Source organism: Fictibacillus sp. B-59209 (genome assembly GCF_036216745.1).
Lineage (GTDB): Bacteria > Bacillota > Bacilli > Bacillales > Fictibacillaceae > Fictibacillus_C > Fictibacillus_C marinisediminis.
The window spans coordinates 1-57671 of sequence record NZ_JARMMC010000003.1 but is presented as its reverse complement, the minus strand read 5'-3'; the positions used below and the strand labels follow the sequence as shown (position 1 = coordinate 57671).

Sequence of the window (57671 nt, the reverse complement as noted above, 5' to 3'; positions counted from 1 at the left end):
TCGTACGGGTAAAAAATCATCGGTCTGTTTAATAATGAAAATTCATAAGGAATGGAAGAATAATCACTAATTAAAATATCGGTAATCAATAAAATTTCATTAATATCAGAACCGGTGGAATAATCAAATGCAAAGCCGGGATACTGCTCTTCAACATTGATTTTATTCTTAAGTACTGGATGGCTGCGGATCAGAAGCACATATTCTGCTCCAAGTTCACGCTGCAGCATATCAAGATCAAGCTGCAGTTCAAACTCATCCAACTGGTCATCCCGATAGGTCGGTGCGTACAAAATCACTTTTTTGTCTTTCAGAACAGTATTTTCCCGATATAGTTTTTCTTTAACAGCTTTCGTCCGATTTCCACTAAAAAAAAGATCGGTTCTTGGTACACCGGTCCGTAAAAAATTGGCGGATGAAAGTTGAAAAGCTTCTTTAAATATATCAGCCATCGCGTCCGATCCAACAACGACTTTGTGAAAGTTTTTGTAAACATGTAAAAACCGCTTATGCGCTCGCCGGCTTCTAAAGGAAATGGATTCATCCTTCAGTCCAAACGTTTTAATAGCGCCCGCGGCATGCCAAAGCTGTATGCATTCTGTTTCTTTCTTAAAATTGGTGACTGACAGGAAACCAAAATAATTATCTACCAGGACCACTCTGGAAGTTGCCAGGTGATACGCCGACCTGGCCATGCTCATTATCGAATTTTCAAAGGTGATAAGTTTTGCACTGTTTTGGTAGGGCTGCAATTTAGGAATCGCTTTTTTCGCCGCCAAAAAAACAATATGGCTATCCGGCTGCAGCTTCTTCAATTCTTCATAAAGAAACACGGAGTTATCCCCAAAAGAGACAACAAAGGTTACCTTATTCTTCCGCACAGGAAACAGTTTACAAAATGTAAACTGAAGCTTGAAGTAAAACAGATACAGCCAGATAGCTATTTCTTTAACCATTTTTAACAGTAAATAGATCTTTTTTGATCTGAGAAGTCGAGATTCCGATCGTACGCGGCAAATAAACAACTTCACAATACTCTTTCAAGAAGTCAAATTTCCCTTCCCAATCGTCACCCATTACAAAAATATCGATGTTGTTATCTACGACATCAGAGATTTTTTGGTCCCAAGTCTTTTCCGCAATGACTTCATCCACATAACGGATGGACTCCAAAATCATTTTACGATTCTCAAAGCTATGGTATGATTTTTTATTTTTGATCGCATTGAACTCATCTGCTGATAAACCAACAGTCAGATGGTCACCAAGATCTTTTGCTCTTCTCAATAAGTTGATATGCCCCCAATGAAGCAGGTCAAATGTACCGTATGTTAACACCTTTTTCATCTTACAATCCTCTCCTTAAATCGATCTAGTTGTATTTACCCTTTTTCCAATAAATTAATAACAGGTAAATATTTTGTAAATTATATCAATGCTTGTCTCTCTCGCTATTAATCTCTTCGCATGGAATTGACATTTTATTAACTTATTGTAAATGTTTTATGAATAATATAAAGGGAATACAAATTAATAGCTTCTTTATATAATAGCGTTAAAGCACTGCGCGGCCGACAATAAGCTCATTTCAGCCTTACGTTAACGAAATCTTAATATACTTTTTACAAACTTAGAAGTTTCATGGTATACTAGGCTTTAAAAGATGTTCCCCTTTGGAACGTCAATACTTATAATATAATCTTTAAGGTCTTTTTACAAGGTCTTAATAAACAATGACATTTATTTCTTGCTCACTCGATTCATTCGGAATAAATGCAACTCACATATTAAACAGCTGTTGAATGCTCTAGGCATTTAGCTGCAGACAGGACGTCGGACAAACCTAGTCCTACTGCAGAGGCTGTGTTTGACTTAATCACTAAAAGTGGGGAATTAATATGAACAATACAGTGAACATATTAGGAATAGACTTTCTAAATACAACGATTAACAACTTTATAAATACACTTCAATCTCACCTTGAGGACCGTAAGAAGGCATTCGTCGTAACGGCGAACCCTGAAGTCGTGATGAAGGCGCGTAAAGAAGAAGATTTTATGAGTGTCATCAAAAACGCGGACTACGTGACAGCAGATGGAATCGGCATCATTAAATCAGCAGGTCTTCTCGGACTTCCGCTCCCTGAACGCGTGACTGGTTTTGATCTGACCCTTCGCCTGCTAAGCCTTGCGAATGAGAAAAACTACAGTGTTTATCTGCTTGGCGGTCAGGACAAGGTGATTGAAAAAGCTGCAGAAGCGATTGAAGCGGAATATCCAAACGTGACCGTCGCCGGTTATCATCATGGATTCTTTGATCTGAACGATGATAAAATCCCGAGCACGATCGAGCACATTAAACCGGACATCGTTCTCGTTGCTCTCGGTGCCGGCCGCCAGGAAGCCTGGATCAGCCAGCATCTTTCCCGCTTCGAACACGGTATCTTCATGGGAGTCGGCGGCACATTTGATGTTCTTGCCGGAGAAGTGCAGCGTGCACCAGAAGTTTGGCAGAAGATGAACCTGGAGTGGTTCTACCGCCTAGTGAAGCAGCCATCCCGCTGGAAACGGCAGATCGTTCTTCCGCAATTTGCTTTTAAAGTTCTTCAACTCAAAATGCAGCAGATGACGAAAGTTCCAGTCCGATAAAATTTCATCAAACCATCCCTGGAAAGGAAAGCATTCTTGCTTCTCCTGCCGGGGATTTTTTATTGGACTGTGCAGTATTTCCAAATATTTATATTTTTATACATTAGATTGGAATTTCTATGATATAATTCGATAGACAAAAATAAAAATTTTGACAATAACCATGTTGTTTCTGTTGCAACCTACAAGAATAGACAATTCTTTTCGACCCTTATGAGAGTATACAGAAACATATCTTGAAATTGATGAGGTGTCATATGCTTTACGTTACACTGTTCGTATGTTTTCTAGCATCGATCATACTAACACCTTTAGTAAAAAAAGCCGCCTTCTTCATCGGAGCGATCGATAATCCCAACAACCGAAAAGTACATGCGAAAGTGATGGCTCGTGCAGGCGGACTCGCTATTTTTATCAGCTTTTTAATCGGCTTCTGGATTTTACACCCGGAAAGCCCATATACCATGCCCATCCTAATGGGGTCAGCTATCATTATTATGACCGGTTTACTCGATGATATTTACGAATTATCACCAAAAGTAAAACTGGCTGGCCAGATCGCAGCTGCTCTCTGTGTTGTCGTTTCCGGAGGCATTCAGGTACATTTCATCAACCTTCCCTTCGATGGGCGCCTGGAGCTGGGCTGGTTCAGCATTCCGCTAACGGTTCTGTGGATCCTGGCAATCACTAACGCGATCAACCTGATTGACGGTTTGGACGGGCTTGCTGCAGGTGTTTCTTCTATAGTACTGTTTACGATTGCCGCAATGGCCTTTATCATGGGCAACGTCCTTGTTATGGCTATTGCAGGTATCGTTTTAGCTGGAACTCTTGGATTTTTGTTCTACAACTTTCATCCCGCTAAAATTTTCATGGGGGATACGGGAGCATTGTTCCTAGGATTTATCATCTCGGTCGTATCACTCCTCGGGTTTAAAAACGTTACGTTGTTTTCCCTTGTGGTCCCGGTGATCATCCTTGGTGTTCCCATATCTGATACAATCTTTGCGATCATCAGACGGATTCTGCATAAGCAGCCGCTGTCAGCACCAGATAAATCGCATCTGCATCACTGCCTGCTGCGCCTGGGGTACTCCCATCGCACAACCGTATTGCTCATCTATGCGATGAGCGCAGTATTCGGAATTGCAGCGATCCTCTTCTCTACATCAACGCTTTGGGGCTCATTGTTCATTATCGCCATACTTACCCTTGGCATTGAGCTTGTTGTTGAGGGAGTCGGACTGGTTGGCCAAAATTACAGACCCGTATTGAACGCCATCAGGCGGCCTAATAAATAGGAAGAAAGTGAAAAGGGGCTGTCCAGAAANNCTTGGACAGCCCCTTTTTTTGGCGAGTCTGTCCGGATGTCGTTTTTTTGTGAATCCCCCTGGCCGTATGTTAGTTTCCATAATGTCCGTTTGGCTCGTATTTTTTTTATTTTGGCTCGTATTTTCTTATTTTGGACAGTATTTTCTCTGTTTTGGCGGGTAAATCATGTGTTTTGGACAGTAAATGAGTATTTCAGCTCCAAAAAGCCGCTTTGAGCGCCCCTGAGTAAGCTTTAAAACCCCCCCAAATTAGTCCTTTTTTAAAAAAACTGCTGCCCCAGCCGTCCTTTTCGATTTTAAAATGAAAAAAAACATCCACTCCCAGGAGGCTGTCCTCCCGGTATGGATGGTTTTCTCAATTTGTCTATTAGCGGTGCCTGACACCGCGACAACTGGCACCGCGCCATTAACACGGTTATTGGTTCTCTCCGCCGCCTGGGTGTTTGAAGTCTACAAAGGCTGGCGTGATGTTGATGGAGTTGATATTGTGCACGAATAAGACGGCATCAATATCATGCTGGTCAATGTATTCATAGACGCTCTTCTGTTTGTAGTGGCGCATATCTATGATCCGTGTCTCGCTAAAGTTGCGGGACACGAACTGAATCATCGGGTTCACATACGAATCCTTCAGAATCAGCACTTTAGGTCCATTTGGCTTGTTGGGGTTCTTGATGACAGCCTCCGATACATCTCCAGAGAAATAAGTCTCATAACGGTTGGCATATGTCCCTTCTGACTTTAACTTGGACATGTCATAAAATTTATGGCCACACGTTTTTCGATAACAGATGGAAATCGGCTTTTCTTTGAACTTCGGCTTAGCAATCGTGATCGTATCCGATTTGGAAGCATACGACTTCGTTGTTTTCCGTGCGTCGGATCCATAAAATGTCTCAGGAGCCTCTTTCCATGTAAACTGGCTTTTCGGAATCGGCTTGCCCACACCAGGATGCTGTTTGCTCATTTCATCAATAACCTTTTCATACGCATAATGAGCTGCACGCGGTTTCCAGTGATGGTCGGTATGGAAATACATATTGTCCTCTTGAAGATGAGGCTGAATAGTCGGCCTTAAATCCATTGCATGAACATCCTTTGAGAAACCTGCCATCAGCTTGTCCGACAGTTCATTGCCGTGAGCCTCGATGTAATCCGGGAGTTTTTTCTCCATAATGGTGGATTTATTCGGTGGCAATGCAAAATATACATCAATGTTTTTCTTTTTCAGCGTATGAGCGAAGGAATTGACCTTATCGTTTACTTCCTTCGTCTTATCTTTCGGATGCACCGGATTGATCAGGTAGCCATTCTTGAGAGAATACACATCCCGTATCTCATCCTTCTGCATGATGTATTTATCAACCGATGCATTGGCTTCAATAAAGGCCTGTCTGCCCGGGAATTGATCATTAAAATAGGCTTCAAATTGTTTAAAATAATCCCCGGAAAGCAGCCTCTGAACCGTCGCATCCGGGCGCATTTTCAAATCCCTGTTCTCCAAGGCTGACACGTGCTGATCATCCTTCAGCCATGTCCATAATCCAAAGCCAAAGATGAACAGCAGCAAAAATCCAACCAAAACAATATCAGCAGCTTTTTTCTTCATGACTTGATCCTCTCCTTTCTCTATGAAATCTTTTAGAAACGGAAATAAATGAATGGGTTAAACGAATTAGACACCATGTAAACGACGGTAATGACGAGGATGACAGCATAATAGCTTGTCACCGCGATATCCCGGCCGAAAATACGGATTCCTTGGGATATTTCCGCTTTGTCCTCGACCTTGTCGATCAAGAGCTTTAATAATGGCGTTGATCCAATGATGGCGAGCAGGATGACTACTCCATACTGGGTAAGATAATAAGAAACATGTGTGTCCCAAAGACCTGTACCATTGAATCCAAACATGGTCTGAATGTAAGCATAAGCGTAACTGAACGTTTCAGAACGGAAGAACACCCAGCCGATAATCACGATAAAAACAGCATAAGAGTGCTGGATAAAACGCGGCAGCTGTTTGAGCAGCTTTCCGAGGAACGCCTTTTCAAGCATGATGAATGCTCCATAATACAGACCCCATGCGATAAACGTCCAGCTCGCACCGTGCCAGATGCCAGTTGCCATCCATACGATGAACAGGTTCCAGTAGGTTCTCATCTCCCCTGTTCGGTTTCCGCCAAGTGGGATGTACACATAATCACGGAACCAGGAGCCAAGCGAGATATGCCAGCGGCGCCAGAACTCACTGATGGAACGTGAGATGTAGGGATAGTTGAAGTTTTCAAGAAAGTCAAAGCCAAACATCTTGGCCAGCCCGATGGCCATATCGGAATACCCCGAAAAATCAAAGTAAATCTGAAGGGAGTAGGCGATGATTCCGATCCAGGCAAGACTTGTCGACATGCTTCCCGGGTTCTGGGCGAAAATATGGTCAGCCACATAAGCGCAGCCGTTGGCGAGGATCATTTTTTTTCCCAGCCCCATAATGAACCGCTTTGTTCCGTATGCAAACCGCTGGAACGTCTCAAAACGCATTTTAAGCTGGTCAGAAATCGTATGATATCGGACGATTGGCCCTGCGATCAGCTGTGGAAAAAACGCGATATAAAGCGCCAGGTTGATCGGGTTTTTCTGCGCTTTTTCTTTATGGTAGACATCGATCACATAGCTTATGGCGTGAAACGTAAAGAAGGAGATTCCCAACGGCAGCGGAATCTTAGGAATATCGATGCCCGTCCCCAACATTGCGTTAATATTATCCACGATAAAGTTCGAATACTTAAACACACCAAGTAGAAGCAGGTTAGAAACAACCATGGCTCCCATGATCCACTTCACCTTCGTTGTGTCCTCACGCTTCGCATCGACGATCAATGCAAACACATAGTTCATCGCGGTGGAAAAGAGCATGATAATGGCAAACCGCGGTTCACCCCATGCATAAAAAAACAAACTAGCACCGAGCAAGACCGTATTCTTAAACGGACGCGGAGAAAGGAAATAAAGCACCAATACGATTGGCAAGAATAAAAACAAGAATACAGTTGAACTAAAAAGCATAAAAAAAGTCCTTTCGTTTGTACTTTATTTTGTAAACATTTTTTAAAGAAGCCGTAAATGCCCCCAAAAATTCGACAAATTTCTTTCCACTCATAGTATTCTTAGAGATAATTGGTTTTTTGACAACCGGTTTCCATCTTTTTAGTTCAAACTTCTGGAAATTACGAAAAGCTGAAGCGCCCTGCAAAGGTCCGACAAGCGCTGGAGCTCTTACACAGCAACACGTTTTTTTGTGTTGAGAGGTAAGAGTGAAGCGTCTCGAGGAACTATGCTGAAGCTAGAAAAAAAAAAAGCCAAGGACCGCTAAAGTCCTTGGCTTGCTAGGTTATTCCGTTATTTTCAGTCCGATATTATTTGCTTTTGTAGAGTAAAAATCAAATTTGCGGTCCTTATAGTTGATTTCGTTTTTTAAGATACGTTTGATATTGATCAGTTCATAATCGTTGTACCGGATGAAAACCGTAAAGAATGCGTTCTTCAATTCGTTCAGCTTCTCATATGGGATACGGAATCCTCCTTTATTGCCGTTGATCTTGAAATCCGCTTGAATTTCATTAACATAGTTTTTTCTGTCCCTGATCAACACCGTGTTTACATTGGCAAGGTAATTGCCGTAAATTTCGAAGGTCTGCACATACTCTTCATTTTCGGTATAGGAATCGATAGCCCGTGCAAGCATCGGGATCCGGATGTGCTGATACTTGTCTTTTAAAAAAGGAAGCTCATAATACGGAAGCCCTTCTTTGATCACGTATTTTTTGTTCTTTTCTCTTTTCAGCCACGTGAACAGCCTGATGAAATCATCGATCCGGTTCTCCAGAAAAAGATCAGCCGCCGCTCGGTATAACGGAACCTGGAAAGTCTCCCTGATGTCATAGCGAAGGTCTTTGGCCATTGCCATTGCCTCGCGGAGCACGTCAACAAACGCCTCTTTTTCATCCGATTTTACAAACACCTGGCTGTCAAAGGTCTTGAACATATCGATTTCGTACAGACGTGTTAACGCTGCTCTCTCTTTTTCAACAGGCAAATTCTGCGCTTTAATATGCTGTATGACCTTCAGATCGCAGCGCCGTTTATCCAGCACAGAAGTGACCTTTGTGAGTGAACCAGGATTTTCGTCAGTCCGGTTGACGTAAAACACCGGCTTTGTTGTCGTAGAAATCGTATCTACATGGAAAAAGACATCACAGAAAAACTGCTTGTCCTCTCCAAACTTCATATCCGGGAAGCCGATATCATGCTCTTTGAGAAGATCCAGCTTTACCGCCCTCGCCCGTGGTCCCATATGGTAAAACATGCGGGGAATTTCGTACGGTGTGATGCTGCGCCTCTCTTTTACCGACTCATGCTCGCCGATCACAGTCTCAGAATCCGAGGTGACTTTGATCGTTTTCCCGACCGCATAATCATCACCGGTTTCCTCGAGGATGTTCACGAGCGTCTCCAGCCCGTCTGGCTCAAGCCAATCGTCGCCGTCTAAAAACGTGATGTACCTTCCCGTTGCGAGCTCGATCCCAATGTTACGCGGAGTACCAGGTGTTCCTGTGTTTTCTTTTAAGGAAACCACACATATGTTTTTATGCATAGACGCATACTGATGAAGAATTTCCTTCGTCTTATCCGTGGAGCAGTCGTCCACGATAATATATTCTATGTCATCGAAGTCCATGGTTTGATGGATGACTGAATCAACGGTCTTTTGAATAAACGTCTCTACATTGTAAGCCGCCGTAACGACGGTTATTTTCTTTTTGCGGCCAAACCATTTGGCCAGCCTCCTCGAAGGGTGATTCACGATTTCGATTTTATCACTCTGAAGTATTTCTCTGGCTGTCTGCCGAAAAGGTGAAGACATACGATCCCTCCAATAAAATATTGAATACATACGGCCTTATGTTCCCCAGATGTCTCCTTAATAAAACATAAAAACCTTCATGAAAAAATTCATGAAGGCATGCGGACTATATTGTAAAAGTATTAAGCATGAAAGGAATCCGGCCGCTCGGTACGTAAACCGAAATGGTAGAGTATAGCCTCGACGATTCGCCGTGATGCCTGTCCATCTCCGTATGGATTGGACGCTTTCGCCATTTCCTCATAGGCCTGGCTGTTGGTTAACAATTCTTTTGTGATCGTATAGATGTTTTCTTCTTCTGTTCCGGCAAGCCTTAACGTTCCTGCTCCGATTCCTTCTGGACGTTCCGTGTTGTTGCGGAGCACGAGCACCGGAACACCGAGTGACGGTGCTTCTTCCTGCACACCGCCGCTGTCTGTCAAAATCAAATGGGCACGTGAAGCGAAGTTATGAAAATCGATGACGCCGAGCGGTTCGATCAAGTGAATTCTTGGATCGTCACCTAAAATTTCGTTAGCCAGCTCTTGAACGGCTGGGTTCAAGTGAACAGGATAGACGACCTGCACATCCGAGAAGTCTTCCACCATTCTTTTAATGGCGCGGAAAATATTTCGCATTGGTTCACCGAGGTTTTCCCTGCGGTGAGCCGTAACAAGAATTAGGCGGTCATCTCCCACCTTTTCAAGCACTTCATGCGTGTAAACGTCCTGAATGGTCGTGGCTAACGCATCAATCGCGGTATTTCCTGTTACGAAGATGCTGTCTCCATGTTTATTTTCATCCAGCAGGTTGCGGGCAGCAGCCGGTGTCGGTGAAAAATGGAGGTCAGCGATCACACCGGTAAGCTGGCGGTTCAACTCCTCAGGAAACGGCGAGAACTTGTTATGCGTCCGCAATCCAGCCTCAACATGGCCGACCGCGATCTGCTGATAATAAGCGGCCAAGCTCGCCACAAACGTCGTCGTTGTATCCCCATGGACCAGCACAAGGTCCGGTTTGACATCGATCAGGATCCCTTCCAGTCCGGTAAGTGCCTTCGTCGTAATCTGGCTTAGCGTCTGCCGGTTCTGCATGATATTAAGATCGTAGTCGGGTGTGATGTTAAACGTATCGAGCACCGAATCAAGCATCTGTCTATGCTGAGCCGTTACTGTCACAACAGGCTCGATCTCTTCCTTGTACTTTTTCAGCTCCATGACGAGCGGAGCCATTTTAACGGCTTCAGGCCGAGTGCCGAAAATCGTCATTACTTTAATTTTCTTCTTCATATTTATACCTCGCTCAGTACAACTGTGTAGGCTGTATGTATTCATTAATGATTCATGCTACCTTTATTTTACGCTGTAGTCAATCAAGCCACAATCAGTAATTCAATTTTTTGTAAATCTGGTGTGATTGAACCGCCAGCTATCACCCCTTCTTATTGGAGAAAAAAGACTTGAGGGTCTCTTTTAAGCGTCAGTATGCGATTTATAAATAAGTTTTCGCAGCATCTTAAAAAAATGTGTTCAATTAGGTTTAGATGAGAGACAGGCGGGGTACATAGCTAATATAACCACCACCTAACCCCTAACCCCTGAAAAGAGAGTTATCCTTTTGGATAACTCTCTTTTTTTACTGGTTCATTTTTAACGAGATCTGCTGAATAAATGGCCGATTTCATGGCGTCCCCGTTCATTAGTTTTCGGAACGCAGAACCTGATACTTCAATTGTTCCATTAAACCCTGTGATCCTTACCTTCGTAGGCCGGGTATACTTTTTTTCCACGATCTTGATATCGACTACCTCACCAATATTGAACGAAGCAGCCCTTTTGCTGATCTCTTCAAAACTTAGTTCGTACGTCCACCAGTTTTTCGCGTATTTCGACTGATCATAAGGATCTGGCTTACCGACTAAATAAGGAAGATCCGTACTCCAGACGAATCCAGAACCCACCGTGTACCCGCCGGCTGAGGCAGAAAAGTAAGCATTGATCAAGGCACCTTTGTAGGTGATGACCTCGCCTTTTGTCTCACCATTGATGATGGCATTGACGTTGGCTGCTTCCTGGCCCACACCTTTATAAACCTGTGAATCGACGGTGTCGTAAACGTCCCATTTGCCTGCAGGACTAAGGTGCTTTAATGCATAGGTTCTAGCAGCGAGTGTTTGGGCCTTGATGGCTTCAGGATGCCATTTGGAACTGACCTCTGATGGCACCACTCCCTGCAGATATGTTTCCACGTTTAAGCGGTTGATGACATTGATTCGTTTCTTTTTATTGTCGGAAAACGACACTTCCAGCACACCATTGTAATTCATTTTCTTATGAGACAAATATTTTCCTTTTACAGAAACCACTTTAAACGGCTGATCAATATAGGCCGTTTCGTCCCCGTTAGTAAGTAGAAACTCCCCGTCTTCCACGGTAACGTTCGTTGGAGTTTGAGCAGCCGGTTCAAACAATACATTGCCCTGCATGTCCTGGATGGAATAGCTCCCTGTTCCGTTCAAGTCAACCGATGCTTTTTCTTTTGAGAGGCAGACACGAATATTCTGTTTCGACGTGTCGATTTTTTTAAAATCAACCCCGGTGTAATAATACTTCAGGATATCATGATAACCGAAGCCTTTTTGCGCCATGCCGAGTGCTCCCCATTGCGTCATTCCAACAGCGTGGCCCCACCCTTTTCCGGAGAAAGAATAGCCTTTGTAGGCAGGCGAAACAGTGGCTTTCAGCACGAGCCTCGTCAGCGTTTTCGGTCCGGCAATCCCGTTGTCTTTATACTTGATCGACTGCTGGAATTTGCGAAGGGCTTCAAAGGTATTTTTCCCAAACACTTCGTCAACACCTACCCTGTATCCCGCTTTCGTCAGGTAAGCCTGAAGCAGCCGGACATCAGGTCCCTGGTGGCCAGATTTTAGTGTCCGCTTAAAGCCTTCCGGGTAAGGCACCGGTACAGCTGGAGCCAGGGGCTTTGCCGCTGATGCCGTTGTATTTGCCTTTACGATGGCGTTTAATGTTTTGAAATCTGCCGTTCCAGTAGCGTTCAGCTTATTCTTTTTCTGAAAGCTGACCACCGCATTATAGGTTTGAGTTCCGAATTTCTTGTCCGCCTTAAGGGTTTGTCCAAGCTTAATCAGATAGGACTGGAGCTTGCCGACATCATTTCCGCTCATCCCCTTTTTTAGATCCCTGCTGAAGCCTGATGGATAGGCAGCTCTTTGTGCTTTTTTGGGGGCGGTTTCTTTCTTCAGGTCCAGCTGGAGCTGTTTCACACTTGTGCCCTTGCTCCCCATTTTTAAAGCAGGCGAATCCGCTGCAGCTGCCTCGGCAGACGGAAAGGCGATGGAAACGGCCATGGATAAAACCAGTAAACTTTGAAACTTCTTTTTCTTCATCTTCTCCCCCTGCATAAGTCCTTATAAATTGTATAAATATGTATTTAATTACGACTAATTACATAGTAAGGAAAAATAACCCATTTTTCTACAATTATTTTAAATTTTGTAAAATTTTCATTCGACATAGATAGAGCGAGGGCCATCTATCCCCCGCCAAATCTATTACTCTTTCCTTTTTGAAGGACACGTATAAAAGGAGCCGGAATGCTGACCTGTCTTGCAGGCTCAGCATACACGGCATTCTGCGATAAAGCTGGCTGGGCTGCTGTTTGCTTTTTGTGCAGCTCAAGTAACTTGCTTGCCAGCAAAAATCGGGTGCTGGCATCCAGTATTCCTGTTTTATTGAGTCTGTGTTTCTTTTGAAATAACTTCACAGCGGTTTTTGTAAGGATCTCCAGATTTACAGACTTTTTCACAGGAATTGGACGAATAAGTATATTCAGCTTTGAACGCAATGGATCTCTCACTGCCTTTCTATCCTCATCCGAATGCAATACGGCTAATATGGCCGCAAGCACTGCCTTTCTATCAACTTGGTGTGCTGATCGTTTTCCAGGAGGTTTTTATCTTGAAATAAAAAGGCTGATTGGATGATGAATGTTGATGGATGAAAAGACAGACTTAAACGCCAAGGCATTTGCAGAGATTTATAGTAGTTATATCGGCAGGTTTTCTCTATTTTTGAATACCTTTAAGACAAAAAAGTGGTGCCTGGCACCTCTTTTTGACAATTGTCAAAACAGGGTGCCAGGCACCGATAAATTCTGTTAATATATTATTGATTTGGAATAGACATCCAATAAATAGTTTTATATGATAGAAATGCCATATATATGCAAGTGACAAAGGGAGCAAATATATTATGCTGGGAATAGTAAAAAAGGTTATGGAAGGATACTCTTCCGCAGATATTAAACGATTTAACAAGCAAGTACAGCAAATCAATGAGCTTGAAGCCCAAATTTCACTCTTATCGGATGAGGAGCTGCAGCAGAAGACACCTTATTTTAAAGAATTGCTGAACAGCGGAAAGACGCTGGAGGATATCAAGCTGGAAGCTTTCGCGGTTGTCCGGGAAGCCGGCAAACGGATCCTCGGCCAGCGCCACTATGACGTACAGCTTCTCGGAGGACTCGTCCTTCATGAGGGCTCGATCGCCGAAATGCAGACAGGGGAAGGGAAAACACTCGTTGCCTCACTGCCAAGCTATCTGAACGCGCTTGAAGGAAAAGGCGTTCACGTTATCACAGTCAATGAATATCTCGCAAGCCGTGACTTTGAAACCATTGGGAAGATCCATCGTTTCCTTGGCCTTGAGGTCGGTTTGAACACATCACAGATCTCTAAAGAAGAGAAGCAAAGAGCCTATTCCGCCGACATTACATACGGAACGGGCAATGAGTTCGGTTTTGACTATTTGCGCGATCATATGGTGCTTCACTCTACTGAAAAAGTGCAGCGCCCGCTTCAATATGCGATCGTCGATGAGATTGATTCTATTTTAATCGATGAAGCAAGAACTCCGCTGATCATCGCCAATAAATCACAGCTGTCGGCTGATCTTTTCTATATTACAAACCAGATCGTCTCCATGTTTAAAAGAGATGATCATTATGAACTTGTTGCGGATACGAAGCAGCTCTTCCTTACCGAGAAAGGTGTCCAGACGATCGAGCGTTCTTTCGGCATCTCCAACCTCTTTGATGAAGAGCATCAGCTGCTGTTCCATTTTGTTCTTCAATCTCTTCGTGCCCACGCGGTCATGAAACGCGATGTGGATTACATCGTAAGAGACGGGGAAGTAATGCTTGTTGATTCGTTCACCGGACGCGTTATGGAAGGACGAAGCTACAGTGACGGGCTGCAGCAGGCGATCGAAGCAAAAGAAGGGCTTGAGATTAAGGACGAGAACGAGACCCAGGCGACCATTACCATCCAGAACTATTTTAGAATCTACAGCAAACTGTCCGGCATGACAGGTACAGCGTCTACGGAAAAACAGGAATTTTACAACACGTATCATTTGAATGTCGTTGAGATTCCTACGAACCGCCCGAGACAGCGTGTTGACCTGCCAGATGTTGTCTACCGCACACTTGCTGATAAGTTCAAACGAATCGTAACCGATATCAAATCATTTCACGCGACCGAACGTCCGATCCTTGTTGGAACGACCTCCATCGAGCAATCCGAACACCTGGCTTCCCTTCTCGACAAGGAGAGCCTGCCATACCTGATCCTGAACGCAAAAAGCGAAGAACAGGAAGCGCGCATCATTTCCATGGCCGGGCAAAAAGGAACGATCATGATCGCGACGAACATGGCCGGACGCGGTACCGATATCCTGCTTGGTGAAGACGTATCTGATCTCGGCGGACTCCATATTATTGGAACGGAACGCCATGAAAGCCGCCGTATTGATAACCAGCTGCGCGGACGTGCCGGACGCCAGGGAGACCCAGGTTCCTCCCAGTTCATTCTGTCTCTTGAAGACGAGCTCTTCAGCAAGATGGATAAAGAAGAAATTGAAAAATGGATTAAAAAAGCCGAAACAAACAGTACAGGGGAAGTTATCAAGCCTGACCCTCTTAAGTTTGTGAACAAAGTACAGCTTTCCATTGAGGGAATCTTCTATTCCGCACGTGAACACCTGCTGAAGGTGGATAACGTTTCCGATCAGCAGCGCAAGGTCGTTTATGCGCTGCGCAACCGAATCCTGGACGAACCATCGGTTTACCCTCTCATCCAGGACAGTACTAAGGAATATGCCACACATGTGGTCGACACCTATTGTGTGGAAGAACTGCCTTTTGAGGATTGGAATCTTAATGGCTTACGTGCTGACCTTCAAAAGATTTTCCCAGAACAGACGTTGACCGATTCTATGTTTAACGATATGGAAAAAGATGAGATCCAGGATGTTGTTGATAGGTTTTTGGCTGAGAGGAACAGCCTGATGGAACGCTTGGCTGCAGAGGAGAACATGGAGCGCGGCCATGAGGTGAAAGGCTTTATCCTCCGCTCTCTCGATACACTTTGGCTGATCCACCTCGAAACGATGAATTTTATAAAAGAAGGCATGCACCTGAAGAGCTATTCTCAGGAAGATCCTTACCGCATGTTTGAAAAAGACGCGTACGAAGCCTTTTTGGACATGCATAGAGAATGGAACCAAGAAATTACCATCCAGTTTGCGCCTGTTGTTCAATACAGCCAAACGGAATTAACCGGAGGACAGTAATGCTATCCTTTTTCAAAAAAAGCACAAATAGTAAAGATACAAACGAGGCATCCGTGGCGGTCGTAGAGCCGGTCCAAGATACGGATGCCAGCCAGGAACCCGTTGCTGAAGAGGCTGAAACTGTACTGCACATCCATCCGGAATGGGATATCACCGTTCAGGAGCGCTACGTGTATCAGTTTCATCATGCCCAGCTGCCTAAATTAAAACCGAACCAGATTTCGATCTCCAAAATTGATGTTGTGTCTGATGACGACAGTTTCATGGTGAACGCGTTTATCCGTAACACCCTGTCAAAGAGCATCCGTTTTGAGGAAGTCACATTGCTCCTTCTTGATACTGAAGGGACCGTTTTCGCACGGAAGACCTTTGACCTCGAGCTCATGGGCGATCTGCCGGCTAACACTTGCCAGCCGTGGATCTTCCTGTTTTCTGAAGAAGACCTGCTCGGAAACGGCTTTCCAGCCGAAGAAGAGTGGAGAATTGCGTTTGAACTTAAGAAGAAAGCACCGTCTGAGCACCAGCTCATGCTCCATGAAAGCTGGGAGAACAGCTTAAATGACATGCAGAAAACGAGGCTCTATGAGATGGTGAATAACCTTCCTCCTCTTACAGCCGGTGAGATCAACTTTATGGGAATCGAAGCCCGTATCGGTGAAAACAGCGATCTGTCTGTTACCCTGCTCATCCGCAACGGAAGCGACAAGGACATCAAGGTGGAGCAGCTGCCGTTATGCTTTGAAGACGCAAGCGGCGAGCTGACCGCCAAAGGAGCATTCCAGCTTACCGATTTTGAAGTGAAGGCCAATACGAGCAAGCCATGGACCTTCATTTTTCCGGAGGCGCTGCTCCTTAACAAAACACCTGATCTATCGGCGTGGAAGGTCTATCCTCCACAATCATAAAACAAAAGGAGAAACCCCGGCTGGGTTTCTCCTTTTTCATTTATTGCGTCTGCAGTTCCATCTTGTGCTTCATCTGAGGCTGACCTAAAAGACGAAGCGCACTGTTCACACTTTTACCCAGCTTTTGCCCCGGTATTAATTCCTTTACCGTAAGCTGGCCGCTGTTCATAAATGTATACAAGAACCATTTTCGTTCATAGCCTTCAAGGGAATGGCGGTACCCGCTTATTAATTTTTGAGTATTGCGGTCAAACAGAAATTCCTCCAGTTTATACGAAAAACGCGAGCCAGAGAACATCATTGAATTCATTGGCAGGATCGGCAGCATCTGATGGCGCAAAACATGTTCCGGCAGATAAAGGTCAAGCAGCTGATGAGGATAGTCATTCAATTTATGCAGGTTTGTGATGCTTTGCAGTGCAGGCAGAATAGAGATCCTTCCATAGAAAGTCGTAACGATCATGCTGTCGTTCTCGACTTCAAAGGTAAAGACGATCTCATTGTCAATAATGGCGGTATTCCGTCCGACGATCACCATCCGTTCCGGTTCACACCATAACGTATTCATAAATGATTGCAGGGAAACAAGACTCATGTTCGGACCAATGCGTATGTTCCATCGGTAAGCCGCATGCTTCGTTATATATAATGTTCGAATGTTTTTTTTATATAGAGAAAAGTAATTACGATGGCGGTTTTGATATCCTTTTATCCTCAATCCAAGCAAGGTTTTAAAAGAATGATAGTACCATTCGTTTGTTTGATGAGGAACAATATTACTTTTCCAGTCATGGACTTCAATTGCCCCTGCCTTCATGGTGTGGACCCTTCCCTCAATTACATATTCCAGTAGTATATTAATATAATATTACCATTTATTATCCAAAAATAGAGTACTATATTCCTATTATGGGAACGAATGGGCAAAAAGTCAATGACTCTCCAGCCGATTTTTCAAAGATTTCATGAATTTATTTGGACAATGAAACCTTTCGGAAAATCCGCCGTCTAATCTTATAAATGCAGCTCATTTCTTATGAAGGGACGAATGATGGTAAACACGGACAGAATGCTCCTCTAAGCCCGGCTGTCCATTGCAACTCATTTGTGAAAAGGGAGATCAAAACATGAAAAAGGGGATATTTTTCTTAGGGTTATTTGCTTTATTGCTCGCAAGCTCCTTCATCCTTCCAAACCAATCCGTTACAGCCTCAAAATCATCTGAAGTATACACTTCCGGTCCAAAAACGAAAAAGGTAGCGGCCCTTACCTTCGATGACGGCCCTGATGGAAAAACAACCGATCAGATTCTTTACATTTTAAAAAAATATCATGTTAAAGCCACCTTTTTTGTTGTCGGAAAACAGGTGAAAGCCTATCCGTCAGTCATTAAACGGATCCACAAAGACGGCCATTATATCGGCAACCACACCTACAGCCATCCTTCCCTTAGCAAGTCAAACCAAACCAAAATCCGCTCTGAACTAACCAAGACCAATCAGCTCCTGCGCCCCCTCATCGGATATCAGCCAGCCGTTATGAGACCTCCATACGGAAGCTATAACAATATCGTCATCTCTGAAGCGAAGCGTGCCCACATGAAAGTCGTCATCTGGTCAGTGGATACCCGCGACTGGTCTGGTGTTTCTACAGGCACCATCCTGAATACAGTAAAAAAGGAGACCCGCCCTGGAGCGATCATCCTCCAGCACACCATCCCCCATAAAAATATGAGCAACACAACAGCAGCCTTACCCAAAATCATCGAGCGTCTCAAAAAGCAAGGATACACCTTTGTCACCGTTCCCGAAATGCTCGGGATGAAGAAATAAAAAGCAAGTTCAAATTCAAAAAAGGGTGCCAGGCACCACGTTTTGACATATGTCAAAAGGCGGTGCCTGGCACCCAATTTTATAGATTAATAAAGTTGTTTAGCCCCTAGATAGCGGTCGGTCCAGTAGGACAGCCTAATGTCGCTGACTGCTACGCCGCGAGAGCCGCTGTGGACAAAATTATTATTGCCGATATAGATGCCCGCATGGGATGGCCCTTTTTTATAGGTTTCAAAAAATACGATGTCTCCCACTTTCGGCTGGCTTACCGTTTTTCCAGCATCCCAAATAGAAGCTACCGTTCTTGGCAGCTGTACATTTTGCTTTTTAAACAGATATACAAGGAATCCGCTGCAGTCAAAGCCTTCTTCCACCGTTTCGCCGCCCCACGTATAAGGCGTTCCGACAAGCTCTGCTGCATCACCTACTAGATTAATAACGCTGAATGGCTTGGCCGTTGTTTGCGGTTTAGCCGGTTCAATCCCCTTCTTTTTTACTTCAGCTTTGATTTTTTCAATGGTCTTGCGGTCGGCTACTCCCGTAACGGAAAGATTATAGGCTTTTTGAAATGATTTGACACTCGTCTCTGTCATCTTTCCAAAAATGTTATCTACCTTATATGTATAAAAACCAAGCACTTTTAAGTCGGATTGAAGCTGATAAACCTTGGGACCTACCGAATGCAGCCGCAGATCTGCAGATGAAGGAGGTGCCGTTTCATCTTCTTTTTTCTTTGCTTCGGCACTGATTATCGTGAGGGTCTTGCTGTCCGCCACTCCTGTAACCGGTAGCTTATACGCTTTTTGGAATGACTTGACGCTTGTCTCTGTCTTTTTTCCGAAAATCCTGTCCAGGCTATAATTGTAAAAACCAAGAGCTTTCAGATCAGATTGGAGCTCATGGACTTCGGAACCTACCGAATTCAAGCGAAGGATGAACGAAGACTCAGCCGGCTTCGGCTTAGCCGGGACAGGCTTTTGGCTTTTCACGGGAGATGCTGATGATGTCTTAAAAAGTAATCTTTGTGTCTTATCATCTGCTATTCCCGATGCCGATATTTTCTTTTCCTTCTGATAAGCCTTTACAGCATCGGCTGTCACTCTGCCGAAATAACCTGTAATCTTAGGGTATTTAAAGTACTTAAGCTCCTTCAGCTTCCGCTGAAGCCGCTCTACCTCATTCCCTTGAGAGCCTTGTTTCAGCGTTTTATAGGTGGCTTTCACCGTTTTTGAAGTACTGGCAGGCGGTTTGACCACTGGTTTCTGTGTGATCGCCCGGACGGTCATCTTGCCTGTTATGCCATCAATCACAATATGGTGCTTTTTCTGAAACTCTTTTACCGCGTTTGTGGTAACCGGCCCATAATAACCTGTAACATTTGAAGACTTTAAATAGCCCTGATGCAAAAGCGCCCGCTGCAGTTCCTTAACATCCGGATGCTTCATACCGTTCCGTAACACTTGATCTCCTAATGCTGCCTCTCCTTTGGACGGAAGAAGCAGAATTGCCCCCGCACAAGCAGAGGAAATGACCAGAGTTTTAACCGCGTTCGTGTTACCCTTTTTCAAATGCGTATCCCTCCTTATTCGACCATAAGTGCCATATACTACTAAATATATCGGAAGAAACTGGCAGATGACAAGTAAATTTTTTAACTTTTTTGTATATTTGGGTAGAACGAAGGAGACTTAGGTCTAATTGATTATAAAGGTTGCCAGGCACCATCGTTACACAAGTGTGTAACGGTGGTGCCTGGCACCCTTTCTTTGACACTTTTTATATTATAATACTTTCTTACTATTTTACTAGAATTTATTGGATAGTATTATTTTTGGTTAATTTTAACTACCAGGAGGAGAACTGAAATGAGTAAAAAGCTTAAAATTTCGCTGGCGGTGGTTTTCGTTGCCCTGCTTTCTTTTAGTACAGGTGCTTATGCCTCAACCAAATACTACCTGAACTTTAATGATAAAACGACCAAAACCGATGTAAGGATGATTAACAAAAAAGCATATGTCCCGTTGAATGACATCTCAAAACTGTTTGGCGGAAAGGTCAGCTACAACAGTAAAAAACATACGTATTATGTGAAAGCCAAAGATTATCATCCTGCAAACAGCCAAGTTAAGACATTCAATGTAAAAGCAACCGGTACTTCAGGGCCAATGAAAATCATCGTTTCAAAGGTTACTCTGCATCCGAGCTTCAAAAAAGACAGCTACTCTTCACATGTCCGTGCTGTGGTGATGGATGTTGCCGTTGAGAACACCAGCAAACAAACTGTTGAATGGTATCCTGCCCAAGGGGCACTCAACCTGAACACGAAGGAACAGGTGGAATTTTCACATCCTGATTCAGACCTTGTTGAGGGGACATTTAACGGACAAGTGATCAAAAAAGGAAAAGTCATTTATGAAGTTAAAAGCTCTTTAAGCAGTATCAAAAATCTAAAGTGGTCGATCAGCCAGCCGTTTGATAACAATTTAAATGGACTTGGACCTGATATTGTTGTTCCCATCACACTTATTAAATAACTTTAAAAAAAGCAAAGGATGGACACACGAGTGTCCATCCTTTTTGGTGCCATATTTTTGGTGCCAGGCACCGTTTTTTCGATTTTTTACACACTTGTGTAACCGAGGTGCCTGGCACCGATCAATAAATCTTTTATCGAATCTCAGCTTTAAGCTTGTAGGAATGGACAGAGGCGTTGCCGTACCGGTCTTTTACTTGGATGTGGTACGTGCCTTTACCCAGTGTTTTGTAAAGCACTTCTGAGTCGCCATTACCATAGTAATTGCTCTTGGCCACTTCCTTGCCGTCCTTGTAAACAGTGATCACGCCGTCAATATCTGCAGTTGTTTCGAGCGTAAGTTTTACGTTTGCTTTTTTGCTGAGGGACCATTTGTACCAGTCTGCATCAGTTTTGTTCTTGATCATATTGAAATAGCCTGTGCCGCTGTACGATTTGCTGCTGACCTTTTTCAGGCTGAGCGGCTTGGATGGTTTGTTTCCTTTGACGACTGATTTTGCATCTTCATCCTTGCGATTCACAGACTCAACTTTTAATGTGTACGGGATAAATGACAGCTCAGGTTTATAATCGAAGAATCCGATTCCTACGATAAAGTAGCCTTTGCCTTTTTTCGTTGTGAAGGAACCTCTTGTTTCAGATCCTTCAATTCCCTTATACACTTCCTTCAGCTTGCCTAGCTCTGACTCATCTACCCTGCGGTTGCCGTTCGTGTCTTCTCCCACAAGAACAAGACCATAATAATCGTTCAGCAGTTCACTAGGATACTTTGCTTTCAACTCTTTCGTAACTGCTCCTTTAGTCAAAGAAACATTAGAGATGCCCGTCTCTTTGGCTTTCATATAGAAAGCGTCCATGTCTCCAGGCATTGAGAACATGCCGGTTGCTTTGTTATTTTTAAGGTCCTTGAAATGGTCCATCATATCATTCGGCTCATTCGCGTCATCAGGATTGGACGCTAATAGCTTGGAGCTGAACTCATACGGATCATAGAGTGTAGATCCGTTCATTTTATTATTGGCGATTCTGACAAAATATTTTTTGCCTTTTTTCAGACCAGCAATCGCATGGTCTTCCAATGTTCCATCGAACCAGTCATTGCTGTAGTTGTCTCCAACTCTTCCAAGGTCCAGCTGCCATTCACCGTCTTCATCTTTATACTTCTCCAGCTGATAAATTTGAATCGCCGGCTTTTGGCCTTTTCCAAGATTGAAATCATAGATGCCGTCCTGTTTTGGAGAGAAAGAGAACCAGTCTTCATCCATCTGCTTTTGCAGAACTCCTGTTTCCTTTGACCCAAGAACATAAGGGTTGGCGTTGTCCACGATATCCTGCGGATCAATATCATTTTCTTGATTACTGATGATGATGATGATCTCTACATCCTGCTCGTGGGCTCTCTTACGCTCTATTTGTTTCAAAGCTGCATAATCTTTAACCGTAATTTCTTTGTTTTCCAGTTTTCCTTCTGGTGAATCCTCTTCAAAAGGAAGTCCGTCCTCATCTGGAGGAGTGACCTTGCTTTCGACATCAAGGCTATAGGAAATCGCAGAAGGTTCCGGAGACTCTTCATCGATCATATCGAAGTCCATGAAGAAGTCAAATATACCGTCAACGATCTCAGACTTATTCGTCGTGCTGATCAAGTAGTCAACGTTCGGAACCGCTTCAAAGACCATCGTCTCGCCTTCACCATAGCCGTTGGCGTTTTGATAGAACATTGGTTCAGGTCCGTTCATTTCCTCACCTTTGTCCTCATCACCCGCCACTTGGCTTACCGCTTCTGCATCACCAGGATCTTCATCCGTGACCTGCTCCTCCGCGTAAACCTTCAGCGTGCTGTTGACGCCAGGAACTCCAGTCGTTTTCACTTTAACGAGCTGAGGCTTGTCCACTTTGAATGTATAGAAGTCTTCATCCTCATTTTCACCAGTAAAGGTTCCTTTTGCGTGATACGGGAACGTACTGATGTTAGCAGGCTTATCCATCGTATTTTTATCAACCGGAAGCTCTTGAAGACGTTTGATTTTAAGCGTATATCGAGATGCAGCAGCCTTGGAATCATCAAAGTTTCCGTTGACGTCCTTCACTCCGATCGTCATATAGCCGCTGAAAGGCACTTGGAACAGTTTGCCTTCCGTTCCGTTAGCCTGAAGCTTATTAACGTCAAGCATCGTTGTGCTGTCCGTTCCGTAAAGGTTAAGCTTCAGCTTCAGGTCATAGTTTTTTGATCCTTTTAGAGAAGTCTGAATGTACTCCCCTTTGTTCACGTAAAACTTGACCCATTTTTCTTCATTGGCCTTCGTGATTTTTCCTTCTTTTACAAGGTCTTTGTTGTTTATAGGGAAAATCTCAGTCGCTGCGTCTTTAATTTCTTTTTCCGTTTGGAGCGGCTTAACCGATGCAGGAATGTTTTTGACATTAAACTTAAGGGCAGAGACAGGCTGGACAAGCCCGTGCGCGTACTTTGTATCATAGCCCTTGGAACCAAGGTCTTTTGCTGTATGTTCAAGTACATATTCGACCTGTGCCGGTTTGAGCGAAGGATACTTGGAAAGCAGCAGTGAAGCTGTACCCGCAACAACCGGAGAGGCCATGCTCGTTCCGCTCATTTTCTCAAACGTTGATTTCTTTTCATAATCATAAAGCGGTGCATAAATAGCCTCCCCTGGTGCTACTATGTCAACAGAGGGCCCATAGTTGGAATACCAGGACAGCTTGTTTTTTGCGTTTGTAGAACCTACACTAATGACGCCTTCAAAAGCGGCTGGGTAGAACGCCGCATCAGTAGCATTATTGCCTGCTGCAGCCACAACCGTAACGTTCGCTTTGATGGCTGTTTTCACCGCGTCTTCAATTAACGGAGAAGGCGCAGAGCTGCCAAGGCTCATGTTGATCACTTTTGCACCGTCATGAACCGCTTTTAAAATGGCATCGGCAATCGTATAATCGCTCGCACCCATACCGCGGTCAAAGACGTCATAAGACATGATTTTAGCATTAGGATTCACACCATATCCGCCAACCCCATTGCCTTTTTTAGCAGCAATAATCCCGCTGACATGCGTGCCGTGGAAATCAGGCATCGCCTGGTTCATCGGATCGTTCGCGTTATAGCTGGAAATGACCTGCCCTTTTAATTCAGGATGGTTTCTGTCCACTCCCTGGTCGATCACTGCAACCTTAACCGCATGTTTGCCGGCAAGCTCCTGGGCTTTCGCGATCTGTAAAAGTGACAGATGATACTGCTTGCCCGTTTTCGGGTCTGGCGCAGAGAGCGTTTTAGAAAGAATGCTTGGTGAAACGGACGCTACCTTTCCCATTTTTTGATAGATTTTCATTGCTTGTTCAAATTTTTTCTTGTTGTTGACTCGAACGACTGTGTATTTATATTGGCTGTACGACCGGATCACTGTCGCTCCCGCGTTCTTGTGATCTGTGGACGTCAGCGGTTTTGTGTACTTGATGACGAGCGTATCGTCACTGAATAAAGGCTTGTTGCTTTTTGCTGTGCTTCCTTTTGTGACGTTTTCAAGTTCAGTCATCGCCAGCGATTTCTTTGAAACTGACGGGACTTTGACTTCCGCTTGAACGGCAGAATATCCGCTGGCCAGCATGCTGGCAGACAGACCTACAGCCGCAATCTGCTTTTTCCAATTTTTCATGTGCTATCCTCCAAATTCAGCATAAAAAACAGTAAAACGATGTGGTGCTGCATGTTTCTTCTTTTCCCACCCCACTTTTTTGCATAGAGCATACCTTACGATTCGACAGCATTTACTAAACCCCTTTATTTTTTACAAAAATTGGTTGAATGGTGCCAGGCACCGTCGTTACACAAGTGTGTAATTGCGGTGCCTGGCACCCAATCAATTGCACCACATACAAAAAGCTCTCCGGATACTAATCGGAGAGCTTTTAAGCTGATGATTGGATTTCGTTACTTTACAGTAATTTTAGTAGATTTGCTTTTGTTGCCTGCTGCATCAGTCGCAGTAACATAAAGAACCGTTCCGCGTTTTTGGGCTTTGATCGTAGCTTTGTAGGCACCTGAAGAGCTCGCCGCCGCTTTTCCGATAACAGTCTTCCCTTTTTTAACTTCTATTTTTGATTTCTTTTCTGCTTTTCCGGTAACGTATTTATCGTTACTATTGACTTTATTTACCTTGGGAGCAGCCGGAGCAACAGCTTCGAAGGTAGTGAACTTAACACTGTAAGGCTTTGCTGACCAGTGGTTGTTCGCTTCATAAACGGTCACATAATTAATGCCCGGCTTCAGTTTGGCATACCATGTTTCTGCTTTGCCCACACCGCTTTTATCAGCAATTTTTTCATAGGTCAGCTTTCCGTCAGCTGAGATTCTGTCTACGGCAACGACCGGATCCATGCCTGCTGTGGCTGATACTTCAATCTTCACATTGTATTCTTTCGTTAATTTAAAACGGTACATGTCCCCATCAAACGGAACATCAAACTTATCTTTGTAAACCGTTCCCTTGCTCATCCACTTGGCTTTTGCCGGAATATCCGTTGTATCTCCAGCAAGATAAGGAAATTTCGTCTCTAAAGCTTTGGCTGCATCAATTCTTCCGTATCCATAAAAATCAGTCAGGCCGGCAGCGTTTTTATAGCCCTCACGATCAGGCTTGAATGCTGATTTTTCAATCATATATTCGACTTGCTGAGGTGTCAGCGCTGGATTTTTCGTTAGTAAAAGAGATGCTAGTCCTGAAACCATCGGCGCGGAAAATGATGTCCCTGAAACATCCTGTGAGCCGTATTTTCCGTTCATAAGCGTCGTCATGATGTTTGTTCCTGGAGCGACAACATCGAGTTCTGGCCCTCTGCTCGAGAACGGAGCGATAACATCGTTGTATCTCGTCGCACCGACACTGATGACCTGCGGATAGGCAGCCGGATAGTTCACACCGTACACTGGATTCTCGTTACCTGAAGCCGCTACCAGAATAATTCCTTTGTGGACTGCTTCCATGATGGCATCATATTCTGCCTGGCTCGGTTCGGCTGATCCAAAGCTCATATTGATGACTCTCGCACCATGATCAATGGCGTAATGAAGACCGGCGATCGCACTTGAATTCGGAATGCTTACTTTCCCGCCAACCCGTACAGGAAGAATCTGAACATGGTTATTTAAACCGCTGATGCCGATCTTGTTGTCAGTCGCTGCGGCTATGATTCCGGAGACCTCAGTCCCGTGGCCGACCGTATCATTGGCCGTTTTAAGGTTGTTCACAAAGTCTTTGCCCTTGAGCACCTTCCCTTTTAGGTCGGGATGAGCAGCATTAACTCCTGTGTCCAAAACAGCAACGATGACCGGTTTCTGTCCTGCTGGCGGATTCACTAGATCTTTTGCCCAGTTGATCTTTTTTAATGCCCACTGCTGGTCATACAGTTTATCGTTGGGCTTTACCGTCTCAGCTGTTCTTTTTGAAAGGTAGTTCGGTTCAGCATATTCCACAGCTTGATCAGCTTTGATCTGTGACAGTGTTCTTTCATAGTTTTTGTCGTTAGGAACCTGGTAAACACTGATTCCTTCTTCTTTCAGGATAGAAGGTGCCGAGGTGGTTTCCAGGCCGTATGAAGAAGATGCAAACGCGTTTCCTTCTTTCGTTTTTACAATAATTTCTCTTTTATTAACGTTAGCTAGATCTATGGATCCGGACGGCTGTTCAATCGTTTCTGTGCTAAAGAATAGGTTTCTTTTCGCAAGCTCTGTTCCTTGCGCATGGACAGCTGTTCCTAATAGGCTTGTACCTACCAATCCAGCAGTTAAAATGGACATCGTTCGTTTAAATGTATTCATTCTCTTCCCCATCTTTTGTCTAATTTTATGCAAGCTTTATTATATCATTTTTCTTTTCTAGTAAAATGAAATATCTTAAAAATATTGGAAATTTTGTTGGTGTGCGGTGCCATGATGTGCGGTGCCAGGCACCGCGATTACACAAGTGTCAAAAGCCGGTGCCTGGCACCAAACTCAAATCACTAAAAGTTACAGCACCGGTGTCCTTCTCACGATCTCGCCATATTCTGCTCCTTCTATGAAACTCTTATAATTGTCCTGCTTAGGGGTTGGGAATTGAGAGAGGATGTAATCGGTTTTCACTTTTACTCCTTGGTCTATTCCCACGGAGATATAGTGCCTGTAACTCGTCCACTCGTAATCTTCTACATTGCATACCATCTTAGCCGCTACAGGGTTTTGATGGATGTACCGGCTGACATCAATTAAATACATCATGGAATCAATGAGAGAAGCGCCATAACGGCCCTGAAACACATGTCCCACCTGATCGTATTTTCGATTAATGTACTTTGCATATTGTGTATTCAGGTATCCCATAGCTTCACCAGGGGGGCTTACGGTTGTTTCCAGAAGGAGATGGGTATGGTTGGGCATGAGGCAATAAGCATGAAGGTTAAAAGGATGGCGCTTGTTTGTCTTTCTCAGCAAATATAAGTAATAGAGGTAATCTTCACGTTCATGAAAAATAGGTGTTTTACGGTTTCCTCTGCAGGTAATGTGGTAGATCGCACCCGGAAACCAGGTTCGTTGTTTGCGCGGCATTACGGGGCTCCTTTCAGGAATTGGGGGATTAAATGATGGGAAGAGATTGATGCAAAACGAAGAGGTAAAATATTATGTTCTACAGCCTGTCTCACTTCCCTGCCTAAGGCAAGAAAAAAATATATGGTGCCAGGCACCGCTAATACACAAGTGTGTAAAGGCGGTGCCTGGCACCATAGTTATCTAAAGTAGCTGTTCAGTCCTTCGGCAATGCCGGCGGCTGCTTTTTGCTGATGAGCGGATGTTCGGACGATCTGCTCTTCACTTTTATTGGATAAGAACCCTAGCTCGACAAGCACACATGGACGCTTGTTGGTACGCAGAACTTGAAGGTTTTTCCCGGCAATTCCACGGCTCTTAAATCCTGTATATTTCACAACGCCCTGCTGTACAAGGGAAGCCAGTCCGCTGTATACAGAACCGGGCTGATAGAACGTTTCAATTCCTGTTCCGGCAGAAGGCCCTGAATTATAGTGAATGCTTACAAACGCATCGACCAAATAACTATTGCTTAATTGCGGGCGTGAAGTTAACGCGATGGCTGTATCGGTGGAGCGTGTCATATAGACCTTGGCTCCTGCCGCTCGCAGCTTCTGAGCTAAAATAAGCGCGGTGGATAACGTTACATTTTTTTCATATGTGCCGTAGCCCGCACCTACAGCCCCTACGTCATAGCCGCCGTGCCCTGGGTCAATCATGATTTTCTTCCCTCTTAATTTGGGGAAACTTGAAGGGAGAGAAAGGTTATTGTCATTAATTTTAGTAAAGGTGATGTAGGCTTTATGTACCCAGCCTTTTATTCCGCTGGATGTTTTGATGTTCAGCCAGTCTCCTTTGCTTGAGTACACTTGCACTTCGGCTCCGGTATTCAGCTTAGCTACGACCTTAAAAGATGTACCCGCGTTTTCTCTTACATTTAAATCATTCGTCGTGACGTATCCTTTTTTAACAGAAGGCTGTACGGTTACCGGAGCAGTCGCTGATAAGTATTTTTTAGACACCCATCCTTTTGTGCCGTTAGAAGCCTGTATATAGCTCCATGTGCTTCCCGGGTCCAAAACCTTTACCTGCTGGCCTTTTTTCAAGGTCATCAACGACTTGCTTGAGGTTGTTGCCTTCTCTCTTAGGTTCAGAGAGCCAGTATTAACATAGGCATAAACCGTTTTAGCCGGTGCAGGGGCAGGGGCCTTGCTGGCTACATAGCTTTTAAGAACCCAGCCTGTTTTTCCATTGGGAGCCTTTGCATTGTGCCAGGAACCTGATGTTTTCAGGATGGTAATCTTTGTTCCTCTCTTCAGCTGCATCAGAGATTTGCTTGTCGTTGATGCCTTCTCTCTCAGCGTTAAAAAAGAAGAAGCGTTCACATAGCCATACACTGTTTTTGCTTTTGGTGCTGAAGATGGCACAGGAGCTTTCGTAGAGATGTAGCTCTTGGACACATAGCCTTTCTTGCTTCCGGCTGCCTGAATATAATACCAGGAACCTGACGTTTTTAAGATGGTAACCTTGTTTCCTTTTTTCAATAGCAAAACGGATTTGCTGGAGGTCGTGGCCTTTTCCCTCAGATTGAGAGAGGAAGCCGTCACGTATCCTGTTTTTGTTGCAGAGGATGCGGATACGCTGATTTTTTTCAGATATTTGGATGATACCCAGCCTGTCCCCTTTTTCAAAGTCACCTGAGACCATCCGTTAGACTCTGCCTTAATCGTAACGGCTGCATCCTTTTTCAGTTTATCGATAATACTGCTGCTGGTACTAGGCTTCGATCTGACATTTAGAATCGATGCTGTAACTTTTGCTTTTGTTTGGCTCGCTGCAGCGTCTGCATGTGTGGTAAAAAGAGATAAAATAAATGCCAGGATGAGAGCCAGTGAAGTAAACTTTCTCAAAAGCTGTAAGCCCCCTTTCTCACTTTCTATCTTTTCTACTAATCTTTTTCTACTATTTCTATCGGCAAATCGACGGAAAAATCCACCAAATTTCTACTAAAAATTCAGGTGCCAGGCACCGCGTTTTGACATATGTGTAATCGCGGTGCCTGGCACCAGTTTATTTCACTGCCGTTACTTTTATGGAATAAGGGTCTTTAGCCCAATGGTAGTTGTTGTCGTAAACAGTGAGATAATACGTGCCGGCAGTCAATGAAGCCGTGAACGACTCTTTTCCGTTTAATCCTCGGGCATCATGGGGTTTTTCATTGATGACCCTGCCGTTGCTGTATTTATCAATCCATACCGTACTGTTAATGCCGGCTACCCCGCTGACATCGACTCTGACATTGGTTTTCTTGGAAACTTTGAATGTAAACCAATCAACGTCGCTCGGGGTATCGAACTTATCGCTATATAGCTTGCCAACAGTCACTTTTTTCGATTTTGAGCGCCGATCACCAACATCATTCTTTAAACTAGGAAGCTTCGTATAGAACGGTTTGAGAGCATCTGCCCGGCCATATCCATAATATTGATTCCATTTTCCTTTATATTTGGCAGGTAAATAGGCAGAGCTCTCAATCAGATACTCCACATCATCAGGATATAAAGAAGGTTCTTTTGCAAGAATTAGTGAAGCAAGGCCGCTGACAATCGGTGCGGAAAAAGATGTACCATCAAAATAGTCATACTCTCCATCGATTGCCGCCGTTAAAACATCTGTTCCCGGAGCCACGATGTCCAGTAATTCTCCGTAATTGGAAAAATCAGCGATACCGTCGTTGGGAGTGGACGCCCCTACACTTAGAACCTCTGGATAGGCTGCAGGATAACCTACAGAATCATCTTCATTTCCTGATGCCGCAACAAGCACAATTCCTTTTTCATAAGCAGAACGGATAGCATCATATTCAATGTCCTCATACTCACTTCCGCCATAGCTCATGTTGATCACATCAGCTTTTTGTGAAATGGCATAATAGATTCCCTCGACGCAATCACTCGTTGACATTCCTTCTTCATCCCCTACACGGACTGGAAGTATATCAGCATACGGATTGATTCCAGCCATGCCTATACCATTGTTTACAGTAGCCGCAATGACACCTGCGACAGCTGTTCCATGGCCGTCATAATCCATGGGATCGCTGTCTTCGTCGTATGTATCGTAGCCAGATAACACTCTTCCTTCTAAATCCGGATGAGTGTAGTCAACACCTGAGTCGATAACAGCCACCTTTATCCTCGCCTTTGGTGATAGTCCAAGCCATGCGTTTGTTACTTTCATTTTGGGAAGCGGCCACTGATAAGAATAAAAAGGATCGTTCGACATTTTCTTGACCATATAATCTGGCTCGGCTGATTCTATGCGAGCTGACCGCTTTAATTTTCTTAGAGTTCCTTCATAATTTAGCTTTTTCGGAATTCGAACCACCTTAAGATTCTCTTTTCCTAAAATAGAAGAAGAATCCGCGATCGTAACACCGAACCCCTTTACAAGTTCCTCATTCGACAGCGTGGTCTTTACGATGGCCTGCCTGTTTTTTACGTGATCATTAGAATGATTACTCAGTATATGGATCTTGCTGCTCGGTTGAAAAGACTTCTTTCTTCGCTGCCAGTTCTCATCATCCGCTGAAGCTGACGTACTAAAAGAACTTAATAAAATACTGGCCAACGCAACTCCTGCCATAAAACGACTGTACTTTTTCACACTGCTGCCCCTCTTCATCTTGTTTGATTTAACGGTGTTACCATTTTTATATCGGGTATCATCCTCCATAATTTAGAAAATATAGGTAAATCATCATACCTTAACTCTAAAAAAACCTGCGCGACTGAACACTTAGAACCTGATAATTTACTATTAATTACAATTATACAATATATTACAAATATGGTGCCAGTCACCGCGATTACACACTTGTGTAATTGGGGTGCCTGGCACCAGATATTAGGGTGTGGTACATTGGAATAAGATTTAACAGTGGAAGGCGGTATAAAACGATGGAGCATTTTCTTCTTTTTGTGGTCATGGCGGTTTGCCTGATTATTCTTCCCGGCCCTGATACAGCCATTGCCACGAAAAACACGTTATCTCTAGGAAAGACTGGCGGTTTTAAAACCATGCTTGGAACATGCGGCGCCTTGCTCATTCACACCGTAGCAGCTGTTGTAGGCCTGTCTGCCATCATTGTGAAATCGGCAATGCTTTTTTCTATTTTCAAGTATGCTGGGGCGGTCTATCTGATCTACATCGGAATAAAGTCGCTCTGGGCATTAAAGGACCGGAATATTGAAACAGCCTATTCTGCGGAACCTGCAGATCAAACACCCGGAATCCGAAAGTCCTCATCTTGTTTCAGACAGGGATTCCTTACAAATCTTCTAAACCCAAAGGTCGCACTTTTCTTCCTAACGTTCCTTCCGCAATTTCTTGAACGCGGCAGCAACGCCTTTGTGCAATTTTCCATTATGGGTCTCACCTACACACTTCTGACAGCGGCCTGGTTTTTCTTTTACATCTATTTGATCAACCAGATCAGTGTCTTTATGAAAAGGCCGGCGACTCAGCGTGTCATGCAGGGAGTAACGGGTGTGGTACTCATCGGCTTCGGCATGAAACTCGCTTTAGAAAAGCAGAACTAAACAACGCCTCACCAATCCTCTTGAAGCTGCCAAGAGGATTTTTTTTGTGACATAATGTTACAAATTGAAGCATTACGGGTATTGATTGGAAAGTTATTTTCATCATTTAAATATTTCACACTTGTAAGGGAGGGGAAGAAAAATGTTTAAGGTAGTTGGTGTTTATAAGACAGAACAAGAAGCAGTGGAAGAACGGAATCAACTGAAACCGAAAAACGAAAACAGCACATTTTTAGTCGTTGGGCCTTATGAGACCATTGAAGAAAAAGAAGATAACGAGCAGATCATACAGCATTTTTTGGACCAATCCGACAACTCATCCTTCTCACAGAATCTCTCAGGAAAAGAGAGACTCGTCTTTCTAGGAGTAGATCATAAAGAAGCGGAACATTACGGAAACCACCTCGAGACAGGGGAATTTTTATTATTGAGAGAGTAAGGCTCCACTTCATCACAAAAAAGGCATCCGTGCTTCGTTGCACAGATGCTTTTCTTATTTTAAGCCTCTAAAGAATCATTGTTTTTAGCCTGGCGGATTTCATTGTAAAATTCAGCTGAAGATGCGGACATATAAGGCGTCAGCCAAAGAAACCCGATAAACAGTGCCACAACCGCCAGGATCACCCAGCCGATAAAACTAAGCTGAAGAAGGAAGTACTTCCACTTGTAGCCGTCCATTAATCTGCGGCTTTCGGTGATGGCACCCGTAATCGAAATCCCCGGGTTGTCTTTCAAGACATAGAATGTTTGCGAATAAGCAAGCCCTTTGATAATACCCGGAACAATCAATAGCAGGGTCCAAAGAACTGTGAAAATCCATACCAGGATCGTTGTTCCAATAATCTTTAAGAACGTACCGATGTCCAAGAAAGGCTGAAACATGTTCTTCACTTCTTGAGGCTCACGCCTTATAAGGCTCAGAAAGACCCAGCTAAAGCCAATCGTGATTGGGTAAACAAAACCGTTAATAATCCAAGAAAAGATATATGCTGATAGATTTCGTTCAGCTCCATTAAATTCGTCCTTTCCTCCCAATACAAAAAAATCAATCAAGTTAGGAAGAAAAAACGTAAAGATTCCCAAAAGGAACGTCAATAGAACCGCAAAGCCCCATTTGTTTTCCAGGGCAACCCTTGCTTCCTTTTTTATTTCTCCGATTCTCATGCCTCTTTCACCTTACCTTTTTTGTTTCAATTCTTTTTGCAAAATAGTTATTCTTTGGAAAAAGCCATTATATCACAAGCCATTTTGCAGTATGCTCTTTTTTTAGGTGAAGGGCTTCTTCTGATCGGTCCAGCCAGTCGGCAACTAAAGCATTGAAGACTGCGGGCTGTTCAATCTGCAGGTTGTGCCCCGCCCGGTCCAATACAGCAAAAGATGCACGAGGAAATTGATCCATGATGGCCCAATGATCTTTGAAGCCGACAACAGCATCCTGCCTGCCAGTAAAAAACAGCACAGGCTTCTCAAAGGGTTTCTGTAAGTCGATAGAAAAGGTAAAAGCGTAGTTCTTCTTTATTTTTTCCAGAAAAACAGGATCTGCCAGCATCACACCTGGTATGATTTCTTCCCTCGTTCGTTTCAGTACATATTCATCCTGTACAACTGCTATAGACGCAAACTCCCTGGCTTCTTCCAACGGAAGGGATGCGATTAGCTGCTCATCTGTTTTAATGACCGTATGCTCCGGCAGCTCTCTTTTTTCATGTTCTGCGTAGATCGGTGAACAAATCGTGAGCAAGCCTTCTACCCTATCCCCCATTTTAGTCATGACGCCTCTCGCCAGATAGCCTCCATAGGATTCACCAGCAAGTAAAAAAGATTGTCCGGGTATTACTTTTTCAATAAAACGCAACACAACATCCAGCATATCATCCGTCCCGGTCAGCCAATACTCCCCTTTGGTCCGGCCCATCCCCGGCAGATCCAAATAGATTCGCTGAAACCCGCTTCGGTCTTTAAAAACCGGCTCCATACAGCCTTCCATCAACCGGTAATCCGGTGAGAAACCATGAATCATGATGATGGGCTTCCCTTCCCCATGTACCTCATAATGAACCTGAATATCTCCAAGATCGCAAAACATGTACATCGCCCTTTCATTGACGGTGCCATCGCGTGGTGCCAGGCACCCAATTTTACCTTCAATTCCTATCCTCATTTTAACATTACTTCCTGAAAAGAAGGCTTCATTCACCCATTTGCCGAATAAGAATGTGGTGCCAGGCACCACGATTACACACATGTCAAAACGCGGGTGCCTGGCACCAAAATAACAAAACTCCGAAACACAGCAAAAAAGGTTAAGAATTACTATCTGCTGCACATTAAGATAGAGTCATGAGGGAGGCGGATGTATGGATTACTTCAACAGCATTCAGAATACGATTGACTATATTGAGGAGAACTTGGAAGAACCCTTGACGCTTCCGGACCTCGCCAGGATTGCCTGCTTTTCGCCTTTTCACTTTCACCGCGTCTTTTTGATGCTGGTCGGCCACCCGGTGATGGACTACATCCGGAAAAGAAGACTTGCACACGCAGCGGACCTGCTTGTCCATTCAGAGCTTAAGATTGTGGACATTGCCTTCAGCTGCGGGTTTTCTTCCCACGAATCCTTTAACCGGGCTTTCAAAAAGCTATTCGCGGTGACACCCACACAATTCCGAAAAGAGAAGCTGTACACCTTTACGCTTCCTGAAAAAGCCGCCCTCATCAAAAAACCTATTGTAGGAGGACCATTTATGCAGCCGAAAATTTATATGAAGCCTGAATTTAACGTCATCGGTTATGAACTCAAAACCACTTCTGAAGATGGTAAAAATCTAAAAGAAATCCCTGTCTTTTGGCAGACCTATTTACAAAACAATAAGATGAGAGAAGCTATCCCCAACAAGAAGGACCCTTCAGTGGAACTCGGCATCTGCACAGATTTTAACCAGGAAAACGGCTCGTTCAGTTACCTGATCTGCTCTGAAGTTACGGATTCCAATAACGTTCCTGAAGGCCTTGTGGCCAGGACGTTCCCAGAAACCAAGTATGCAGTGTTCACTACCCCGAAAGTTGCAGAAAACGAGTTTTCCGACAGCATTCAGGCGACATGGCAGTACATTTTCAAAGAATGGTTCCCTTCTTCCGGCTACGAACATGCCGGCGGAGTTGAGATCGAGCTGTACGATGAACGAAGCATAAGCCCTGAATCCAAACAGATGGACATTCTGGTCCCTATAAAATAACATGCAAAGAAGACGGCAATCTCCTGAACCATCAAGGAACTGCCGTCTTTTCAGTACGTTTCTTTTTAAATATTTTATAAAGTTTCTATAAATAATTATTAAGAATGTCGAATTCTGTTGCTCTCTTTCCTTCTTCATTGTTATGGTGTTCATGAATTGCTTAGGAACGCCACATTTTTCAGGAAAGGGGGAAAATACCCTTGATTAAAGAATGGAACCTGTTACGCACCCTAGCCTGTTTAAGCATTGTATTTCTGCACAGTACATCGCTGACAGCTGTCTCTGTCGGAGGTTATCCTGCGTCCGGGGTTTACAGCCTGCTGCGTATCGCTCTATGTTATGCCACACCGACGTTTGTCATCCTGTCTGAGATCATCCTTGCAAACCGCTATCCCGATCAGCTTCCGAAAAACTTTTGGAAAAAGCGTGTGAAGTGGATTCTTGCTCCGTTTCTCGCCTTTGCCGTGATCGATGCACTGGTCAGCTATCATCTCAACCCGAATATCGATATCGCTGTTATGATTAAAAACAATCTACTTGGAAATTACGAAGGTTACTTCGTTCTGATCATTTTTCAATTTTATATCCTGCATTATTTTGTCACGAAATACAACATCAAGATGAACTGGCTGATCCCAATCAGCATTCTTGTTATGAGCCTTCATTTTAAATTGATGGAAGGCCAGCACCCATGGATCAAAGAGAATTTATCGTATTTAAAAATTCCGTTTACGGCATGGTTTGCGTATTTTACCATTGCTTATGCGATTGGAAAAAATTACAAAGCGATCGCTGCCAAGCTGCAAGAATACCGATACCACACGCTCTTTGGGGCAGTTCTGAGTCTCGCTATTGTCTTGATTTTTTACAAATCAGGTTATGTCAGCGTCGGATCGAAGCGTTTAGATCTGTTTCCATTAACCGTATCGCTTAGTCTCCTCGTTCTGGCTTGGGGCCAATTGCTGCCAAATATTAAAATCGTGAACTTGATCAGCAATTACTCTTTTGGCATTTATCTCATCCACTGGCAGGTTCAGCGCTATCTTGCACCCTATACGGCTCAATGGTTCGACCAAACCCATCTGCAAGTATTTTCGCTATTCTTTATTACGCTTTTAATTTCAATGGCGATCATAAAAGTAATATCCTTACTGCCGTTTGGATCGTATGTGGTAGGCAATACTAACCGTAAAATAAAAACGATATCTCCGAAACTGGTCAAAACAGCATAGCTTCTCCCAAAAGCAGATGTCCCCTCCAAGACATCTGTTTTTTTACGGCCATTCATCCCTCGAACACTTCGTTGGCGGATGTTTAGGCTTACTGTATAATAGGTAAAAGATAACAATGGATAAAAATGTTTTTCAAATGCCACTGGAGGTGGAGAAATGAAAACTGATTCTTTGGATTTAAACCCCTTTGTTTTGGACTATTTTTCGACTATTTCTCAAGATGACTTAAAGAAGGATGTATTCCCTAAATATCCGGAAGTCTTTAATTTAATTGCGCAGTCACGCGGATTCGGAATACCTTGGCAATACAAAAAAGCCGCAGAGTCCAATAAAGTTGATCAGCGCATGTTCTTCTTTGAAAGTAACTTAGGCAAACAGTATACCGGGAATCCAAGGTACATTTATGAACGCATGATCGAACGTTATCCGAATTATACATATGTCTGGTGCTATGCCGGCAACGAAAAGATTCCCGGAGATCCAATCATTGTTGATAGAGCATCCGCTGAATACTATAACTTTCTTGCCAGATCACGGTTTATCATTAATAACACAACATTTCCGCTTTGGTACCACCGGCCAGAGACCTTCTACTTTCAAACATGGCACGGCACACCGTTCAAAAGACTGCACTGGGACATTTCATCACGTCCATTAGAAAAACGGTCGACGCCTGAATTTTATGTGAAATCAACCAAATGGGATGCCTTATTATCTCCCAATCATTATTCTACAGAGATATTCCAATCTGCTTTTAGATACGAAGGAGAAATCGTTGAATACGGTTATCCTTCCAATGATATTTTCTATGACAAAAGAAGGTACTCAAACGTCAGAGAAAAAATAAGAGCAAAACTCGGAATACAAAATAACAATGCTCCCATCTACCTTTATGCTCCAACATGGCGGGACGGTAAACACCTTGGGAACTCCATGTTTGAATTCAATTTAATGCTAGATCCATTTAAATTTATAGAGCATGCTCCTGAAGACGCTATCCTGCTTATCCGCTCTCATCATATGAGCAGCTCTGATGATAAATTAACAAGTCTCGCTGGCCGTGTAATTGACGTCAGTGGCTGGGACGATGCCATTGAACTTATGTGCGCAGCTGATGTTCTCATTACAGATTACTCATCGATCGTGTTTGACTGGTACTGCAGCCTAAAACCCGTTATTTATTATGTCCCTGATTACGACCAATATGTCGGCTCAGTACGAGGAGCTTATTTTGAATTAAGTGAGCAGCGAGCAGGAGAGATTTGCTACACTGAAGAAGAATTGCTGCAAACACTGCCTAAAGTCTTAAAAGACAACTCTCCTGAATATAAGGATTTTTATAAAACATTCTGCGGCATGCATGACGGCAATTCCTCAGACCGAGTCATTGATTACCTGCTATCCAGATAAAAATGTAAAAATCAGCAAAGCACCCTATGTGAAGGGTGTTTTTTTATTTAATAAAAAAAGCACTGCCTGTTTCCAGGCAATGCTTTACTTGTTTAGTTCTGTTCTTGTTTTTGATCAGCAGCAGGTGCTTCTTCCTGTTTAGTCTGATCTTCAGTTTTTGCTTTATTTTTATCTTCATCACGGTTATTGTAATCGTACTTCGAGCGGTCCACTGGTTTAAAATCACGTGGAGTATAGAAGCGAAGCAGATCTCCATAAACAACTTTGTCAGAAAGTTGAAGAGAATTTTCAGCAAATTCCTGTTCTTTCTGAATTTCTTTATTCTTTTTAACCGGTTCCCCAGTTTTGGCATCAAAGTATTTTCCATTGATAGCGGTAACCTTTGGACTGACAAAGCTTCCGTTACGGAATGGAACAACCTGTTGATGATCTTTGGACAGCAAATCTGTTCCAAATTGGACATACTCTTTTGTATCAATGCCAAGCAAGTGAAGAAGCGTAGGCAGAACGTCAATCTGTCCACCATACTCATGCTTCACTCCGCCTTTCATGCCAGGTACGTGAACCATGAATGGAACACGCTGCAGCTGGGCATTGTCATAAGGAGTGATTGCTTCTTTGTTCAATACTTTAGCCATGGCATCGTTATGGTTTTCGGAAATACCATAATGGTCTCCGTACATGACGATAACAGAACGGTCATACAGCCCAGAAGCTTTTAATTGATCCATGAAGCTCTTAACCGATTCATCGAGGTAACGAGCTGTCTGGAAGTAACGGTCAACTGATCCGTCACCCGTATCATCTGGTCCGATGCTTGCTTCCGCGTCATCAATCGGATACGGGAAGTGGTTGGACAATGTAATAAATTTCGTATAGAAAGGTTCTTTCAATGTTTTCAACATTGGAAGAGACTCTTCAAAGAATGGTTTATCTTTTAGTCCGTAGTTTACAACATCTTCATCCTTCATTTGGTAGTGGCTCGCATCAAAGAACTTGTCATAACCAAATGATTTGTAGGTCTCATCCCGGTTCCAGAACGTTTTGTAGTTTCCGTGGAATACTGCGGAAGTGTAACCTTTTTGTCCTAAAATAGCAGGTGCGGCTTGGAATGTGTTATTTCCGTTGGTGGTAAATACTGAGCCTTGCGGAAGTCCATAAATGGAATTTTCCAGCATGAATTCTGCATCGGATGTTTTACCCTGTCCTGTTTGGTGGAAAAAGTTATCAAAGTATAAAGTATTCTTATCTTTTGTGAATGAGTTTAAATAAGGTGTAACTTCTTCACCCTTCAGTTTGTAATTGATCATAAAGTTCTGGAAAGATTCTAAATGAATGTAAATCACATTCATGCCTTTTGCCTTGCCAAAGTAAGCAGGGTTAGGCTTTGCATAGTTAGCGTCTTTATAATTAAGGACGTCACCCATATCGCTTGAATCTGCAGATGCCTTTTGCGCGGAAATACGCATGCTTTGAATAGCATCATATATCACATAGTTGTATGTGCCGAGGTATTTCACCAAGTAGTTGCGGTCAAATGTACGCGTCAAAAGCTGAGGACGATCTGTTTCCGCCAAGCCGATGTTAATGACAAGCAAGGCAATCGCTGAAACCAGCACAAGCTGCACTTTCTTACGAGCCATGCGAACCGGCTCGGGCTTGATGAATTTTGCAGCTACGAGAACAGTTAGAATGATGGTATCAATGAAATACAGCGGGTCATAAGGTTTAAGCAGTTCCCAGATGCTTCCTCCAAGATCTCCAAAGTTTTTCGTTTGAGTCAGGGTCGGCATCGTAATGAAATCATTAAAGAATCGGTAATACACGATATTTGCATATAAAACAAAGGAAAGGAAAAAGTTAAGGACAATGGTCCAGATATACGCTCTTTTACCTTTTGCAAATAGTGCCAATCCAAAAAAGAATATGGCTGAACTGATCGGGTTGATCAGCAGCAAGAACTTCTGCATTGCATTTTCTATACCAAGATTAAATTCAACAAGATAGCCTGTATACGTTTTTAGCCAAAAAAGAACAACAGCTAAAATGAAAAAACCAAGATGCTTTTGGACAACATTTTGGCCAGCTTTTAAAAGACCTTTCAATTCTTTCACCTCTTCTAGTACCTCTATAACTTTATTGTCTAATCACTTTTATTCGCACCTGTAAATTTTAGTCTATTTTATTATAAATAGCAAAAGTGAAAATATGATGAAAAGCTAAGATTTAATTTTATTTTTGTTTATTTTTCCTTAAAATTACGAGCTCTAGCCATGGTTTTCGTTTATTATTGCGGTATTTTGATTGTAAAAACGCTTCCTTTTCCGGACTTGCCCGCAACCTGGATCCAGCCGCCGTGGGAATCCACAATCCATTTTGCAATCGCAAGCCCCAAACCGTGGCCACCAAGCTGTTTTGACCGGGATTTATCCGTCCGGTAAAATCGCTCAAATATCCGTTCGCGTTCTTCAGGCTTTATCCCTATACCCTGATCTTCAACCAATATAACCAGCAATTTAATTTTTTCTTCTTTTTTCAGCGAAAGTTCAAGGTTAACCTCAGCATTTTCAGGAGAATACTTGATGGCGTTCTCCAGCAGAATATAAAGAAGCTGATCCAAACGCTCACGGTTGCCATACACAAAAAGCTGGGCAGGCGCATTCAGCTTTAATGTTATACGTTTTTCATCCGCAAGCGTTTCAATAGAATGAACCGCTTTTTGAGCAAGCTGATGAAAATCAAACACTTCTTTTCTTACTTCTGTGTTTTCTGCATCAGAACGGGCCAGAGTGAGTAAATCTCCTACAAGCTTTATCATCCGCTTTACTTCATATTTCATATTAGATAGAACAGAGTGAGAAAATTCATCTTCCTGCACTTGTTTTTCCATCTCCAGCGCATTAATAGAAGATAATATGACACTCAGCGGGGTTCGAAGCTCATGTGAAGCATCAGCGGCAAATTCACGCTGCTTCATATAGGACCTGATAATAGGTGACATGGCTCGCTTCGACATAAAATAGCTGATAAAAAAGGAAACAAAGGAAAAGATGATAAGCATGATGGCAAAAATATTCAATAGCCAGTCAAATAGCTCCACCCTATTAGATATGCTTTTCCCAACATATAAAATGCCAATGAATTGATTTCCTTTATAAATTTTGCGGCCAGCCATCATGAGATCGATGTTTCGTTTATTCAAATCCTCTTGCCACGGAACAAAATAAGAGACGTTTAAGTTTTCATACCGGATCTCTTTTGGATTTGGATTCCAGCCCTCTAGTTTCTTATACAGCTTCGGACGGAGATGATGGTAAAGTTCATCACCCGTTAAAAGCTTTCCTTTGGCATCGACGACGTAATAGAAGAACTGTTCGTCAGAAAGCATGACAAAGTTTTGTATGGAAGGTTTTTTGCCTTTTATCATTTTTTCTTTGATAACACTTACTTCCTGGTCCACGAGCTTCTTCAGCTGATCCTCCTGGCTGCTGACAATCACTCCGTATAGCAAGAAATAAACGATGACCATAAAAAGAATTAAGAACAGCATCAGAATGCCTGTATAAATCATCGTCAGCCGCCACTGTGTACGGCTGATCAGGTTCAAGTTTTTCAATAGATTCCAGCGGGTAAAAAGGCTAGTTTTCAAGGCGATACCCCACCCCGCGCACACTTTCAATAATTTCTTTTTTTGTGAGCTTTCCAAGTTTTTTCCGAAGCAATTTTACAGTGGCATCCACAGTCTTTGCCGAGACATCTGCATCGAAACCCCAGATCCGGTCAAGGATGGTTTCCCTCGGAAGTACTTGGCCTTTATTCCGCACAAGAAGGTCAAACAGCTGAAATTCCCTTGGGGTCAGCTGTATCTCACGCTTAGCTGAATTTACTATATAACTTGTACGATTCAACACAATATCATAAAGAACGACCTTTTCTTCAACAATAGGAGCAAAATTCCTTCGCGACAGAGCACGAAGCCTTGCAAGAAGCTCGTCAATTTCAAAGGGTTTGACAAGGTAGTCATCGGCTCCTGCATCCAGTCCATGGATCCTGTCCTGAACTGAATCTTTTGCTGTCAGCATCAGAATAGCTTGAGAATAGCCCCCAGACCGTAATCGCCTGCAAACTTCCAATCCCGTTTGCCCCGGCATCATCCAATCCAGGATCACAATATCAAAATCAGATGCTATCGCGGTCTCATAGGCATCTTCTCCATTTGACACCCACTCTACATGATGTTGATTCTTTTTCAGCATATGGACAATCAACTTTCCAAGATGCAAATCGTCTTCCGCTACCAGAATGTTCATGTAAAAGCAGGCTCCCTTCAGCTTGATCAATGACTTCAACAATTGATGATAGCACAATTACTGCAAAGAAGATTGAAATTCCTGCTGATTTCACACAATTTCCTAATAATTTATGTATGGGTTTAAGAAGTGAAGATGGAAATTTTTTTTAAGACACTTTACAAAGGAGAGATTCTGAGGAATAATGAGAGTAGTTAATCGAACATTTGTTCTTATATTGAGTATAGCTTATATCTCAATCTTTTGTCTATAAAAAAAGCCAGCATAAAATGCTGACTTTACTTAAACTCATGAAAAGGAAGAAAGTATACTTGATAATTGGGAAGTCTTTCAAAACCAAGTTTTTCTGCGATTACAATCGAATCATGCCTAAAGGTTTCTGTTGTCCAATGGGGTTTCCTGCCACTTTTTAAGCAGTCATTGATAAAACCACGGGCCATTCTCGTTGCAAGCCCTCTGCCTCGATGTTCTGTTTCATAAACATTTATGCCAATCTCTACGTCACCTCCACACGCAAACACACTGATGCACGTTCCGATGACTTTGCTTTTATGCATGGCACACCAGCCTAGACCGTGTTCTAAAAAGCTTTCCTCCGAGACCCAGAATTTCTTAATCTCTTTATTGATCGTCTGGAGTGGATCCTTCAAAAGGAAATCTTGAGTAATTCTCGATACTATGTACTCTTCAGGTATAGCATTGTTTAATTTTGAAGATAAAAAATGTTCACGGTTAAACTTAAAAGGCACTCGTTTACCTATTTTTAATCCTGCAGGAAAAAGCGAGGATATTACTTCATGCCAGCCTTGAGGAGGATATACTTCAAGATTAAAATCATTTTCGCCGAGTTCAAGGGCTTCAGGTTTTATTCTTTCTATTATGAATGGCTGCAGAAAGGAGTTGAATGTGTGGTTCGTATGGTCTCCTCCCAAATAAAACATTTCATTAACCGCCCAGATTAATGCAGTTGAAGGAGATTCAACATCATCAACAAAGATCTTTCCGCGATTTATCCCTGAAATGACTCCTTGTATGACTGGATGATCGTTTTGTTCTTTAAAAAGTTTTCTTACCTTATCGTATCGTTTTAGAGGCAATTCATAAATCATATTGATATCCATTCTCCCTTGTTTTAAGATTTTTGCACTCTGCATAATCTCTTAAAACTGAAAGACTGCACGACGTTTACTTATAAGTGCCGTTTCAAACCAACCCCCTCGCCATTTACAATTAATGTATAATCCAAGTTTATCATGATTTTTATCAAAGAGTAAGCGAAGGGATCCAATTTCCCCTTTATACGAACAGAATTTTCGTTTTATTGCCAATTCCACGTTTCAATCTGCTAAAATCCGGAAATATTATCAAGCAGGCATGGTAATAAAATCATAAAAATCGGGCCCATTACATATAGCGCATAAGACATATTACCCCTTCTTTCGACAACTAGCAGGTATATTCTTCAAAGGAAAGAAAAAAGTAGGAAAACAAAGAGGAAAGGAGAATGGTGATGAGCAGTGAAGTGCTAAAAAAACGCATTCACCAGCATTTCAACACAAAGAAGATAAAGGATGAGCAGCTCGAAACATTGCTGGTACGTTTCATCCTGTCCGTAAAAAAAGGAAAGTAAGAAAAAAGGAGCCTTCATGGAGGGCTCCTTTTTTTTCAATTAAGCGTGCCTGGCACCAAAACTATTAAACAGGAACTTTTTCGTTATTTTCCGAAATAAGTTGTTCATGTCTGCCGTAGTGTTTAGCTATCAGATGGCCGTATATAGATGCCAGAATCTGCTGAAACAGCATTCCGACCACGACGGGAACAGCTGTCGCCGGCGAAAAGTACGTTAACGCAAGAACAGATCCAGCGCTGATATTCCGCATGCCTCCACTGAAGACGAGAGCTACAACCGTTTCTCTCTCCCATCCAAAAAGCATACCGGTCAGCCAGCATATTAAGTAACCACTGGCCGCGATCAACAGGACGAACAAACCAATCAATAAAAGTTTCCCGTTCACATGAACCAAATACGGGGTGGCAACCGAAGCATTGATGGCGACCACAGCACTCATGCAAATTTTAGAAACTGGAGAGATTCTTTTCCCGAGTGTGTTCTTTATTTCTCCCTTCGTCCAATGATTGAGCAGCATGCCAATGACAGATGGGATCACGATCATAATCAACAGGTCCTTCACCATGGACCATTCATCAATGGAGACGGTTTCTCCGACAAACAGTGATAGGCTGTAAGGAACGACGATCGGCGATAATAGTGTATCAATCAATATAATGGAAAGCGCGAGGGTGCTGTTCCCCCGATAGATGGATACCCAGATGCTGCTTGTCACGCCGCACGGTATGACCATCGCCAATACGAGTCCGGTTATGGTAAGGGAATCCGAGGAAAACGCAATGTGCCCGACTCCCCACGCCCATATCGGCATTATGATATGCAGGATGATGAGTGCTGCAAACTTAAATATTTTATAATATAAATTAATATACTATTAGAGTAATAGACTCAGACGGAAGAAGGCTAATCGTGTTAGAAAAGTTAAACCACCAGCTGGAAAGATTTATGCCATTTATTACACCCGCAAGTGTGATCCTTGGAATTTTGCTTACGAGCGAACTAAAGGGTTTGCTTGTGCCAGGCACCGCAATTACATACTTGTGTAATTCAGGTGCCTGGCACCCTACAAAAAAGGCGCAGGCTATTGTATATTTTTGAATCCCTCTCCTCGCCAGGTGCATAGGATGTGTGCATACTCATTTGAGATAGCTGTCCAAAACAGATTTTTTAATTGACAAACTATTAATTCTATTTTACATTAAATGAAATTAAATATTCTTATCCAGAGAGGTGGAGGGAATTGACCCTGAGAAACCTCGGCAACAGACTCTTTTATGAGCACTGTGCCAATTTCAACAAGCTTCTTTGCTTGGAAGATAAGAATTGTGTTGATCATTCTTCGGTCTCTTCAACCCCTTCTTATGTTTCCATAAACATAGGAAGGGGTTTTTTATCGAATCAATTCCTACTAAATAGATATGAATAGTTATTTTAAATGATAAACGTTAAATGAGGAGTTGGTGATATGGAAAAACACGACTGTATACACTGGAAGGGAAAAAGGCTTACCGCAACCGTGCATTATCCTAAATCCGTGCTAAGCAAAAATAAGATATCCCCTGCCGTTATTATTTGCCATGGATTTACAAGCAACCGGATTGGTGTGGACCGATTGTTTGTTAAAACGGCACAGCAGCTTTCTTCGAACGGATTTGTTGTAGTTCGGTTTGATTATTCGGGCTGCGGGGAGAGTGAGGGGAATTATGGGGAAAACAGCTTTGAAGATCTAATCGACCAAACATACGCTGCCGTTAGCTTTGCCTTGGAGCTTCCTAACGTTGATTCTGACCAGATTACCCTGCTTGGCCATAGCCTTGGAGGAGCAGTCGCTGTACACTCTGCGGCCCGTGACGAAAGGGTTAAACAGTTAATCCTCTGGTCTGCGGTAGGACGGCCGTTTGATGACATCGTAAATATCGTGGGTGAAGAAGAATATAGCCATCTATTCATTAAAGGATTCGTGGATCATTTAGGTTATTCCCTGACCACAAAATTTCTGCAGTCCCTCAAAAATTCCAATCCGTTAGACCAGCTATCACAGTTTTCCGGTGATGTGCTGCTCGTTCACGGAACGGACGACAATGAAATTCCAGCCCATTATTGCGGGGAATTCTTTGAGAATACACAAAAAAGATCATGTGGAAAAAGCAAGATTCGGCTTATTAAAGGCGCCAACCATACCTTCTCATCCATCATGCACTTCAATGAACTGATCACTGTAACCTCCGATTGGCTCATAAATGATTCCAATTTGATGGTGCCAGGCACCGGCTTTTGACACTTGTGTAAAAGCGGTGCCTGGCACCTGTATTGATAGCGATGGTATTCCAATGAAAACTGACCGGGTTTATCGCATTTACCGAAAATCTGTCCAGATACAATGTTTTTTGTGTGAGCCGCGCTAACACATATACTAAACTTGCCAACAACAGGATAACTGCCGCAACTAATTTTTTCACTTCTTCATCTTCCTTTTTTTAAAAAAATCTGCACCTTCGTGGTCTTTAAGCTGCTGCAGAATCTCTTTCCACTTTGAAAGATACAGCAAATGGGCTTGGTCTTTTTTGATCTTTCAATTAAGAAAGCCGCAAAAAACTTTCACATTGTCCCCTTCTGCATTCCATATCGTAGTATAATAGCTTTTGTATTTTTATTATGGACGCGTCGCCGTAAACTTCATTACCCTTACCAGGCAACCAACTTGAACGTTCTAAAAATTAAGGGGAGATCAACTTGAGAGAAAAACGCAGAAAAAGTCTGACTAGCCTGATTGTATTGCTGTTAACGGCTTTGCTCATCACAGGGTGTGCACAGGCACCTAGCACAGGCAAATCAAGCACGGATTCCGGACAACAAACGGATTCACCTGCTGCAAAACAAGAAGATTCATCTTCAAATGATGTTAAAACCACTCCAACAGATCAGACATCCGCCGTTAAAGGCATGCCGGCTACTGTTACGTATGTGGTCGATGGCGATACACTGGATGTAAAGTTTAAGAACGGAAAAACGGAGCGAATCCGCATGCTCCTTATCGACACACCCGAGACAAAACATCCGAGGCTCGGTGTTCAGCCGTTCGGGCCGGAAAGCTCCAAATTTACAAAAACCCAGTTAACGGGCAAAAAAGTCGGTGTCGAGCTGGATGTGTCCGAACGCGATAAATACGGCAGGCTGCTCGCGTACATATGGATCGGCAAGCAAAACTTTAATCAGTTGCTTTTGGAAAAAGGCCTTGCCCGTGTGGCTTATGTGTATCCGCCTAACACAAAATACGTCGATCAGTTCCGTGCCACACAAGAAAAAGCTCAAAAAGCAGGTGTTGGCATTTGGTCGATTGAGAACTATGCCCAGCAAGACGGATTCCATACCAATTCAAAAAACAGCACATCAAACGGAACAGTTTCCGGAGGGTCACAAACCAACAAGCAGAATACTCAAGTGAAAAAGCCAGAGAAACCAAAGGGAAGCTGCAACATCAAAGGAAACCAGTCCGGAATCTATCACATGCCTGGCGGCCAATATTACGATCGGACGAAAGCCGAGGTCATGTTCTGCTCAGAGGCTGAAGCCCAAAAAGCAGGCTACCGGAAGTCTCAGCGATAGGTAGTGGGGATAAAACTAAAAGCCGAATCAGCAGTTTGTGCTGATCCGGCTTTTTTTAGTTTTTTTAGAGAGCGGGTCTAGTGCCAATAACGACGGTTGCGTCCAGTTCACTGGAACTGACTACACGTGATAACAATCCGTTAGCATTAAAAATTTCGAGAGTCTGCAGTGCTTGCCGTTCGCTTGTCTCAAAAGCAGATGACCACCCGGCGCCAGCCAGGCCGCCGCACCAGTAGCTATCCTCCGCTGGATTTTAAGTCCATCCTCCCCGCCGTCCAATGCCACTCGATCCTCGTGAAGGCGGGCTTCTGCAGGGAGCATCACGATCGCATCGGAGAGGACGTAAGGTGCGTTAGCGACTAGGAGGTTGACGCGCCCGAGAAGTATTTTGGGCAACGGCTCGTACAGGTCACCTTCGTAGACACGGCCACCGATAGCCGTCAAATTACGTCTAGCGCACTTTACCGCTTTCGGATCGATGTCAGCAACATACAGCTTAATCTTTTCCTGGGTTGAAGCCAGCACGGCGCCAACCGCACCTGAACCACAGCAGAGATCAACGGCGATGTCTCCCGGCCGTATGATATTTACCGCTTGGGAGACAAGAAACTCAGTACCTCGGAGAGGAACAAAAACTTCCGGATCTACCTCGATCCGGAAGCCGCAGAATTCCGCCCATCCGATGATTTGTTCGAGGGGAAACCGGCAGCACGCTGGTCTATCATAGCAGCCAGTTGCACTGGCGTATTCGCCTCAGCCATCAGCAAACGAGCCTCATCCTCCGCATAAACACAGCCAGCTGCCCTAAGCCTCGTGACAACGGTTGAAAAATTCCTATCCTGCTGAATATCAACATTCACCATGATTTTACCTCTGAATGAATTTTTTGGTGCCTTATTTTGAGGTACCTTTTTTGAGGTGCCAGGCACCACGATTACATACATGTGTAACGGAGGTGCCTGGCACCCCTCTCTACTCCACCCCTCTAAAAAAACGACAACCCAACTGCGAAGATGACGCCCGACACAAGCAGGGTTGTGACGCAGTATCCCATGATGTCCCGTGCGCCGAGTCCAGCAATAGCGAGAGCCGGCAAAGCCCAAAACGGCTGGGCCATGTTCATCCATGCTTCACCGTATGCGATGGCCATCGCTGCGATGCCGGGTTCTACGCCGAGCTGCTGTGCAGCAGGCATGATGAACGGCCCCTGTACGACCCAGTGTCCTCCGCCGGACGGAACGAAGAAGTTGACGAATCCTGAGCTCAAGAACGCAAAGAACGGAAACGTCGATGGGTTGGAAATGGAGATAAATGCGTTGGTGATCATCCCGCCAAGGCCGGACAGCTCCATCATCCCTTGAATCCCCGCATAGAACGGGAATTGAATCAAGATGCCCGCTGTTCCTTTTGCCGCATTAGAGACAGCGTTCATGTAAGACAGCGGCGTTCCGTGTAGCAGAAGTCCCGTCGTAAAGAATAGCAAGTTGACGGTATTGATATCAATTTTAAAACCGTTTGTGGCTATGTAATAGATGATGTACGAATAGCCAAGCACTGCAATTGCCAGGCTGAGAAATCTACTGTTTTCCATCGTAACGGCAAACGTTCGTTTAACCTCAGTTGGGGCGACCGCTATCGCTGCAGAGGCTTCGTCTTCCGCCAGGATCTTTGGATCAATCCCAATCACGTCTTTTCCCGTAGGCATCATCAGCCTGGCCATGATAGGCAGGATAATAAGCAGCGCGACCGTAATGAACAGGTTATAGCTGGTGAAGATGGTATCCGTCAGCGGAATCAGCCCAGCTGTTTTTTCCATCGGATTTCCCGGAGTGGCAGCCACGAGGGGAATAGAACCTGACAGTCCGCCGTGCCATGTAAGAAAACCGATATACGCACACGCGATCAGAAAACGGTAATCCGAGCCAGGAATCCGTTTGGCTACTTCCTTTGCGAACAGGGCACCAACGATCAGCCCGAACCCCCAGTTGATAAAACAAGCAAGTCCAGAACCTACCGTAACTAAAATGACCCCTTGAGCTGGAGTTTTAGCAATTCCGGCAAGCTTAACCATCCATTTTTTGATCAATGGTGAACTGGCTAGGGCATGCCCCGTCACCAGTACGAGAGCCATCTGCATCGCAAAGGCCAGTAGGTTCCAGAATCCCGATCCCCAGAAACCTACCATTTCGATGGGACTGTGATGCGTAAAAATAACGCCGGATAAAAAGAGGATAATCGTCAGGATTAATGCAAACACAAATGGATCAGGCAAGAATCTCTGCACAAGGGCAGTGAAGAAATTAGATAACGCTTTCATTTTATTCTCCTTCTCTGTTAATCTATTTACTTTTTTAAAAGTACACTGAATAAATATTCATCTTAACGAAGTAAAAATCCTGTCTGTCTTTTATATTATTTGTAAAATTTCATCACTTTTCGGAGAAAAATATCAAAAAAAGCAAGAATGATATTTGGCCTCATTCTCGCTCTTCTTATTATTCTCCCACCATCAGCACTACTTTTCCCGTGCTTTTTCTGCTTTCCACCCATTCGTGGGCACGGGCTGCATCTTTTAAAGAAAACTGCTGTCCAATATTGATTACCACTCGGCCATCCTCCAGCAACGGAAACACTTTAGGAGCGATTCTTTGCAGTACATCTGGCCTCTCCTTTCTCGTCGTACCGAGGCTGAAACCGAGCACCGAACGGCAGCTTGAATGCAGCTCACCCGCCGGAATATTGCCATAGCTTCCACTGGAATTTCCGAAAACAACGAGGCGGCCATATTTGGCCAGGCAGCTGAAACTCGCTGCAGTCAAGTCCCGGCCGACCGAATCAAGAATGATGTCAGCTCCCTTTCCATGAGTCAGCTCATTCACTCTTTGAGCAACATTATCCTGCTCATAACAAATGACATGATGAGCGCCGGAATCCTTGGCCGTTTGGATTTTGTTTTCATTTCCCACCGTGCCGATCACAATGCCCGCACCAAGAGCGAGAGCCATCTGCACTGCTGTCGTTCCAACACCGCCGGCCGCTGAATGAATGACAACAGTCTCTTCTTCCTTTATCTGCGCCAAATTGGCGAGTAAATGGTATGAAAGAAACGAAACGATTCCGCAAGCCCCTGCTGTTTCAAAGCTCATGCTGTCCGGTATCGCGAATGTCAGATTTTCGTCTGCTGCTATGTATTCTGCATAGGAACCGTTATGAGGAAAGGCAAGAACCCGCTGCCCCACTTGAAGGCTCTGTACGTCTTCACCCACCAACTCCACTACCCCAGCCGCTTCCAAACCCGGAATAAATGGCAGAGTTCCCTTTCCCTTATTCCCATGCCTCGCTTTAATATCTGCGTAGTTTACAGAAGTAGCCTTCACCTTAATTAACACCTGTTTGGATTTGATAGAAGGCACATCCATATCCTCCAGATATTCCAGGTTCTCCGGCCCGCCAAATTTCGTCACCGCAATTGCTTTCATCGTTCCGTTGATCGTCCCCTTCATCCCATTCCCTCCTTTTTCCTTTTATTATGGTGCCAGGCACCACTATTACACAAGTGTCAAAACGCGGTGCCTGGCACCATCAAGGCCATCAAAGTGGACCCTCACAGGTCTTGGCACCACAAAAATCTCCCTTCTTCTGGTAAACTTAATGAAAATGAAAATACATAGATAGGATGGGATACGATGACTGCTCGAAAACTGCTGATCGCTCAAAATGTTGATGCTGCTTATGTTGAAAAAGTGCAGGAAGTGATACCGGAATGGACCATTGTGACAGGCAAAAATAAGGAAATATGGCAAAAGGAAGCTCCCGATGCCGAAGTGATCGCCGGATGGAAAAAAGGGATGGAGGATTACACCCTTGACAGTGAAAATTCATCTTTAAAATGGGTGCAAACGTGGAGTGCCGGGGTAAACAGTCTCCCATTAGACAAGCTATCCAACAAAAATGTGCTTCTGACCAGTGCCAACGGGGTTCATGCCTTCCCGATTTCTGAGACCATTTTCGCCCTCATGCTCGGGTTGACCCGCAAAATTCATACGTATGTCCGCAACCAGCAGTCCAAAACATGGGATCATTCCAATCTTAAGCTTGAAATTCACGGAAAGACGATCGGCATCCTCGGTACAGGTGCGATCGGAAAAGAAACGGCAAAGATTGCAAAAGCGTTTGGCATGAGAGTTCTAGGTATGCGCCACTCTGGAAAACCCGAAGAATATATCGATAAAATGTATACATCTGATAAGTTGCATGATCTGCTGCCTGAATGTGATTATGTGGCAGTGACGCTCCCGCTTACAGAAAAGACCCATCACCTTCTTGGCCAAAAAGAGTTTCAGCTCATGAAAAACTCTTCTTTCTTCATTAATATAGGACGCGGTGATATCGTGGTCGAAGAAGAGATGATTGAAGCGCTGAAGAACGGTGAAATTGCCGGAGCCGGGCTTGATGTGTTCGAGACCGAACCGCTCGGAGATAACAGCCCGCTTTGGGAGATGGAAAATGTCATCATTACTCCCCATACCGCCGGATCCACACAATATTACGACCAGCGTGTGATCGAGGACATCTTGATTCCTAACTTAAAGGAATATGTAAACGGAAAGACACCTTCCATTAACGCTGTTGATTACAAGAAAGGCTATTAATCCATCACTAAAGAGGTCCTATTCAAAAGGACCTCTTGCCACATTTACAATTATGTAACTGCCCCCTCTACGCCGGAATCCATTAACTTAGGCCCCTATAAATAAAAAAGAGATGGATCTTCTCCATCTCTTTCTTCATTTAAAATCCTTCCACGTATAATCAACTGACAGCACACCCGCTGGCACCCTTCTATTCAGTGAAGGATCCTCCTTTACCGCCAGCTCCGGCTTCTTAAAGCAAACAAGGCTTTTATGAAAGCCAAACTTTTGGCATACTTCTGGCCTTGCCGAATAGATGCCGCACTTGTCCTGCTCCAGATCATAAAAGATGCACGTTCCGTAGTAGCGTTTCTGGTTCTCCAGCTCGCTCCGCAGCTTCCGCGGCATGGTCTTCACTTTCTTTTTTATTTTTTTGAGCTCTGCTTCTGTTATGGCAACCGGTCCGCAGCATAGTCCTCTGCATCCCTTGCATGGCAGCGTATTCTCCATCCGCATCCTCCTCCTCAGCCAGGTACCCCGTTTGGCCTAACTTTCTTTCAGCCCATTAATTTCCACAAAAACCTGTCGAATCCTTTTTTGGTTTGTTTTTTGTGTTTTTGGTGCCAGGCACCGCGTTTTGACATATGTCAAAAAGGGGTGCCTGGCACCCCTCCCCGCACTTTCTTTTATCTTCAAAATAATTCAAAAAAATCTACAAATTTCTAGGTCTTTCGTGATATATTAATCTAGCAGTGCAAAAAATTGAAAGGCTGTGAATCTATGTCGTTTACACGCTCGTTCAAGAAGTTATTGGCATCATCACTTGCAGTCGGACTTGTATCATCCCAATTAGCCAGTCCAACGCTCGCCGCTTCTAAACCTGCTAAAAAAACTGCTCCAAAAGTACCATTTGAAATATCTGCACCATATGTGGATTTCTCAAAAGGCACGAAAGCTTCTGTAACGGTTACCCCTAAAAAAGGGAACCCGGGTAAAGAAGCTGTCGTTTTTCAGCTTATGAAAGGCAAAACACCCGTTTCACAAGCAGCAGTAGAAACAGACATCAAGAAAAGCTCCAATTTTTCTGCTTATTTCGATTCAACAAACCCAACCTACTGGGTACAGGTATTTGTCGTTAAGAATTACAACGGCAACACCAGCAAGTTTGGCTCGAACCTCGCAACACCGGTATCAACATCACCTACGGCACTTCGCATCATGGAAACAACAGATATCCATACCAATCTAGTAGCTTATGATTATTACAAATCCGCTCCATCTGACGTCGTCGGCCTGTCCAAAACGGCAACTCTCGTCCAGGAAGCACGCGATGAAGTAAAGAATAACGTTCTTGTCGACAATGGAGACTTGATCCAAGGAACTCCACTCGGAACGTATGCAGCGAAAGTCAACCCACTTAAAAAGGGTGCAGTCCACCCAGTCTATAAAGCTATGAATCTCATGGGCTATGACATTGCTACGTTTGGAAACCATGAGTTCAACTACGGCTTGGATTTCCTGCAAAATGCGGTCAGGGGTGCGAAATTCCCTTACATCAATGCCAACATCTATAAAAAAGACAAAGACAGCAACCCGAATAATGATAAAAACGAATTCACTCCATATAAAATCGTTACGAAAAAAGTGAAAGACCAAACCGGTAAAACAACCACTGTGAAAATCGGTTACCTTGGCCTTGTAGCGCCGCAGATCATGGATTGGGATAAAAACAACCTCGAAGGCAAAGTAACGGCCCGAGGAGTCGTCGAAACTGCACAAAAATTTGTACCGCAAATGAAAAAAGCCGGTGCAGACGTTGTGGTTGTTATGGCTCACTCTGGTTTCAATGGCGACATCAAGAACAGCGAAGATACGATTTATGCCTTGAGCAAAGTGTCTGGAGTCGATGCAATTACATTCTCTCATACGCACAAAGTTTTCCCTGCAGCCGATGAAAAATCGCTGGATGCGCTTTTTAAAGACGCACAAGGAAATGTCCTTCCTGGCGTGGATAACGCAAAAGGAACGATTAACGGTGTAGCTGCTGTTCAAGCCGGCTATGGCGGAAGCAACCTTGGAATCATCGATCTTAATCTACAAAAAGTAAAAGGAAAATGGAAGATCAACAATACGCAATCCTCCACAAAAGCCATTTTCAATAAAAACACAGGGTACAAAGCTGACGAAGATCCGGAAATCGTTGACGCGGTAAGAAAAGATGTCAGCGCAACAATCAAATACGTCAACACACCAATCGGTAAAACAACGGATGATATCTACAGCTACTTCGCGCTTGTAAAAGACGATCCTTCCGTACAGGTCGTAACGAACGCACAAAAATGGTATGCGGAAAAATACATCGCAGCCAACAAACCGCAATACAAAGACCTGCCAATTCTATCTGTAGGTGCACCATTTAAAGCAGGACGAAACGGTGTGGAAGAATATACAGAGATCAACAAAGGCGACTTGACGATCCGCAGCGCCGCTGACCTGTATCTTTATGACAACACCATTAAAGCAATTAAAGTAAAAGGGTCTGACATCAAGCAATGGCTTGAAATGTCGGCAGGCAAGTTCAACACGATCGATCCGAACAAAGCAGGAGAGCAAAAGCTGCTTAATGATACTTTCCCTGTTTACAACTTCGATGTGATCGACGGTGTAACGTACCAAATCGATGTTACAAAACCAGCTCGCTATGACGTAAGAGGCGTGAAAATTTCGGATTCCAGCCGTATCAAGAACCTGAAATTCAACGGCAAGTCAATCGATCCGGACCAAGACTTCATCGTTGTGACAAACAACTACCGCGCATCCGGCGGCGGAAACTTCCCTGGTATTAAAGGTGCGGAGTATGTAATTGACTCTACAGAAGAAAACCGTCAAATCTTGATGGATTACATCACAGAGAAAAAGGAGATCACTCCTACGGCTGACAGCAACTGGTCAATCGCACCGATCCAAGGAGACGCAGACGTTACGTTTACTTCTTCTCCAAACGGAGCAAAGTACCTTACTCCGGACAGCAAGATCTCTTACACTGGAAAAACGGATGATAAAGGCTTCGGCATCTACAAGTACGACCTAAAAGGTGAAAAACCTGAGGACTTCAAATTGTCCATCATGCACACGAACGATACACACGCTCACATTGATAACGTGGCAAAACGCATCACGGCGATCAAAGACGTGCGTGCTGCAAAGCCTAACTCTTTATTGATTGATGCAGGCGATGTTTTCTCCGGAACTCTTTACTTTAACGAGTTCAAAGGACAAGCAGACCTTGATTTTATGAACCTTGCAAAATACGATGTAATGACATTCGGGAACCATGAATTCGATCTGGGCGCAAGCCCGGAGGGACACAAAGCGTTATCCGAATTTGTAAAAAAAGCAAACTTTCCTTTTGTCAGCGCAAACGTAGACTTTTCGCAGGACAGCCTGTTTAATGGCCTGCAAACGAAAAAGATCAGTGCAGCTCCGCAAAACGGAAACATCTACACGGGAATTGTTAAAGAAGTAAACGGTGAGGAAGTTGGAATCTTCGGGCTGACCACTGAAGAAACGAAGGACATCTCAAGCCCAGAAAAAGTTCAATTCCAAAACTACTTGGAACAAGCACAAAAAGCAGTACAATCATTTGAAGACCGCGGTATCGATAAGATCATCGCAGTAACTCATATCGGCTATGACGACAATCCTGCGTACGACAATGACCTTGAGCTTGCTAAAAGAGTGGATGGCATTGACGTGATCGTAGGCGGACACAGCCATACACAGCTTAATGCACCAGTTGTTGTATCCAAAGACGAAGACGGCAAGGATAAAGACTCCACCGTTATCGTTCAAACGGGCCAATACAGCGATAACCTTGGTACGTTGGATGTTGATTTTGACCAAGACGGAAAAGTAGTAAAAGAAGAAGGCAAACTGATTAAACTCGCTGACCAGAAGGATGATCCTGAAGCAGCGGAAATGCTTAAGAAATACTCTGATAAAATTGCAGATCTAAAAAACAAGCCTACTGGCGCTACTGCAGTGAATGCATTGGAAAACCCTCGTTCTTCCGACGTTGGTCCGAGTGTACGCAGCAACGAAACACCGCTTGGAAACCTGATCACAGATGCAATGCTGGATAAAGCGAAGCAATACAATTCAAAGACTGTGATTGCATTGCAAAACGGCGGCGGAATCCGCGCTCCTATTGATGCTGGTGAGATTACATTAGGAGAAGTGCTTACGACTCTCCCTTTCGGCAACACACTGGCAACGATGAAACTGACTGGTGCTGAAATCAAGCAAGCGCTTGAGCACAGCGTAGACCAGTCACCAAAAGAGAGCGGCGCATTCCTTCATATGTCAGGAATGAAGCTGAAATTCGACAGCAGCAAACCTGCTGGACAGCGCGTCGTTTCTGTTGAAGTCGAAGAAACTAAAGGTCAATTCACTGCTCTTGACCCAGCAAAAGAATATGTCGTGGCTACCAATGCCTTTACCGCAAAAGGCGGAGACAACTTCGAAGTGTTCAAAAAAGCCTACGAAGCAGGTAAAGTTACCGACCTAGGATTCTCTGATTGGGAGAACCTAAGAGATTATGTAGCTAAACTCAAAACGGTGGACCCTAAAGTTGAGGGCCGTATCGTAGACATAGCGAAGAAATAATTAAAAATAAGTGCCAGGCACCGCCATTACACACTTGTGTAATGAGTGGTGCCTGGCACCTTTTAATTTAACCACCTTTTTAATGATGGCTTCGAGCATCAACAACGGTGCACTGTGGAACGCCCCTCCTGATCATTTTTTTCGCCTCATCCAAAGGAATTCTCACAAACACCGCCCGGTCAAAATCATCTTCAACATCAAACAAAGCAAACGCCTGGTTTTTATTGATAAAAATACATTGAAACTCTACATTTACACCCTCTGTTGCTACCGGAATGCTATTTTGAATCTGACAGAATTCCAATCCAGCATCGTGGAGCTGCATAGCGGTTTGCTGATCTATACGGATGATCACATACACTGATAGCTCAACATTTGGAACCGCCGACTCTATTTCTACTACTGCAAAAAAGCGGTTTTTGAGTACTAACAGGCAATTGGCGCCAATTTCAAAAATCTCTTCATTTGTCATAGTGCCCATGGTTCCCATAGTTCCCGTATTGTCACTATTGCATGAATTGCACGTATTGCTCATCACATTCATATCGCTAATTTGATACTCGAACATCTATATCCCTAACTTTCCTATAAAAATTTTAATTTCCGAATGGATGCACGCTTGTCCAACCGGCCTTTTCTGAAAATGAAAAGGGCCGTAAAAAACCACCTTGCATCCTTCACTGTCTAGCATATTCAGATATAGGACAAGTGCTACTAAAAAAGTACGATCACCTATTAAGTGTTGCAAAAACAGTACTGTATCCCCTTTTATGGCCGCCATAGATCTATAATCATAGTGGCAGCTGCTATACTCATACTTTGAGAACACATAAAGGGGCTGTCCAGAAAGTCGAAAATTGACCTTCAGGCAGCCCCTTTTTGGCTTGAAAAATCTTCAATGAAAAGTTAATTGAAGTGGAAGATGCGAGACTCCTGCGGGACTAGCGTGACAGGTGAGACTCCCGCCGGTGCTTGCA

Annotated in this window: 41 protein-coding genes, 1 pseudogene and 1 riboswitch (1 of these 43 running past the window's edge); of the genes and pseudogenes, 15 read left to right on the top strand and 27 right to left on the bottom strand. The window is 43.8% G+C overall.

The features are described 5' to 3' along the window. Together P4361_RS01395 and tagD are read right to left on the bottom strand one after the other, a co-directional pair. Positions 1–956: the 5' portion of a CDP-glycerol glycerophosphotransferase family protein gene (locus P4361_RS01395; RefSeq protein WP_062237712.1), read on the bottom strand. The gene continues 244 nt to the left of window position 1, outside the view; the window shows 956 of its 1200 coding nt (coding positions 1–956); the start codon lies at positions 954–956; its stop codon lies off the left edge, out of view. After that, a complete protein-coding gene (gene tagD / locus P4361_RS01390; protein ID WP_091002799.1) occupies positions 949–1347 on the bottom strand; it encodes a glycerol-3-phosphate cytidylyltransferase in 399 nt (132 codons plus the stop codon). Before tagD ends, P4361_RS01395 begins: the two co-directional genes overlap by 8 nt. Before the next feature lie 551 nt (positions 1348–1898). Here tagD and P4361_RS01385 point away from each other — a divergent pair. Together P4361_RS01385 and P4361_RS01380 are read left to right on the top strand one after the other, a co-directional pair. Further along, complete coding sequence (locus P4361_RS01385) at positions 1899–2648, top strand: WecB/TagA/CpsF family glycosyltransferase (RefSeq protein ID WP_328088009.1); 750 nt, start codon at positions 1899–1901, stop codon at positions 2646–2648. Between the two features lie 257 nt (positions 2649–2905). After that, positions 2906–3949: an MraY family glycosyltransferase gene (locus tag P4361_RS01380; RefSeq protein ID WP_328088007.1), complete on the top strand. Its 1044-nt coding sequence runs from the start codon at positions 2906–2908 to the stop codon at positions 3947–3949. Between the two features lie 445 nt (positions 3950–4394). On the opposite strand, the gene P4361_RS01375 is transcribed toward P4361_RS01380, so the two are convergent. The 6 genes from P4361_RS01375 to P4361_RS01350 form a co-directional block, all read right to left on the bottom strand. Beyond that, positions 4395–5588: a DHHW family protein gene (locus tag P4361_RS01375; protein ID WP_328088005.1), complete on the bottom strand. Its 1194-nt coding sequence runs from the start codon at positions 5586–5588 to the stop codon at positions 4395–4397. Positions 5589–5620: 32 nt separating this feature from the next. Continuing rightward, positions 5621–7045 (bottom strand): MBOAT family protein, encoded by a 1425-nt coding sequence (locus P4361_RS01370; RefSeq protein ID WP_328088004.1) that lies wholly within the window; start codon positions 7043–7045, stop codon positions 5621–5623. A gap of 325 nt (positions 7046–7370) precedes the next feature. After that, positions 7371–8903 carry a glycosyltransferase family 2 protein gene (locus P4361_RS01365; protein WP_328088002.1) on the bottom strand — a complete coding sequence of 511 codons (1533 nt, stop codon included), beginning with the start codon at positions 8901–8903 and terminating at the stop codon, positions 7371–7373. Positions 8904–9025: 122 nt separating this feature from the next. After that, positions 9026–10171 carry a non-hydrolyzing UDP-N-acetylglucosamine 2-epimerase gene (wecB, locus tag P4361_RS01360; protein ID WP_328088000.1) on the bottom strand — a complete coding sequence of 382 codons (1146 nt, stop codon included), beginning with the start codon at positions 10169–10171 and terminating at the stop codon, positions 9026–9028. A 320-nt stretch (positions 10172–10491) separates the two neighbouring features. Further along, positions 10492–12288, bottom strand: coding sequence for a SpoIID/LytB domain-containing protein (locus tag P4361_RS01355; protein WP_328087998.1), 1797 nt, complete (start codon positions 12286–12288; stop codon positions 10492–10494). A 146-nt stretch (positions 12289–12434) separates the two neighbouring features. Next, positions 12435–12758 carry a peptidoglycan-binding domain-containing protein gene (locus P4361_RS01350; RefSeq protein WP_328087996.1) on the bottom strand — a complete coding sequence of 108 codons (324 nt, stop codon included), beginning with the start codon at positions 12756–12758 and terminating at the stop codon, positions 12435–12437. 395 nt (positions 12759–13153) lie between these two features. Between P4361_RS01350 and secA2 the strand changes: the two genes are divergently transcribed. Together secA2 and P4361_RS01340 are read left to right on the top strand one after the other, a co-directional pair. Further along, positions 13154–15532 (top strand): accessory Sec system translocase SecA2, encoded by a 2379-nt coding sequence (gene secA2, locus P4361_RS01345; protein ID WP_328087994.1) that lies wholly within the window; start codon positions 13154–13156, stop codon positions 15530–15532. Continuing rightward, positions 15532–16437 (top strand): accessory Sec system S-layer assembly protein, encoded by a 906-nt coding sequence (locus P4361_RS01340; protein ID WP_091002781.1) that lies wholly within the window; start codon positions 15532–15534, stop codon positions 16435–16437. The genes secA2 and P4361_RS01340 overlap by 1 nt, the downstream gene beginning before the upstream one ends. Before the next feature lie 40 nt (positions 16438–16477). On the opposite strand, the gene P4361_RS01335 is transcribed toward P4361_RS01340, so the two are convergent. Further along, positions 16478–17254, bottom strand: coding sequence for a hypothetical protein (locus tag P4361_RS01335; RefSeq protein ID WP_062237688.1), 777 nt, complete (start codon positions 17252–17254; stop codon positions 16478–16480). Positions 17255–17564: 310 nt separating this feature from the next. Between P4361_RS01335 and P4361_RS01330 the strand changes: the two genes are divergently transcribed. Continuing rightward, entirely contained in the window at positions 17565–18269 is a 705-nt protein-coding gene (locus P4361_RS01330; RefSeq protein ID WP_328087993.1) for a polysaccharide deacetylase family protein, read from the top strand. A gap of 86 nt (positions 18270–18355) precedes the next feature. On the opposite strand, the gene P4361_RS01325 is transcribed toward P4361_RS01330, so the two are convergent. Next, a complete protein-coding gene (locus P4361_RS01325) occupies positions 18356–19837 on the bottom strand; it encodes a peptidoglycan-binding protein (protein ID WP_328087992.1) in 1482 nt (493 codons plus the stop codon). 297 nt (positions 19838–20134) lie between these two features. On the opposite strand from P4361_RS01325, the gene P4361_RS01320 reads away from it, so the two are divergent. Beyond that, positions 20135–20803, top strand: coding sequence for a stalk domain-containing protein (locus P4361_RS01320; protein WP_328087991.1), 669 nt, complete (start codon positions 20135–20137; stop codon positions 20801–20803). A gap of 133 nt (positions 20804–20936) precedes the next feature. Here the strand turns inward: P4361_RS01320 and P4361_RS01315 are convergent, their stop codons facing one another. The 5 genes from P4361_RS01315 to P4361_RS01295 form a co-directional block, all read right to left on the bottom strand. Further along, positions 20937–24467 carry a S8 family serine peptidase gene (locus tag P4361_RS01315; protein ID WP_328087989.1) on the bottom strand — a complete coding sequence of 1177 codons (3531 nt, stop codon included), beginning with the start codon at positions 24465–24467 and terminating at the stop codon, positions 20937–20939. Positions 24468–24742: 275 nt separating this feature from the next. Then, positions 24743–26629, bottom strand: coding sequence for a S8 family serine peptidase (locus P4361_RS01310; protein WP_328087987.1), 1887 nt, complete (start codon positions 26627–26629; stop codon positions 24743–24745). Positions 26630–26818: 189 nt separating this feature from the next. After that, a complete protein-coding gene (locus tag P4361_RS01305) occupies positions 26819–27394 on the bottom strand; it encodes a transposase (protein WP_328087984.1) in 576 nt (191 codons plus the stop codon). A 179-nt stretch (positions 27395–27573) separates the two neighbouring features. Then, on the bottom strand, positions 27574–29283 hold the full coding sequence (locus tag P4361_RS01300) for an SH3 domain-containing protein (protein ID WP_328087981.1): 1710 nt from the start codon (positions 29281–29283) through the stop codon (positions 27574–27576). A gap of 160 nt (positions 29284–29443) precedes the next feature. Further along, positions 29444–31039, bottom strand: a complete 1596-nt coding sequence (locus P4361_RS01295) for a S8 family peptidase (RefSeq protein ID WP_328087979.1) — start codon at positions 31037–31039, stop codon at positions 29444–29446. A gap of 293 nt (positions 31040–31332) precedes the next feature. Between P4361_RS01295 and P4361_RS01290 the strand changes: the two genes are divergently transcribed. Together P4361_RS01290 and P4361_RS01285 are read left to right on the top strand one after the other, a co-directional pair. Further along, the gene (locus tag P4361_RS01290) at positions 31333–31974 is read left to right on the top strand and encodes a LysE family translocator (protein ID WP_328087976.1); all 642 of its coding nucleotides are present in this window, start codon (positions 31333–31335) and stop codon (positions 31972–31974) included. 142 nt (positions 31975–32116) lie between these two features. Continuing rightward, the gene (locus P4361_RS01285; protein WP_053356925.1) at positions 32117–32413 is read left to right on the top strand and encodes a hypothetical protein; all 297 of its coding nucleotides are present in this window, start codon (positions 32117–32119) and stop codon (positions 32411–32413) included. Between the two features lie 59 nt (positions 32414–32472). Here P4361_RS01285 and P4361_RS01280 read toward each other — a convergent pair whose 3' ends face one another. Continuing rightward, positions 32473–33138, bottom strand: a complete 666-nt coding sequence (locus P4361_RS01280; RefSeq protein ID WP_328087973.1) for a DUF975 family protein — start codon at positions 33136–33138, stop codon at positions 32473–32475. A 67-nt stretch (positions 33139–33205) separates the two neighbouring features. Further along, positions 33206–34135: an alpha/beta fold hydrolase gene (locus P4361_RS01275; RefSeq protein WP_425590214.1), complete on the bottom strand. Its 930-nt coding sequence runs from the start codon at positions 34133–34135 to the stop codon at positions 33206–33208. A 196-nt stretch (positions 34136–34331) separates the two neighbouring features. On the opposite strand from P4361_RS01275, the gene P4361_RS01270 reads away from it, so the two are divergent. From P4361_RS01270 to P4361_RS01260, 3 genes are all read left to right on the top strand, one after another. Further along, positions 34332–35210 carry an AraC family transcriptional regulator gene (locus tag P4361_RS01270; RefSeq protein WP_328087972.1) on the top strand — a complete coding sequence of 293 codons (879 nt, stop codon included), beginning with the start codon at positions 34332–34334 and terminating at the stop codon, positions 35208–35210. A gap of 200 nt (positions 35211–35410) precedes the next feature. Then, a complete protein-coding gene (locus P4361_RS01265; RefSeq protein ID WP_256224666.1) occupies positions 35411–36442 on the top strand; it encodes an acyltransferase family protein in 1032 nt (343 codons plus the stop codon). A 156-nt stretch (positions 36443–36598) separates the two neighbouring features. Continuing rightward, positions 36599–37852, top strand: coding sequence for a CDP-glycerol glycerophosphotransferase family protein (locus P4361_RS01260; RefSeq protein WP_328087971.1), 1254 nt, complete (start codon positions 36599–36601; stop codon positions 37850–37852). A 92-nt stretch (positions 37853–37944) separates the two neighbouring features. Here P4361_RS01260 and P4361_RS01255 read toward each other — a convergent pair whose 3' ends face one another. The 5 genes from P4361_RS01255 to P4361_RS01235 form a co-directional block, all read right to left on the bottom strand. Next, the gene (locus P4361_RS01255) at positions 37945–39957 is read right to left on the bottom strand and encodes an LTA synthase family protein (protein ID WP_256224668.1); all 2013 of its coding nucleotides are present in this window, start codon (positions 39955–39957) and stop codon (positions 37945–37947) included. A 182-nt stretch (positions 39958–40139) separates the two neighbouring features. Then, on the bottom strand, positions 40140–41501 hold the full coding sequence (locus P4361_RS01250) for a sensor histidine kinase (protein ID WP_091002756.1): 1362 nt from the start codon (positions 41499–41501) through the stop codon (positions 40140–40142). Further along, a complete protein-coding gene (locus tag P4361_RS01245; RefSeq protein ID WP_053356916.1) occupies positions 41491–42162 on the bottom strand; it encodes a response regulator transcription factor in 672 nt (223 codons plus the stop codon). Before P4361_RS01245 ends, P4361_RS01250 begins: the two co-directional genes overlap by 11 nt. 278 nt (positions 42163–42440) lie before the next feature. After that, positions 42441–43271 carry a GNAT family N-acetyltransferase gene (locus P4361_RS01240; protein WP_328087966.1) on the bottom strand — a complete coding sequence of 277 codons (831 nt, stop codon included), beginning with the start codon at positions 43269–43271 and terminating at the stop codon, positions 42441–42443. Positions 43272–43856: 585 nt separating this feature from the next. After that, complete coding sequence (locus tag P4361_RS01235; RefSeq protein ID WP_328088115.1) at positions 43857–44642, bottom strand: bile acid:sodium symporter family protein; 786 nt, start codon at positions 44640–44642, stop codon at positions 43857–43859. Positions 44643–45007: 365 nt separating this feature from the next. Then, a riboswitch (SAM riboswitch) is annotated at positions 45008–45115 on the top strand. A 142-nt stretch (positions 45116–45257) separates the two neighbouring features. Between P4361_RS01235 and P4361_RS01230 the strand changes: the two genes are divergently transcribed. Both P4361_RS01230 and P4361_RS01225 read left to right on the top strand, forming a co-directional pair. After that, positions 45258–46070, top strand: a complete 813-nt coding sequence (locus P4361_RS01230; protein ID WP_328087964.1) for an alpha/beta hydrolase — start codon at positions 45258–45260, stop codon at positions 46068–46070. A gap of 455 nt (positions 46071–46525) precedes the next feature. Beyond that, a complete protein-coding gene (locus P4361_RS01225) occupies positions 46526–47398 on the top strand; it encodes a thermonuclease family protein (protein ID WP_328087963.1) in 873 nt (290 codons plus the stop codon). A 64-nt stretch (positions 47399–47462) separates the two neighbouring features. On the opposite strand, the pseudogene P4361_RS01220 reads toward P4361_RS01225, so the two are convergent. From P4361_RS01220 to P4361_RS01210, 3 genes and pseudogenes are all read right to left on the bottom strand, one after another. Then, positions 47463–48261 (bottom strand): annotated as a pseudogene (locus tag P4361_RS01220) (putative protein N(5)-glutamine methyltransferase). Positions 48262–48383: 122 nt separating this feature from the next. Continuing rightward, on the bottom strand, positions 48384–49715 hold the full coding sequence (locus P4361_RS01215; protein ID WP_328087962.1) for a TIGR00366 family protein: 1332 nt from the start codon (positions 49713–49715) through the stop codon (positions 48384–48386). Between the two features lie 178 nt (positions 49716–49893). Next, a complete protein-coding gene (locus P4361_RS01210) occupies positions 49894–50877 on the bottom strand; it encodes an NADPH:quinone oxidoreductase family protein (RefSeq protein ID WP_328088113.1) in 984 nt (327 codons plus the stop codon). Between the two features lie 207 nt (positions 50878–51084). Here P4361_RS01210 and P4361_RS01205 point away from each other — a divergent pair, with 207 nt between their 5' ends. Further along, positions 51085–52050 carry a D-2-hydroxyacid dehydrogenase gene (locus tag P4361_RS01205; RefSeq protein ID WP_328087960.1) on the top strand — a complete coding sequence of 322 codons (966 nt, stop codon included), beginning with the start codon at positions 51085–51087 and terminating at the stop codon, positions 52048–52050. A gap of 135 nt (positions 52051–52185) precedes the next feature. On the opposite strand, the gene P4361_RS01200 is transcribed toward P4361_RS01205, so the two are convergent. Further along, positions 52186–52539, bottom strand: coding sequence for a YkgJ family cysteine cluster protein (locus tag P4361_RS01200; protein ID WP_091002740.1), 354 nt, complete (start codon positions 52537–52539; stop codon positions 52186–52188). A gap of 270 nt (positions 52540–52809) precedes the next feature. Between P4361_RS01200 and P4361_RS01195 the strand changes: the two genes are divergently transcribed. Then, on the top strand, positions 52810–56694 hold the full coding sequence (locus tag P4361_RS01195) for a bifunctional 2',3'-cyclic-nucleotide 2'-phosphodiesterase/3'-nucleotidase (RefSeq protein ID WP_328087959.1): 3885 nt from the start codon (positions 52810–52812) through the stop codon (positions 56692–56694). Between the two features lie 79 nt (positions 56695–56773). On the opposite strand, the gene P4361_RS01190 is transcribed toward P4361_RS01195, so the two are convergent. After that, positions 56774–57262, bottom strand: coding sequence for a hypothetical protein (locus P4361_RS01190; RefSeq protein WP_328087958.1), 489 nt, complete (start codon positions 57260–57262; stop codon positions 56774–56776). Positions 57263–57671: the final 409 nt, after the last annotated feature.

Excerpts from the sequence above, each read along its gene's own strand:
- tagD (WP_091002799.1), bottom strand. The coding sequence starts at position 1,347 with ATGAAAAAGGTGTTAACATACGGTACATTTGACCTGCTTCATTGGGGG.
- P4361_RS01385 (WP_328088009.1), top strand. The coding sequence starts at position 1,899 with ATGAACAATACAGTGAACATATTAGGAATAGACTTTCTAAATACAACG.
- P4361_RS01380 (WP_328088007.1), top strand. The coding sequence starts at position 2,906 with ATGCTTTACGTTACACTGTTCGTATGTTTTCTAGCATCGATCATACTA.
- P4361_RS01375 (WP_328088005.1), bottom strand. The coding sequence starts at position 5,588 with ATGAAGAAAAAAGCTGCTGATATTGTTTTGGTTGGATTTTTGCTGCTG.
- P4361_RS01370 (WP_328088004.1), bottom strand. The coding sequence starts at position 7,045 with ATGCTTTTTAGTTCAACTGTATTCTTGTTTTTATTCTTGCCAATCGTA.
- P4361_RS01365 (WP_328088002.1), bottom strand. The coding sequence starts at position 8,903 with ATGTCTTCACCTTTTCGGCAGACAGCCAGAGAAATACTTCAGAGTGAT.
- wecB (WP_328088000.1), bottom strand. The coding sequence starts at position 10,171 with ATGAAGAAGAAAATTAAAGTAATGACGATTTTCGGCACTCGGCCTGAA.
- P4361_RS01355 (WP_328087998.1), bottom strand. The coding sequence starts at position 12,288 with ATGAAGAAAAAGAAGTTTCAAAGTTTACTGGTTTTATCCATGGCCGTT.
- secA2 (WP_328087994.1), top strand. The coding sequence starts at position 13,154 with ATGCTGGGAATAGTAAAAAAGGTTATGGAAGGATACTCTTCCGCAGAT.
- P4361_RS01340 (WP_091002781.1), top strand. The coding sequence starts at position 15,532 with ATGCTATCCTTTTTCAAAAAAAGCACAAATAGTAAAGATACAAACGAG.
- P4361_RS01335 (WP_062237688.1), bottom strand. The coding sequence starts at position 17,254 with ATGAAGGCAGGGGCAATTGAAGTCCATGACTGGAAAAGTAATATTGTT.
- P4361_RS01330 (WP_328087993.1), top strand. The coding sequence starts at position 17,565 with ATGAAAAAGGGGATATTTTTCTTAGGGTTATTTGCTTTATTGCTCGCA.
- P4361_RS01320 (WP_328087991.1), top strand. The coding sequence starts at position 20,135 with ATGAGTAAAAAGCTTAAAATTTCGCTGGCGGTGGTTTTCGTTGCCCTG.
- P4361_RS01315 (WP_328087989.1), bottom strand. The coding sequence starts at position 24,467 with ATGAAAAATTGGAAAAAGCAGATTGCGGCTGTAGGTCTGTCTGCCAGC.
- P4361_RS01310 (WP_328087987.1), bottom strand. The coding sequence starts at position 26,629 with ATGAATACATTTAAACGAACGATGTCCATTTTAACTGCTGGATTGGTA.
- P4361_RS01305 (WP_328087984.1), bottom strand. The coding sequence starts at position 27,394 with ATGCCGCGCAAACAACGAACCTGGTTTCCGGGTGCGATCTACCACATT.
- P4361_RS01290 (WP_328087976.1), top strand. The coding sequence starts at position 31,333 with ATGGAGCATTTTCTTCTTTTTGTGGTCATGGCGGTTTGCCTGATTATT.
- P4361_RS01285 (WP_053356925.1), top strand. The coding sequence starts at position 32,117 with ATGTTTAAGGTAGTTGGTGTTTATAAGACAGAACAAGAAGCAGTGGAA.
- P4361_RS01280 (WP_328087973.1), bottom strand. The coding sequence starts at position 33,138 with ATGAGAATCGGAGAAATAAAAAAGGAAGCAAGGGTTGCCCTGGAAAAC.
- P4361_RS01275 (WP_425590214.1), bottom strand. The coding sequence starts at position 34,135 with ATGAGGATAGGAATTGAAGGTAAAATTGGGTGCCTGGCACCACGCGAT.
- P4361_RS01270 (WP_328087972.1), top strand. The coding sequence starts at position 34,332 with ATGGATTACTTCAACAGCATTCAGAATACGATTGACTATATTGAGGAG.
- P4361_RS01260 (WP_328087971.1), top strand. The coding sequence starts at position 36,599 with ATGAAAACTGATTCTTTGGATTTAAACCCCTTTGTTTTGGACTATTTT.
- P4361_RS01245 (WP_053356916.1), bottom strand. The coding sequence starts at position 42,162 with ATGAACATTCTGGTAGCGGAAGACGATTTGCATCTTGGAAAGTTGATT.
- P4361_RS01240 (WP_328087966.1), bottom strand. The coding sequence starts at position 43,271 with ATGATTTATGAATTGCCTCTAAAACGATACGATAAGGTAAGAAAACTT.
- P4361_RS01230 (WP_328087964.1), top strand. The coding sequence starts at position 45,258 with ATGGAAAAACACGACTGTATACACTGGAAGGGAAAAAGGCTTACCGCA.
- P4361_RS01215 (WP_328087962.1), bottom strand. The coding sequence starts at position 49,715 with ATGAAAGCGTTATCTAATTTCTTCACTGCCCTTGTGCAGAGATTCTTG.
- P4361_RS01210 (WP_328088113.1), bottom strand. The coding sequence starts at position 50,877 with ATGAAAGCAATTGCGGTGACGAAATTTGGCGGGCCGGAGAACCTGGAA.
- P4361_RS01205 (WP_328087960.1), top strand. The coding sequence starts at position 51,085 with ATGACTGCTCGAAAACTGCTGATCGCTCAAAATGTTGATGCTGCTTAT.
- P4361_RS01200 (WP_091002740.1), bottom strand. The coding sequence starts at position 52,539 with ATGGAGAATACGCTGCCATGCAAGGGATGCAGAGGACTATGCTGCGGA.
- P4361_RS01195 (WP_328087959.1), top strand. The coding sequence starts at position 52,810 with ATGTCGTTTACACGCTCGTTCAAGAAGTTATTGGCATCATCACTTGCA.
- P4361_RS01190 (WP_328087958.1), bottom strand. The coding sequence starts at position 57,262 with ATGTTCGAGTATCAAATTAGCGATATGAATGTGATGAGCAATACGTGC.